This is a genomic window from Streptomyces sp. NPDC017529 (genome assembly GCF_044329785.1).
Taxonomy (GTDB): domain Bacteria; phylum Actinomycetota; class Actinomycetes; order Streptomycetales; family Streptomycetaceae; genus Streptomyces.
The window spans coordinates 1-55,809 of record NZ_JBIRJY010000018.1; the positions used below are offsets into that span (position 1 = coordinate 1).

Annotated in this window: 59 protein-coding genes and 1 tRNA gene (1 of these 60 only partly in view); 35 read left to right on the plus strand and 25 right to left on the minus strand. The window is 68.8% G+C overall.

Features of this window, described 5'->3' with window-relative positions:
• Window positions 1-460: 460 nt before the first annotated feature.
• The 5 genes from ACH4K4_RS31040 to ACH4K4_RS31060 form a co-directional block, all read right to left on the minus strand.
• Window positions 461-910 (minus strand): NUDIX domain-containing protein, encoded by a 450-nt coding sequence (locus ACH4K4_RS31040; RefSeq protein WP_398171825.1) that lies wholly within the window; start codon window positions 908-910, stop codon window positions 461-463.
• Between the two features lie 93 nt (window positions 911-1,003).
• The gene (locus ACH4K4_RS31045) at window positions 1,004-2,128 is read right to left on the minus strand and encodes a DNA glycosylase AlkZ-like family protein (RefSeq protein WP_398171826.1); all 1,125 of its coding nucleotides are present in this window, start codon (window positions 2,126-2,128) and stop codon (window positions 1,004-1,006) included.
• A gap of 79 nt (window positions 2,129-2,207) precedes the next feature.
• Window positions 2,208-3,545, minus strand: coding sequence for a B12-binding domain-containing radical SAM protein (locus ACH4K4_RS31050; RefSeq protein WP_398171827.1), 1,338 nt, complete (start codon window positions 3,543-3,545; stop codon window positions 2,208-2,210).
• A 188-nt stretch (window positions 3,546-3,733) separates the two neighbouring features.
• Window positions 3,734-4,297: a GNAT family N-acetyltransferase gene (locus tag ACH4K4_RS31055; protein WP_398171828.1), complete on the minus strand. Its 564-nt coding sequence runs from the start codon at window positions 4,295-4,297 to the stop codon at window positions 3,734-3,736.
• Window positions 4,298-4,319: 22 nt separating this feature from the next.
• Window positions 4,320-5,555: a hypothetical protein gene (locus tag ACH4K4_RS31060; protein WP_398171829.1), complete on the minus strand. Its 1,236-nt coding sequence runs from the start codon at window positions 5,553-5,555 to the stop codon at window positions 4,320-4,322.
• 482 nt (window positions 5,556-6,037) lie between these two features.
• Here ACH4K4_RS31060 and ACH4K4_RS31065 point away from each other — a divergent pair, with 482 nt between their 5' ends.
• From ACH4K4_RS31065 to ACH4K4_RS31195, 27 genes are all read left to right on the plus strand, one after another.
• Window positions 6,038-6,733 carry a hypothetical protein gene (locus tag ACH4K4_RS31065; RefSeq protein WP_398171830.1) on the plus strand — a complete coding sequence of 232 codons (696 nt, stop codon included), beginning with the start codon at window positions 6,038-6,040 and terminating at the stop codon, window positions 6,731-6,733.
• Window positions 6,734-7,094: 361 nt separating this feature from the next.
• Entirely contained in the window at window positions 7,095-7,958 is an 864-nt protein-coding gene (locus tag ACH4K4_RS31070; protein ID WP_398171831.1) for a hypothetical protein, read from the plus strand.
• Window positions 7,959-8,010: 52 nt separating this feature from the next.
• Window positions 8,011-8,748, plus strand: a complete 738-nt coding sequence (locus tag ACH4K4_RS31075; RefSeq protein WP_398171832.1) for a hypothetical protein — start codon at window positions 8,011-8,013, stop codon at window positions 8,746-8,748.
• On the plus strand, window positions 8,745-9,236 hold the full coding sequence (locus ACH4K4_RS31080) for a LuxR C-terminal-related transcriptional regulator (RefSeq protein WP_398171833.1): 492 nt from the start codon (window positions 8,745-8,747) through the stop codon (window positions 9,234-9,236). Before ACH4K4_RS31075 ends, ACH4K4_RS31080 begins: the two co-directional genes overlap by 4 nt.
• An 86-nt stretch (window positions 9,237-9,322) precedes the next feature.
• Window positions 9,323-9,457, plus strand: a complete 135-nt coding sequence (locus tag ACH4K4_RS31085) for a hypothetical protein (RefSeq protein WP_280526775.1) — start codon at window positions 9,323-9,325, stop codon at window positions 9,455-9,457.
• 29 nt (window positions 9,458-9,486) lie between these two features.
• Complete coding sequence (locus ACH4K4_RS31090) at window positions 9,487-9,693, plus strand: DUF5999 family protein (RefSeq protein WP_398171834.1); 207 nt, start codon at window positions 9,487-9,489, stop codon at window positions 9,691-9,693.
• Between the two features lie 92 nt (window positions 9,694-9,785).
• Window positions 9,786-10,517 (plus strand): hypothetical protein, encoded by a 732-nt coding sequence (locus tag ACH4K4_RS31095; protein ID WP_398171835.1) that lies wholly within the window; start codon window positions 9,786-9,788, stop codon window positions 10,515-10,517.
• 301 nt (window positions 10,518-10,818) lie between these two features.
• On the plus strand, window positions 10,819-11,394 hold the full coding sequence (locus ACH4K4_RS31100; protein WP_398171836.1) for a hypothetical protein: 576 nt from the start codon (window positions 10,819-10,821) through the stop codon (window positions 11,392-11,394).
• Between the two features lie 159 nt (window positions 11,395-11,553).
• A complete protein-coding gene (locus ACH4K4_RS31105; protein ID WP_398171837.1) occupies window positions 11,554-11,892 on the plus strand; it encodes a hypothetical protein in 339 nt (112 codons plus the stop codon).
• 68 nt (window positions 11,893-11,960) lie between these two features.
• Window positions 11,961-13,049, plus strand: a complete 1,089-nt coding sequence (locus ACH4K4_RS31110) for an AAA family ATPase (protein ID WP_398171838.1) — start codon at window positions 11,961-11,963, stop codon at window positions 13,047-13,049.
• A 70-nt stretch (window positions 13,050-13,119) separates the two neighbouring features.
• Window positions 13,120-14,268 (plus strand): hypothetical protein, encoded by a 1,149-nt coding sequence (locus ACH4K4_RS31115; RefSeq protein WP_398171839.1) that lies wholly within the window; start codon window positions 13,120-13,122, stop codon window positions 14,266-14,268.
• 90 nt (window positions 14,269-14,358) lie between these two features.
• On the plus strand, window positions 14,359-15,219 hold the full coding sequence (locus ACH4K4_RS31120) for a hypothetical protein (RefSeq protein ID WP_398171840.1): 861 nt from the start codon (window positions 14,359-14,361) through the stop codon (window positions 15,217-15,219).
• 300 nt (window positions 15,220-15,519) lie between these two features.
• Entirely contained in the window at window positions 15,520-16,011 is a 492-nt protein-coding gene (locus tag ACH4K4_RS31125; protein WP_398171841.1) for a hypothetical protein, read from the plus strand.
• A 626-nt stretch (window positions 16,012-16,637) separates the two neighbouring features.
• Window positions 16,638-16,982, plus strand: coding sequence for a hypothetical protein (locus ACH4K4_RS31130; RefSeq protein WP_359130557.1), 345 nt, complete (start codon window positions 16,638-16,640; stop codon window positions 16,980-16,982).
• A 77-nt stretch (window positions 16,983-17,059) separates the two neighbouring features.
• Window positions 17,060-17,365, plus strand: coding sequence for a hypothetical protein (locus ACH4K4_RS31135; RefSeq protein ID WP_398171842.1), 306 nt, complete (start codon window positions 17,060-17,062; stop codon window positions 17,363-17,365).
• Window positions 17,366-17,430: 65 nt separating this feature from the next.
• Window positions 17,431-17,754, plus strand: a complete 324-nt coding sequence (locus ACH4K4_RS31140) for a hypothetical protein (protein WP_398171843.1) — start codon at window positions 17,431-17,433, stop codon at window positions 17,752-17,754.
• A gap of 26 nt (window positions 17,755-17,780) precedes the next feature.
• Window positions 17,781-18,203 carry a hypothetical protein gene (locus ACH4K4_RS31145; RefSeq protein WP_398171844.1) on the plus strand — a complete coding sequence of 141 codons (423 nt, stop codon included), beginning with the start codon at window positions 17,781-17,783 and terminating at the stop codon, window positions 18,201-18,203.
• Entirely contained in the window at window positions 18,200-18,679 is a 480-nt protein-coding gene (locus tag ACH4K4_RS31150) for a hypothetical protein (RefSeq protein ID WP_398171845.1), read from the plus strand. The genes ACH4K4_RS31145 and ACH4K4_RS31150 overlap by 4 nt, the downstream gene beginning before the upstream one ends.
• A gap of 111 nt (window positions 18,680-18,790) precedes the next feature.
• Window positions 18,791-19,309 (plus strand): hypothetical protein, encoded by a 519-nt coding sequence (locus ACH4K4_RS31155; RefSeq protein WP_398171846.1) that lies wholly within the window; start codon window positions 18,791-18,793, stop codon window positions 19,307-19,309.
• Between the two features lie 20 nt (window positions 19,310-19,329).
• Entirely contained in the window at window positions 19,330-19,800 is a 471-nt protein-coding gene (locus ACH4K4_RS31160) for a hypothetical protein (protein WP_398171847.1), read from the plus strand.
• Window positions 19,801-20,105: 305 nt separating this feature from the next.
• Window positions 20,106-20,321, plus strand: a complete 216-nt coding sequence (locus tag ACH4K4_RS31165; protein WP_398171848.1) for a hypothetical protein — start codon at window positions 20,106-20,108, stop codon at window positions 20,319-20,321.
• A gap of 118 nt (window positions 20,322-20,439) precedes the next feature.
• Window positions 20,440-20,883: a hypothetical protein gene (locus ACH4K4_RS31170; protein ID WP_398171849.1), complete on the plus strand. Its 444-nt coding sequence runs from the start codon at window positions 20,440-20,442 to the stop codon at window positions 20,881-20,883.
• 123 nt (window positions 20,884-21,006) lie between these two features.
• The gene (locus tag ACH4K4_RS31175) at window positions 21,007-22,101 is read left to right on the plus strand and encodes an N-6 DNA methylase (protein ID WP_398171850.1); all 1,095 of its coding nucleotides are present in this window, start codon (window positions 21,007-21,009) and stop codon (window positions 22,099-22,101) included.
• Entirely contained in the window at window positions 22,098-22,889 is a 792-nt protein-coding gene (locus ACH4K4_RS31180; RefSeq protein ID WP_398171851.1) for a phosphoadenosine phosphosulfate reductase, read from the plus strand. The genes ACH4K4_RS31175 and ACH4K4_RS31180 overlap by 4 nt, the downstream gene beginning before the upstream one ends.
• 109 nt (window positions 22,890-22,998) lie before the next feature.
• Window positions 22,999-23,700: a hypothetical protein gene (locus tag ACH4K4_RS31185; protein ID WP_398171852.1), complete on the plus strand. Its 702-nt coding sequence runs from the start codon at window positions 22,999-23,001 to the stop codon at window positions 23,698-23,700.
• A 57-nt stretch (window positions 23,701-23,757) separates the two neighbouring features.
• Window positions 23,758-25,299: a ParB/RepB/Spo0J family partition protein gene (locus ACH4K4_RS31190; protein ID WP_398171853.1), complete on the plus strand. Its 1,542-nt coding sequence runs from the start codon at window positions 23,758-23,760 to the stop codon at window positions 25,297-25,299.
• A 118-nt stretch (window positions 25,300-25,417) separates the two neighbouring features.
• Window positions 25,418-26,446 (plus strand): YgjP-like metallopeptidase domain-containing protein, encoded by a 1,029-nt coding sequence (locus ACH4K4_RS31195; RefSeq protein WP_398171854.1) that lies wholly within the window; start codon window positions 25,418-25,420, stop codon window positions 26,444-26,446.
• Window positions 26,447-26,746: 300 nt separating this feature from the next.
• Here the strand turns inward: ACH4K4_RS31195 and ACH4K4_RS31200 are convergent.
• A tRNA-Thr gene (locus tag ACH4K4_RS31200) sits at window positions 26,747-26,820 on the minus strand.
• Between the two features lie 178 nt (window positions 26,821-26,998).
• On the opposite strand from ACH4K4_RS31200, the gene ACH4K4_RS31205 reads away from it, so the two are divergent.
• The 3 genes from ACH4K4_RS31205 to ACH4K4_RS31215 all read left to right on the plus strand — a co-directional run bounded on the left by ACH4K4_RS31205 (window position 26,999) and on the right by ACH4K4_RS31215 (window position 29,606).
• Window positions 26,999-28,135 (plus strand): ABC transporter ATP-binding protein, encoded by a 1,137-nt coding sequence (locus ACH4K4_RS31205; RefSeq protein ID WP_398171855.1) that lies wholly within the window; start codon window positions 26,999-27,001, stop codon window positions 28,133-28,135.
• 295 nt (window positions 28,136-28,430) lie between these two features.
• A complete protein-coding gene (locus ACH4K4_RS31210) occupies window positions 28,431-28,850 on the plus strand; it encodes a hypothetical protein (RefSeq protein WP_398171856.1) in 420 nt (139 codons plus the stop codon).
• A 30-nt stretch (window positions 28,851-28,880) separates the two neighbouring features.
• Complete coding sequence (locus tag ACH4K4_RS31215) at window positions 28,881-29,606, plus strand: NDP-sugar synthase (protein ID WP_398171857.1); 726 nt, start codon at window positions 28,881-28,883, stop codon at window positions 29,604-29,606.
• 147 nt (window positions 29,607-29,753) lie between these two features.
• Here ACH4K4_RS31215 and ACH4K4_RS31220 read toward each other — a convergent pair whose 3' ends face one another.
• The 7 genes from ACH4K4_RS31220 to ACH4K4_RS31250 form a co-directional block, all read right to left on the minus strand.
• Entirely contained in the window at window positions 29,754-31,418 is a 1,665-nt protein-coding gene (locus ACH4K4_RS31220; protein ID WP_398171858.1) for a DoxX family membrane protein, read from the minus strand.
• A gap of 163 nt (window positions 31,419-31,581) precedes the next feature.
• The gene (rlmB, locus tag ACH4K4_RS31225; RefSeq protein WP_398171859.1) at window positions 31,582-32,538 is read right to left on the minus strand and encodes a 23S rRNA (guanosine(2251)-2'-O)-methyltransferase RlmB; all 957 of its coding nucleotides are present in this window, start codon (window positions 32,536-32,538) and stop codon (window positions 31,582-31,584) included.
• Between the two features lie 253 nt (window positions 32,539-32,791).
• Window positions 32,792-34,186: a cysteine--tRNA ligase gene (gene cysS, locus ACH4K4_RS31230; protein WP_398171860.1), complete on the minus strand. Its 1,395-nt coding sequence runs from the start codon at window positions 34,184-34,186 to the stop codon at window positions 32,792-32,794.
• A gap of 90 nt (window positions 34,187-34,276) precedes the next feature.
• Window positions 34,277-34,681, minus strand: a complete 405-nt coding sequence (locus ACH4K4_RS31235) for a PPOX class F420-dependent oxidoreductase (RefSeq protein ID WP_398171861.1) — start codon at window positions 34,679-34,681, stop codon at window positions 34,277-34,279.
• A 203-nt stretch (window positions 34,682-34,884) separates the two neighbouring features.
• A complete protein-coding gene (gene ispF, locus ACH4K4_RS31240; protein ID WP_398172016.1) occupies window positions 34,885-35,391 on the minus strand; it encodes a 2-C-methyl-D-erythritol 2,4-cyclodiphosphate synthase in 507 nt (168 codons plus the stop codon).
• Entirely contained in the window at window positions 35,384-36,169 is a 786-nt protein-coding gene (ispD, locus tag ACH4K4_RS31245; RefSeq protein WP_398171862.1) for a 2-C-methyl-D-erythritol 4-phosphate cytidylyltransferase, read from the minus strand. The genes ispF and ispD overlap by 8 nt, the downstream gene beginning before the upstream one ends.
• A 465-nt stretch (window positions 36,170-36,634) precedes the next feature.
• On the minus strand, window positions 36,635-37,117 hold the full coding sequence (locus ACH4K4_RS31250; protein WP_003953493.1) for a CarD family transcriptional regulator: 483 nt from the start codon (window positions 37,115-37,117) through the stop codon (window positions 36,635-36,637).
• Window positions 37,118-37,963: 846 nt separating this feature from the next.
• Between ACH4K4_RS31250 and ACH4K4_RS31255 the strand changes: the two genes are divergently transcribed.
• Window positions 37,964-38,641, plus strand: coding sequence for a DUF461 domain-containing protein (locus ACH4K4_RS31255; protein ID WP_398171863.1), 678 nt, complete (start codon window positions 37,964-37,966; stop codon window positions 38,639-38,641).
• Between the two features lie 190 nt (window positions 38,642-38,831).
• On the opposite strand, the gene ACH4K4_RS31260 is transcribed toward ACH4K4_RS31255, so the two are convergent.
• Complete coding sequence (locus ACH4K4_RS31260) at window positions 38,832-39,512, minus strand: response regulator transcription factor (protein WP_006603892.1); 681 nt, start codon at window positions 39,510-39,512, stop codon at window positions 38,832-38,834.
• Window positions 39,509-40,783 carry a sensor histidine kinase gene (locus ACH4K4_RS31265; protein WP_398171864.1) on the minus strand — a complete coding sequence of 425 codons (1,275 nt, stop codon included), beginning with the start codon at window positions 40,781-40,783 and terminating at the stop codon, window positions 39,509-39,511. The genes ACH4K4_RS31260 and ACH4K4_RS31265 overlap by 4 nt, the downstream gene beginning before the upstream one ends.
• Window positions 40,784-41,008: 225 nt before the next feature.
• Between ACH4K4_RS31265 and phoU the strand changes: the two genes are divergently transcribed.
• The gene (phoU, locus tag ACH4K4_RS31270) at window positions 41,009-41,686 is read left to right on the plus strand and encodes a phosphate signaling complex protein PhoU (protein ID WP_360125679.1); all 678 of its coding nucleotides are present in this window, start codon (window positions 41,009-41,011) and stop codon (window positions 41,684-41,686) included.
• A gap of 704 nt (window positions 41,687-42,390) precedes the next feature.
• On the opposite strand, the gene ACH4K4_RS31275 is transcribed toward phoU, so the two are convergent.
• The 3 genes from ACH4K4_RS31275 to ACH4K4_RS31285 form a co-directional block, all read right to left on the minus strand.
• Window positions 42,391-43,008 (minus strand): HEPN domain-containing protein, encoded by a 618-nt coding sequence (locus tag ACH4K4_RS31275; protein ID WP_398171865.1) that lies wholly within the window; start codon window positions 43,006-43,008, stop codon window positions 42,391-42,393.
• A gap of 8 nt (window positions 43,009-43,016) precedes the next feature.
• A complete protein-coding gene (locus tag ACH4K4_RS31280; RefSeq protein ID WP_398171866.1) occupies window positions 43,017-44,228 on the minus strand; it encodes a DUF262 domain-containing protein in 1,212 nt (403 codons plus the stop codon).
• A gap of 1,063 nt (window positions 44,229-45,291) precedes the next feature.
• Window positions 45,292-46,053 carry a phosphoglyceromutase gene (locus tag ACH4K4_RS31285; protein WP_398171867.1) on the minus strand — a complete coding sequence of 254 codons (762 nt, stop codon included), beginning with the start codon at window positions 46,051-46,053 and terminating at the stop codon, window positions 45,292-45,294.
• A gap of 310 nt (window positions 46,054-46,363) precedes the next feature.
• Between ACH4K4_RS31285 and ACH4K4_RS31290 the strand changes: the two genes are divergently transcribed.
• On the plus strand, window positions 46,364-47,500 hold the full coding sequence (locus ACH4K4_RS31290) for an alpha/beta hydrolase family protein (protein WP_398171868.1): 1,137 nt from the start codon (window positions 46,364-46,366) through the stop codon (window positions 47,498-47,500).
• A 38-nt stretch (window positions 47,501-47,538) separates the two neighbouring features.
• Here the strand turns inward: ACH4K4_RS31290 and ACH4K4_RS31295 are convergent, their stop codons facing one another.
• Together ACH4K4_RS31295 and mshA are read right to left on the minus strand one after the other, a co-directional pair.
• On the minus strand, window positions 47,539-48,036 hold the full coding sequence (locus ACH4K4_RS31295; RefSeq protein WP_398171869.1) for a YbjN domain-containing protein: 498 nt from the start codon (window positions 48,034-48,036) through the stop codon (window positions 47,539-47,541).
• A complete protein-coding gene (gene mshA / locus ACH4K4_RS31300) occupies window positions 48,029-49,432 on the minus strand; it encodes a D-inositol-3-phosphate glycosyltransferase (protein ID WP_398171870.1) in 1,404 nt (467 codons plus the stop codon). Before mshA ends, ACH4K4_RS31295 begins: the two co-directional genes overlap by 8 nt.
• Before the next feature lie 295 nt (window positions 49,433-49,727).
• Here mshA and ACH4K4_RS31305 point away from each other — a divergent pair, with 295 nt between their 5' ends.
• Complete coding sequence (locus ACH4K4_RS31305; RefSeq protein ID WP_398171871.1) at window positions 49,728-50,543, plus strand: class I SAM-dependent methyltransferase; 816 nt, start codon at window positions 49,728-49,730, stop codon at window positions 50,541-50,543.
• Window positions 50,544-51,098: 555 nt separating this feature from the next.
• On the opposite strand, the gene ACH4K4_RS31310 is transcribed toward ACH4K4_RS31305, so the two are convergent.
• On the minus strand, window positions 51,099-52,001 hold the full coding sequence (locus ACH4K4_RS31310) for a helix-turn-helix transcriptional regulator (protein ID WP_398171872.1): 903 nt from the start codon (window positions 51,999-52,001) through the stop codon (window positions 51,099-51,101).
• A 250-nt stretch (window positions 52,002-52,251) separates the two neighbouring features.
• On the opposite strand from ACH4K4_RS31310, the gene ACH4K4_RS31315 reads away from it, so the two are divergent.
• A complete protein-coding gene (locus tag ACH4K4_RS31315) occupies window positions 52,252-53,259 on the plus strand; it encodes an aldo/keto reductase (RefSeq protein ID WP_398171873.1) in 1,008 nt (335 codons plus the stop codon).
• A gap of 130 nt (window positions 53,260-53,389) precedes the next feature.
• Here the strand turns inward: ACH4K4_RS31315 and ACH4K4_RS31320 are convergent, their stop codons facing one another.
• From ACH4K4_RS31320 to ACH4K4_RS31335, 4 genes are all read right to left on the minus strand, one after another.
• Entirely contained in the window at window positions 53,390-53,812 is a 423-nt protein-coding gene (locus ACH4K4_RS31320) for an Hsp20/alpha crystallin family protein (RefSeq protein WP_398171874.1), read from the minus strand.
• A 192-nt stretch (window positions 53,813-54,004) separates the two neighbouring features.
• On the minus strand, window positions 54,005-54,136 hold the full coding sequence (locus tag ACH4K4_RS31325) for a DUF397 domain-containing protein (protein ID WP_398172018.1): 132 nt from the start codon (window positions 54,134-54,136) through the stop codon (window positions 54,005-54,007).
• Window positions 54,093-54,992 carry a helix-turn-helix domain-containing protein gene (locus ACH4K4_RS31330; protein ID WP_398171875.1) on the minus strand — a complete coding sequence of 300 codons (900 nt, stop codon included), beginning with the start codon at window positions 54,990-54,992 and terminating at the stop codon, window positions 54,093-54,095. Before ACH4K4_RS31330 ends, ACH4K4_RS31325 begins: the two co-directional genes overlap by 44 nt.
• 456 nt (window positions 54,993-55,448) lie before the next feature.
• Window positions 55,449-55,809, minus strand: the 3' portion of a protein-coding gene (locus tag ACH4K4_RS31335) for an NUDIX hydrolase (RefSeq protein WP_398171876.1). Its footprint extends 110 nt past the window's final position; only the last 361 of its 471 coding nucleotides appear in the window; its start codon lies beyond the right edge, outside the window — the gene reads right to left on this strand; its stop codon occupies window positions 55,449-55,451.

Sequence of the window (55,809 nt, forward strand, 5' to 3'; positions counted from 1 at the left end):
GCCGGTCACGGCACCCGGCAAGCTCCTCCGGAGTCATCCCCCCAGCGAACTACCAACCGAAATCCCTGACCAGCCACCTAACAAAGTCCTACTAGTTGCTTGCATAACGGGCAGGTGTCGTCCTGGGCCCTGAGGATCGCGTTGACGCGCGGGCGAGACAGGTTGTGTCTGCGGTACTGCCTGTTGGCGTTGAGACACTGTGGACACGTCTTCCCTTTGGCCCCTTCATCGACCCGCCAGAACTTGTCGGCACACACCGCGCACGGTTCGAGGCTCTCGACCCATTCGTAGAACTCTTCGTCGGTTTCCCAATCCACAGGCGGAGGGTAGTGGGAGCCACTGACACTCAACGGCGGTGCGGCGTCCTGGCGGGACGCAGCGGTGGGCTCGGTTCCAGGCCGGCCCCGCCCTTCGCCAGCTAAAGCCCGGCCCGAAGCAAGGTGGGGGTCAAAGGCTGCAGCTACCAACCGTACTTGCTACTGAAGCGGCCGGTGGAGATGTGTTTCAGGGCGGCTGCGTGGTAGGGCACCGTGTGGTTCGGCGGCTCACTGATTGGAAACCAAGAGATGCCGCCACACTTGTCGGGCTCAGCGTTGTACGGTTCGCCGTCCCAGGAGTGGGCGCGGTAGAAGATGCCGAAGCGGGGGTCTTCTCCGGGGGCGCGGTGGTCGATGACGTGGGCGAGTTCGAGGTGTTCCGGGTCGACGCGTACGCCGATCTCTTCCCATCCCTCGCGGACGGTGCCGTGGTCGGTGGGTTCGTCTGCTTCGAGGTGGCCGGAGGGGACCTGCCATTGCCCGGAGGCATATCCGCCTTGGCGCAGGCTGAGCAGGACCCGGTTGTGGCGGATCAGCAGGAGGTGGACGTCGATGATCCGGCGGTGGCGCGGGACAGTGAGGGGTGCGGTCACGGTGAGGGCGTTTCTCGTGAGTCCGGTGAAGCCACCGATTATGGCGTGCGCGCGCGGGCTCGCCGAGTCTTTTGCGCCCTTCGGGGGAACAGGTCAGCCGGGCTCGGTGCGCAGGAAGGCTTCTGCCTGGTCGAGGCGGTGGCGGACTTCGCGCATCACTGAGCGTGTGAGCCGCGCGAGGAGGCTGTGCTGCACGGTGCGGGTCTTCTTGTCCCAGTTCCAGGTTCCGACGATCCGGCCGGCGAGGGTGATGACGGCGCGGACTTCGCCGATCGGGTTGAACACCTGGGCGTCTTGAGCAGCGTCGCGGTAGCGGTCGCGGGTGGCGAAGTATCCCTTCAAGCTGGGGTCTTCGAAGGCGAGCAGCCGTAGGTGATCCGCCGGTAGGGGCGACGCGCCACGGATGTGATCGATGTCCTCAGTGAGGGCGAGGAGTTCGCCGGGCAGACCTTCGACGCGCACGGGCGTGATGACGGGGCGCAGGATGGCCAGAGCCGGGGTGATCTCGGCTTGGCTGAGTCCCGTCCACCACAGCAGATCGGCGGTGGAGGCCGGTGCGTAGGCGTGGAGGTAGTGGCTGATGAGGCGGACGGTCGCGGCCGTGATGTCTGGGTGGGTGAGGCGGGTTGCCGGGTGGGCGTGCTCGATCAGTGCAAACTCGCGGTGTTCGCGGTGCAGGGAGGGAGAGGCGTTGCGGCAGGTGATCTGACCGGACTCCCAGGCCCACTTGATGCCTAGCCGTACCGCTTCGACCGCCGGTAGGGACTGGGCCTTGAGCATCCGGTCTTGCAGGTCGTGGTAGGCGAGCGGCCCGCCGGCCAGTGCTTCTTGGCACTGGGTGCTCGTTCTTTCCAGGTCCTTGCGGCTCAGGCCGTGGCGGCGGGCGGTGGCCAGGGTGGCGCCGAGGCGGAGGCGCAGCGTGGCGGTGTGGGCGTCGGATACGTAACCATGGGGCCACAGGTGCAGGGTGCGGCGGACGCAGCGGACTTTGATCAGGGTGCCGTGGGGTGAGAGGGCGCTGCGCAGGTCCTCGGCGCGGAACTCGGGCAGGCGGGTGTGGGCGGTGACGTAGGGGGTCAGCAGCCGGGCGGCGTGCAGGCCCGCCTGGGCGGTGGCGAGCGCGGCCAGGTCGGCGGGGCCGGGCTGGGGGCCCCAGCCGTGTCGGTTGGCGATCGCTGCTCGTTCGACGGCCGCCGGCAGCGTCAAGGTGGAGTGCACTGCGGATGCTCCTCTTGGGCTCGTCGGGGCGCCGGTGGCTACGGTGCCGTCGGGAGCATCCGAGCGTAGCGGGGAGCGATCAGGCGGGGGCGGCGCTTGTCGGGAGTTGGTGCCGGTCGGGCCACAGCTCGTCGACCATGGCGGCAAGCTGCTCGTAGCCGGCTTGCACTTCGGCGAACTGCTCCTCGGTGCCCCACCAGTGCGTGTCGTTGTGGTGGATGTGGTACTGCCCCCAGTCGCCGTTCCAGCCGGGCTGGCTGCTGGTGCCGTGCAGGTCGAATTCTTCGGGGTGGTCGTAGACGTAGGTGCCCGGCAGCGGCACGAAGCGGAACAGGGAGACCCGGTCGATGTCCGGGGCGATCTCGGTTAACAGGTCCATCGTTTCGGCTGTGGTGTGCCGGTCCTCGCCGGGGAAGCCGTGGATGAGGAACAGCTTGACGTTGATGCCCGCGGCGCGGCTGCCGCGTACGGCGCGGTGGATGTGTTCGGCGGTGATCTTCTTGCGCATCGCCTTGAGGATCTTGGGGCTGCCGGACTCCATGCCGTACTTGATCTCCATGCAGCCGGAGGCGGCCATGTCGGCGAGCAGCGGCTCATCGACGGTGTCCACGCGGGACAGGGCCGACCATTTGAGGCCGAGGCCGGTGATGTGGGTGCAGATGTCGCGGACCTTGTTCTTGTTGACGATGAAGTTGTCGTCGACGATGGCGAAGCCTTCGATGCCGTACCGGTCGATCATGTGCAGCAGTTCCTGGCGTGCGCTGGTGCCCGAGCGGTACTGGATGCGGGTTTGGGCGGCTGCGCAGAAGCGGCAGGGGAAGGGGCAGCCGCGGCTGAACATGACATGGGCCATGCGCAGGTCCGTGGTGCTGAGCCGGTCGCTCATGACGAGGTCGGCCTCGGGGAGCAGGTGCCGGGCCGGCAGCGGGAGCTGGTCGATGCTCTTGAGCAGCGTGCGTGGCCGGGTGCGGTGCGGGGCGCCGCCGCGCAGGTAGCAGACGCCGTCGATGTCCTCGAAGCGGCGGTCGGTGGCGTGGGTGAGCAGGTGGAGGAAGGTCTCTTCGCCTTCGCCGATGCCGACCGCGTCCGGTTCGATGTCCAGCAGGGTCTGCTCGGGGTAGAAGTTCGGGTGCACACCGCCGGCCAGGATCAGCGGATCGCTGCCGTAGTGGCTGTCGCGGCGGCAGTCGCGGATGACGCCGTAGGTGGCCGAGGAGGGGATGGTGAAGGCCACCGCTTCGAAGCCGGTGAAGTCGCGTACGTGGTCGCCGTCGGCGACCTTGAAGACGGTGACCTCATGTCCGGCCCGCTCGGCGACGGCGGCGAGGTAGAGCACGCCGAAGGGCGGGAATTCCCGCCGGTTCTCCTTGAAGCGCGCCAGGTCGAGGACTTCCGGATAGACCAGTGCTACACGCATGTTCCCTCCGCGGTTGGCGGGCGGGTGGGTTCGGGCCCCGTCAGCAGGTGAACGGGGCGGGGCCGGGCCGAGCGCGTGGTCGGCCGGCTCTTCTCGAATCGCGCGTGATGCTGTCGTACTGGTGGTGTGCGGCGGCTGCCGCTCGCCGAGCGGCGCCGTAAGCCCAAGGTGGTGGTGCTGGTGCCCGTCTACTGGGTGTCGGTGCGGGCCTGCCATTCGTCCTGGAGGATCGCGTACGTGATGGAGTCACGCCACGCTTCCCGGACGTGGACGTGCCCGCGGATGCGCCCTTCTTCGACCATGCCGGCCGCGAGGAGGGTCTTGGCGGACGCCTCGTTGCGCGGGGCCCGTGCCGCCCACACGCGGTGGAGGCCGAGTTCGGTGAAGGCCAGGTCGAGGGTCAGCCGTACGGTCTCCCGGCCGTAGCCGACACCCCAGGCATCAGGCCGCAGGGCGAAGCCCATGGTGGCGGCCTTCTGCTGGTGGGGGTCGGTGGCCAGGCGGGTGACGCCGATGAGGCCGCCGTCGTCCCCCTGCGTGACGACGGCGAGTACGTACTCCTGGCGTGGGCTGGCCGTTGCGGCGGCAATGCCGCGGGCGACGATTCCGCCCACCTCATCGCGCGTGCGCGGGGTGAAGCTGAGGTGTTCGGTGGCCGCCGGGCTACCGTAGATGGCGTGCACGGCGTCCACGTCGTCGATGGTCAGCTCGCGCAGTGCGAGTCGGGTGCTGTGGCAGGCGACCGGGTACATGACCGCGGATGCTACTCGCCGATCATCGGGGCAGCGCGAGGGGGCGCTGCCGCCCGTACATTTCGATCTCTTCGCACAGTTCGCGTGCGGCTACGGAGTCGCGTCCGTACCCGGTGTTCAGCTGGCCCGCGACGCGGTTGACGGAGTGGATGATGCCCGCGTTGCGCTGGCGCACGGGCAGGTCGAGAACGGGTCGGACGGCTTCCACGGCGCCGTCCACCTCGGCGGTGTACAGCCGGGCCAGGGCCAGGTTGGTCTGGGCGCCGGCGGCGTCACCGAAGGCCCAGTGCGGGTCGGTGGGGTCGCTGTAGCCGTGGACCGTCTCCTCGGCCTGCGCCACGAGCCTGGCATCCCCGTGGCCCAGGAGCGCCTTGGCCTCGACCTCGTAGTAGTCCTGCCGGATCTTGGGGAACTCCAGGAGGCCGCCCAGGGCGTCGAGCTCGTCGGGCTCGCAGAACTCGCGCAGTTCGGTGGCGCGGCGGTTAGCCTGGCGGACGGCTTCCTGGTCACCGAGCAGGGCGGCTGCGCGGGCTTCCAGGCTGGCCGCCCATACGGTGACGCTGCCGCGCTGCCCCTGGGCAGTGGTTGCGGCTGAGCGTGCGAAGTGCAGGGCCCGGGTGGGCTCGCCCGCCCAGTAGGTGATCAGGGATTTCAGGCCCGCGACCCAGGCTTCCATCGGCGTGTGGTCGGCCTTGGTGGCACAGACGCTGGCGGCGCGGGCGTGCATCATGGCCGAGGTGGGGTCGCCTAGGTCGTGGCATGCCTTGGCGTACATGCCGCTGGTCAGCGCCGACAGCAGGTACAGGTCCCGGGTCTGGGACGGCCGGGCACGGCCGCCTTCCAGGAGGGTGAACGTTTGCTCTTGGGTCTCGGTGAGGTCGTCGAGGACTTCCGCGAGGGGTACGCGGGTGTACCGCGCGGCGAGGTCGCGTACGCGGTCTTGGACGTAGCCCATGGTCTCCTCTCCGATCTGCCCGCGTTCTGCTCCTATCGCGAATTCCATTGCTCGCCGTGCTGCCATGGCTGCTTGTCGTCCCATCTGTCGTAGGTGTGCGCCGTCGTCGGTGCTGGTGTTCGTCGGTGCCGTGCCGTGCTGTCCGACGGGAGGTAACTGGTCGGGGGCTTGGGCCCACAGCTCATCGATCGAGTAGCCGAACAGGTGGACCAGGACCCGCCGGGCGTCACCGCGTGGGGTGTGGGTGCCGTAGTACCACCGCTCGAAGGTGGCGTCGGACAGCGTCAGGCCCCTGAGTGTCACGTTGTCTTCTACGGCGGCGACTTCCTGCGCTGCCCGCTGGAATCGCGACCGGAACGCCGGAAACGCCTTCCACTCGCGTTGATCGATCAGCGCACGGAACAGCGTGTGCATCCTGTGCCTCATCCCCTCGGCTCAGCACTTGCCTTTCGACGGTAGGACTACCCCTTCCCAACTCCCGGCAAAAAGCGGCCGTTTCTGAACTGTGAGGCGGAAATGAGGAAACCACGCTCCACGACCTCGACGCAGTGAGGGAGATGTGAGGTCAGCGTGCGGATGGATCTGCGTTTGACCGGCCGACAGGCTCATACCGTCTCGCCGAGACGGCTCCCAAGGCAGGGACTTACCAGGGTTTCCGCTCGTAGTCGTCTACCGCATCGCCCTGTACGGCTACCGCCGACCCGGGCCGCTGGCGAGACGCCTGAGCAAGCACGCCCACCCCCGGGGTGATGCTTCCCCGGCCTGCGCCACGTATTGGAGCGCACATGTTGTCCCCCGCGAGCACCACGGTTCGACCCGACGAAGGCGCGCATCCGACCAGACAGGTGGAGGCGGCTCGTTCGTTATTGGCAGGTCATTCCCTTTGGAATGCCGACCAGTTACGACGCGCCGTCGCCTGCCTGAAGGCCGGACGGGACGCTGACGTCCTAGCGGTCGCTGCACAGGCAGCCGATGCGGTGTTGGTGAAGGATGCGCCGTTGCTGCCGGACGCCGAGGTGCGTCGGCGCATCGTCGGCCTCAAACGGCACCTCCACGCCGTGACCAGCCTCCTGAACAACCGGGTCAGTGAGGATTCGCCGCAGGTCTTGCGGCTGCTCCTCAAGCGCGCCGAGCTCGTGCAGCAGGAGACGCCGGCCGGGCCGATGGGCCCGACGGTGCACATGCTGCATCTGGCCGAAGCGATCCAGCAGCAGGTGCGCTACCTGCGGGCGGGCCCCGACGCCTTGAACCGCTGCCCGGCCCCGCCCGCCGCCGTCACCGCGCGCCTGCCCCGGCACCGCACCGGGCCGGTCACCCCCCGGCCCCCGGCACCGCCCCGGGCCCACCGCCGGCGCGCGGGCTGTGCGCGCCGCGCCGCCGGGCTGCTGCGGCGGCACCCGGGCGCGGCCGTGCTGACGGCCGTGGTGTGTCTGCCGTCTCTGTACGGCCTGGGCGAGTTGGTCACCGTCCTGCGTGCTTGACGCCGGCCGGATCTCCGGCCTCTAGTGCAGCCCCTTCGCCGGGCCCCGTGGTCCATGCCTGCCCCGGCGAAGGGGCCCACCCCATCCGTTCCCTCGCCTCGAAAGAAGACATGACTTCCCACCTGCTTACGGCTAGGCGGCTAGCCGTTCCTACGGCTAGGCGGCTAGCCGTTCCTACGGCTAGGCGCCTAGCCACCCCCGTCCTGTTGTGGTCGGCGTGCCGCCCGGTGCCAGCCCGGCAGTACCTCGGGCGGGTGCGTATAGAGCGCACCCCCGCCGGGACGATATCCGTGCCGCTCTACGCCAGCGCACCCCTGCCCTCCACCGCCCCGGGGCCCCTTCGCACTCCAGGGGACGCGTCGTGAGCGGCATCGAAGTGAACGTCCGCGATGAAACCGGCTGGTCCGGCAGGCTGGCCCGGCTGGTGCGGCAGGTGCTGGCTGAGGCGGCGCCGCGGCTGGAGGAGATCACCGGCCTGGCCACGCCCACGGTCACCTTCCGGCTGGTGACGCCCCGCGTCTGGCGGAAGGAGGTGGTGGCCTACGTCGAGCGCGGCGTGCAGCAAGCGTTCGCCGGTTCCGAGGTCTACGAGCGGGAGCGGGAAGAAGCCGCGCAGAAAGTGGCGTCCTGGCGCAGGAAGGCGGCGTGGACCTGGCCGCTGCAGGAAGGCATGACGCTGACCGATCCGGGCGGGCGCCCGCAGACGCTCATCGCGCCGCGGGCTTTGCACCACACCGGGCTACGGCCTGATCGCCTGGCCCTGCACCGGTTTCTGGTGCACGAGTGTGTTCATCACGGGCAGATCCTCACCAGTCAGGGCGCGGTCGTACCGCCCCGCCTGTCGGTGCGCCGCTACGCCTGCGACGACCGGGCGGTGCCCGCCTTGTTCGAGGGGCACGCCGAATGGGCCGAACGCCGCTACACCAGCGAGACATTCGGCGGGCCGCCGGCCGCGAACGTCTTACGTCGCTCGTGGCGCTACCGGCTGCACCTGCGGATCATCCGCGAGCAGGACCGCCGAGCACAGCAACACACCACGACCGCGGCGGAACCGCCTGGGGCTGCCCTGGACCCCCGGGACGACGGGGCGCGGTTCGTCGCCGCGGCCATGGCCGGAGTCGGTGACATCGCGCGGTTCAACAAGGTCTGGCACGACCTGAGCCTGGTGCCGACCGCCGAAGAAATCCACCAGCCCGAGGCGTGGCTGCAACGCGTCGGCCTGTGAACCCGCACGCCTTGAGCCCCGTACTCCTTCAAGGACAGAGAACGAGCCGCCCATGACCATCCCGGCAATCGCACCAGCAGCACCAGACACCGGCGTTCCCTGGCCGCCGGGCCTCGTCCCGTACGTCACCCGCTGGAGCGCCGAGCACGAACTCCCCTCCGCCGTCGTGCCCGCCCGTGGCGGGGGCGGGATCGCCTTCGCGGATGAGCAGCTGCACGACCGGGACCGGCACGGTGTGCTGTGGGTCCGGCGCCAGGTGCACCAGGGCGGCGGGAGCCCATTGTTCTCCAAGGTGCACTCGGTGCGGCAGCGGTACGCGATGCGGCGCCTGCGCTGCCAGGCGTGCCGCCAGCCGGCCGACCGCAATGAGCAGGGGCTCTTGTGGCTGCTGGAAGACGGCCGCGCCGACCGGCCGGACTGGCCGGAAGGGGAGCTGACTGCCCACCCGCCCGTCTGCCGTGGCGGCTGCGTGGAGAAGGTCACCGAGCAGTGCCCGCACCTGCGGGACAACTGGGTCACCGTGCGCGTGCGCGAACCGCTCCTCGACGGCATCTTCGGACGGCTCTACCTCCCCGGCCGGCCCCTGCCCGTCCCGGCTACAGGGGTGACCCGGCTCTACGACGCCCCGGACGTGCGCTGGGTGCTGGCGTCCCAGCTCGTGGCCACCCTGGCCGACTGCACCATCGAGTCGGCCTGGGCTCAGCGCCCCTCCCCCACCACTGGCACGCGTCCCGGGCCCGCGCCGTCACGCACCGGTGTCCGACACGCTCGAAGGAGAAGGAGCCGATGACTCCGCCCCCGGTCGATCCCGCGCACGTCACTGCCCGGGAGAAGCAGCTGCTCACCCTCGTTGCGCAAGGCAAGTCCAACAAGCAAATCGCCGACGTGCTCTGCGTGGCCCCGACGAGCGTACGCACCTACCTGATCACGCTGCGCCACAAGCTCGGCGTCCGGGGGCACCGGGCGACGCTGGCCCGCGTCGCCTTCCGCCTCCGGTACGTGCATCCCGGCACGGCCGAAGGCGAGGCCCCCGCGCTGACCCGCGACGAACAGGGGCTGTTGCGGGACGTGGCCGACGGCCTGACGTTGAACGAGATCGCTGCCAAGAACGGCGAGAGCTACGACCAGGCCAAGGTCGGCGTAGCCCGGTTGCTCAGCAAGCTGGGGGCCGACGACCGCATAGAGGCGATGCGCATCTGCGAGCAGCACGGCCTCCTCAACGAGGACGCCGACGGCTGCGGTCCGCCCCGCACCGTCCGGCCCGAGAAGGCCGCCTGAGACAGCCGCTCGGTGCACCGGAGCGATCCTCCCTGGCCCACCGAGCGGCACCCACTTCCCCGTACACCACCACCCCTAGGAACACGATGCCCGAGCAGAACACCAGCGACCAGGACAACCAGAACGAGGACCAGGACCTCCCGTCGAAGGGGCTGGGCTGCATCGGCTGCGGCACCACCGAAGGCCACTGCACGGACCCCAACCGGCACGGCCTGATGTAACGGCCGCCTCCGTCGTGAGAGGACTGCTCATGTGTCAGCACCAGCCGCCCTGCCCGTCGGCCGAGGCAGCCGACCGGGACGCCGCCCACTTGGTCGCATCCCACCCGGAACAGGGCTGGAGCCTGTTGTGCAACGGTGTCGTGCACTTCGAGGACACCGGAGACCTGTTGCCCGACGGCCAAGTCATCCGCCCGTGCCGCCCGGGCCGCCGTGAAGTGGCAGGCAGTGTGACGTGACCTACCTCCTCAATCCCCGTTCGCGGCTTGTGGACGGAACAGTCTGGGAACCGTGCGAAGCACCCGCGGCTGCCCTAAGGGCCCCGCACACCATGGACGTGTCTCCGGCGATCAAGGGTGCTTTCTCGGGTATTCACCGCATCGATACCTGGTTCGGTGCCTGTCTTCTGCGGGCACTGGCCATGCACCTGATCGTCGCCGGCACCTGGAGGCATTCGGCCGAGCGCGGGCTGTACTGCGTGCGTGACCGCAGCGCGAAGCATGGGCTGTGCCATCAGATGGTGGTGGGGGCGACCGGGCTGCGCGCGTTCGAGTACCGCACCGGTCACAGGGCGGCGCGGTGCGGCCTTGCGGTGAACCCGCCGCCGGAGGGAGCGCGGTCGTGGCTTCCTCCGGCGCGCGGGGAATTGCCGCCTGCTGACAGCATCGTTCCGTGGCGCTACCTGTTGTCGTTCAGTTCGTCGCTGCCAGTGCGGATGAATGAAGACATGGTGAGCACCTACGTTCGGCTCGTCGGCGGCGGGAACTCCTCCGTGTCGATCGCCGATGCCTACGTGGCCACGGCGCATCGCGCGGCCGCTGCCGCTCGGCTAGCTCCCGACCAGGCGGGGCGCTACGAGGTCAGCGACGGTGACGGTCTCTTGTGGCAAGTGCTGGTCGACCGTCGCATTCACGAGAAGCCTCTCGTCAGGGGCGTCCGGCTTTCGGTGGGGCGGTTCAGGAAGCCCGTTCGGCGTATGCGCGCTCCGGGTGTTCCCTTCCGAGTGGGGGTCGCTGGTCGCCCGCCGCTTGTGGAAGGTCTCGAAGCGCAGCGGACGTGTTGATGGAGCCGGTGCTCGGCGCGAAACGCGAAGGCCCCGGTCCGTGGACTCGGGGCCTTCGCTACACCTCTTGGAAAGGGTGCTGCCAGACTAACAGTGCGCGATGACAGCCAGTCCAACCGCTCAGCGGCCCGGCGGGCTGCGACCGATGGTTCCTCTGAGGCTGGCCGGGTGCCCAAGGGATGGGCATGGTCCGTGTCGCCTGCATGTCTCCACTTTGAGCCCATGCGCCGGGGGCTCCGCAAGCAGGACCACACGTTAAGCGTATTCTGCTACTCCTGTGCCGGGTGGAGAGGAGACCGTTGTGGCGAAGCCGCTGCTGTTTGGCCGTAAAGAGATCGCGCGGGTGTACAACATCGCGCCGACAGCGGTCAGTGACCGCTGGGTGCCGGCGGGGATTTTGACGTACGAGGATGCGGCGATTGTCTCCGGCAAGCCGTTTTGGCCGGGTGGCCTCGTCGTAGATGTTGCGTTGCCACCCGGAGGCAAGGGCCGCCAGTTGGATGAGGGTCTGCTGGAGAAGGTGGTGGAGGAGCAGCAGGCGACTTCGCGCCCTAAGAAGAAGGGGGAGCTTCCTCCTTTGGTGGGGACGCAGGAGTATGGAGAGTTGTTCGGGGTCGGCGAGGTGGCCGCCGCCCAGGCAGCGACTCGGAGCACGGGGATGCTGCCGCCAGCGGACTACGTGCTTTCGGGCTCGCGCTTGTGGCTCCTGGAGACGGTGCTCGACGCCGCCGATGTGACGATGCAGAAGTCTCGAAAGTCGACTTGGCAGCTTCGGCAGGATGTGGCGGACGCGTTGCGGGCGGGGCGGTACGACGGGCCGGGTTCGTTCATCGCGAAGCGTGGCGTGGCCGCGAAGAAGGCGCTGCAGGAGCGGTAGGCAAAAGCAGGTGGCGGCGTCTGGTCGGGCGCCGCCACTGTTCCCGGAGTTGACCCCCACCCCAGGCATAGTAGAATTTATTCGACGAAGGAGGGGTGCGTTTGATCAGGCGCGCCCCATGCCGCAAAATAGGCCGCAGCTTTTGAACGGAGGGGAAGTATGGTTCCCGAACAGCTGGAACTGCCTGTTGCGCCCTTGCGGCACCCCAAGGCACTCGGCAGCGCCAGCATCCAGGATCGCTTCGAGTCGTTTCACCAGCTCAACCCGTGGATCTTGGACCAGTTGGAGGCGCTGACCTCCGACTGCGTCCAGCAAGGGATCGAACGCGTGGGCATCGGCATGCTGTTTGAGGTTCTGCGCTGGCAGTACGGCAGGGCGACCCGCGGCGAGCCATGGAAGCTGAACAACGACTACCGCTCCAGGTACGTGCGCAAGCTGATCGACCTGCACCCTGAGTGGGCACGCCTTTTCGAACTGCGGGGCCTTCGTACGGCCTGAAAATAGGCCGCCTCTTTTGATTCCTCTTGGACTGGAGCTACCGCATGAGCACCCCTACCGTTCCGAAGTTGCGCACCCGCAAGCCGACGGGCGCTATCCCTTGGCCGAAGATCTTGCTTGAAGGTGAAGAGAAGGCGGGCAAGAGCTTTCTGGCCGCTTCCTTCACCGGCTGCGACCGCACCGGTCAGGCGTACTGGCTGGAGCTCGGCGAGGACACCGCCGACGAATACGCCGCCGTGCCAGGGGCCGACTACCTGCTGATCGAGCACAACGGCACCTACCGCGACATCCTCGGCCAGATCGAAGCCGTGCACGCCGAAGCCAAGCGCGCCGCCTCCGCAGGCGAGCCCCCCGTCGTGCTGGTGATCGACTCGGTATCCCTGCTGTGGCGGATGCTCGTGAACTGGACGCAGGACCGCGGCCGGCGCAGCAAGACCGGGCAGAAGAAGCTGCGCTTCGACCCCGACGCGGAGATCAAGCCGGGCATGAACCTGTGGAACGACGCCACCGAACGATGGAACCGGGTGATGTACCTGGTTCGCACCATGCCCGGCATCGTGCTCCTCCTGGCGCGCGGCAAGGAAGTCCAGGCCGTCGACGGCGCGGGAGAACCCATACCGAACACGAAGACGTGGCGCGTCGAGGGCCAGAAGTCGCTGGCGTTCGACGCCACCGTGTGGGTGCGGCTGCTACGCGGAGACGATCACGCCTACGTGGTGGGCGCCCGCTCCCTGAAGTTCCAGGTCCCCCGCGAGGGCAAGCCCAAGGCGATGCCGAACTTCTCGGTCGAGTCGCTGGTGTTCGATCTCATGGGCTGCGGCCCCCACTCGGCGCCGCGCCAGGCCCCGCAGTTGACCGGGGACCTGGCTCAGCCGTGGATCACGGAAGTGGAGGAGACGGCCGAGAAGCACGGGATTCCGGGGCTCCAGAAGCTGTGGAAGAAGGTCGGGGCGGATAAGTCCTTGAGTCGGGACGAGGTCAATGTGGTCCGTCATGCGATCACCCAGCAGGTAGCGGCGTTGAAGAACCCGCCGAAGATCGAAGATCCGACCAGCGACGCGGCCAGGCTACGAGCTGCGGCCCTCGCCGAGCAGGACGAACAGGGCGAACCGGAGCCGGATCCGTTCGATGAGGCCCCCTACGCCCCCGCCGCCTGATCTTCCCTGTCTCGTTTCACGCTGGGCCCGCTCGTGCGGGCGGGCTCGGCGTGCCCTCTTGGAGAACCGCGTGACTGCAACACTGACCGAGCCCGCCCCGGTGTCGATCTGGGATGCCGCTACCGCCGTCGACGCCCGGCGCCCCCGGTCACAGCAACGACAGCTCGGCGCGTCCGACACCGTGTGCCAGCGCCGTGCCGGATACGTCGTACACCAGGTGCCGCCCACGGATGCGCCGGACAAGAAGGCCGCGATCCTCGGTACCTATATCCACGCCGGGCTGCTGGAGTCTGCTCGCACCGAGTACGGCTGGCTGGTGGAACGCACGGTCGCTGATGACCGGATCCGCGGGCACATCGACGTCGTACAGTTGGATGCCGCGACGGCCGCTCGGCTGCCGAAGCGGCACCGGCCTATCCAGCCGGCCGAGGTTCTGACGGTCGAGGACGTGAAGACGAAGTCGAGTCGCGTGTGGGACCGCGTCGTGCGGTACGGACCGACGGCTGCCGAGGTACGGCAGGTCCTGCTGTACGCCGATCTGCTGCGCACGGTCGGGTTCGCGGATGTGCCGGGGCAGCGGTACCTGCACCGGATAGGGCCGGTGGACGTGCAGCGGATCCGCTTTCGCTTCGTGTGTCGGGATACCGGCGAAGAACACATCGACGAGTTCGACTTCGATCCGTGGCTGGCGGACGAGGCCCGGTGGTGGGTGGACCGGGTGCTGGAAGCGGACACTCCCGAGGAACTGTCTCGTGATCACGATGGTCCGGGCTTGCCGACGAAGACGCTGTGCGATTTCTGCCCATGGGCGTCGGCGTGCTGGCCAGGGGCGGCTCCGGGCAGCCCGGTGCAGACGGTCTTGGTACACGATGACGAGGACCGGGCGGCTGCGCTGGCTGAGTACGTGCGCCACCGTGAGCGGGAGAGCGCGTCCCGGAAGCGCAAGGAAGTGCTTCGGGCGATGCTCGACGACTCGCCGGAGGGCGCCTACGGGGACAACACGCTGCGCTGGGGCGGTGGCAACCCGAAGGAGGAGCCCGACCTGGAGGCGCTCGTTGACCAGTTCGAGAACGCCGGTCTGACGGTGCCGCTGGTTCCTGACGTGAGCGCCATGGTGGCCGTAGCCCGTCGCGCCGGCGTGGCAGTGCCGATGCGTAACGCGGCAGGGCGGACGACTCCGCGCAGCATCAACGTCACGCGCACCTCAAGACGCCCCTGACGCCCTCTTCAGCGGCCCCGCACGAACGTGCGGGGCCCGCCTTTCCCCTTTGATCCTTTTGAGCCCTGTGCTGCCTTGGAGGCATGTTCCGTGACCATTCTGCGCCGACACCTGACCTCTGGGTTCACGGTGATGCCCAACGCGGCGGTGAACGATGAGCGGCTGAGTTTCCGGGCGCGGGGCATCCTGACGTGGCTGATATCGAAGCCGGACAACTGGGAAGTGCGGATCACGGCGATCGCGGCCGCGGGGAAAGAGGGCCGGGAGGCCGTGGCGGAGGCGGTGCGGGAGCTGAAGAGGCTCGGTTACTACCGGGTGGTGACCGACCGGGGTCCGGGTGGGCGGCTCTCACGCTTCACCGAGGTGTACGACACGGCGCAGGACTGGGCCGCTGAAGAGTACGAGCGGCTGGAGGCACGACGGTTGTCCAGGAAGCTGTCCAAGAAGCTGGAGTCCGAGGCGCAGTGCCCGTCGGGGACCGAAGACGGGTTTCCGGGGGTCGGTGCACCGGGGGTCGGTGCACCGGAGGCGGGTGCGTCGGGGGTTCTAAGTAGTAACCACAACCAACACCTTCAGAAAGAACTCCCCCCTACCCCCGCGGCTGTCGCCGCAGGGGGGCCAGTACCCACGGACGACGATGATCCAGTGGCCGCGGTGAAGGAGGCGCCGGGTCGGGCGTGTGCTGCTCATCCGGATGCTCCGGGGCGTTCGTGCCGAGGGTGCGGGACGAGTCCGCGCGCCCAGCGCGAGGCGGAGAAACGGGCAGAGAGGGAGCGGGTCAAACGGGCTGAGCGGTTGGCGAACGAGGACATGTTGGCGGAGGTTCGGCGCCGGCCGGGCGGGGACGGCTTGTCGGAGGTGGCCCGGCGCCGGATCGAAGAGATGCGTAGGGCGCGGCAGCAGGTGGTGGACCAGGGCTCTGGTGCGGGGGTGACATCGACCATGAAATAGGCCGTCGTTTATTATTCCGGTTGCACTGCTAGCCGACCGATTGACCACACCTAATACGAGCCTCACCCGATAAGGCCCAGCAAGCGCCAACCAGCCTTGCACCGCGAGCCCACACCGCACCCGAGGGGGTGCAACGCCAAAGCGAACGCTCAACCAGGCCACTTAATAGGCCGCTACTTTATAGAAGGGAGAGGCGTGGTGGACGCCTTCGTAACCGCATCGGACACCCCACGAGAGTGGGCCGACCTGAAGACAGAGCCCTCCGGAACCACGGCGGAGCTGAGGGACGAAGACCGACAGATGGCCGTACACGGGTTCTTCGCCCCGGCCGAGCTGCTGGAGTTCGTCGATCTCACCGACGCCAGCGCGCGCACCGCGTGGGCGGTACGCCACTTCAGGCTGCCGACAGCTCCCCGCCGGATACGGCGCGTGGAAGGCGAGCCTGACGCCGGGGCCTCAACCCGCTGGACCCCCGACCCGGCCGGGTTCACGTACGAGGTGCAAGCACCTTCGGGCACCCGCGCCGGACGCCTGTCGTGGACAGAAGTGCATGTCCAGGCCACCGAGCGACTGACCCCCGTGCGCTATGGAGCCCTGCGCCAAGCGGTCGAGGTCGAGCAGGCTCATGCGGCCGCATATACGACATGCCCCCTTCCGTACCGGACGGCCGAAGCGTGGAACGAGCTCTTCTACCGCTCGTGGTCGCGCCGTTCGGCCGCTCTGTCTCTGCGCTCAACGGCCGCGCTGAACGCCATCGTGCCCGCCGCCGTGGCCCACCCGTCCCTCTTCTGACGCCGCGAGGAATTTCCGTGATCACCCCCACCAAGCCGTCTACCTGGATCGACCTCGTACCGTGCGCCGCCAAGGATGGCTATGTGCCCGACGCTTCGCAGGTCGACTCGCCCAGCGACCTCATCGCCGCAAGCACTCCACTGATGCAGAACTGTGCGGACTCCTGCCCGTTCATCTCCCGGTGCTACGAGCGGGTGCGCCCGGAAGCCGGGCGGTTCGACGGCGTGTGCGCAGCCCGCGTGTGGATCAACGGAAGGGTGGTCGCGAAGGCCGAGGGCGCTCCGGCATTGGGCAAGCTCCCGTCCCGCGCGGGGAGTTGCGGCACTAGCGGAGGGGTGGCCGGGCACGGGCGAGTGGGGGAGCCTTTGTGTGGGGAGTGCCGGGAGGTGGCACTGCGCGCGCAGGTGCGCTCCGCCGGCCCAGCGAGCATCCGCAAGCGGTCACGAGGCAAGAGTTCCGTCGCGTCGGCCGCATGATCGAAGCGCGCGGCGGGTGAGGTACACACCCGGACGAGCCGCCTCTCCAGGCGCTGGGCTCGATCGTCCGTAATTGACACCCCTACTAAGCATAGTAGAATTTAGCTGTAACAGGGAGGGGAAACCCGCCTGATGAACGAAAGGACCCCCGTGAACGCGCCTACGCCCGACCCGCTGACCGTCCTGGCCACCGCCACCGACTACGGCCTCACCGAGCGCCAGGCCGAAGCCGCGCTCCTGCTGGCCGCGAACTACCTGGTCGACACCTGGCAGTTGCACGCAGACGCGATCGGCCAGGACCGCGCCGACGGATCGGCCATGGAGCGATGGGCCGAGCAATTCACTCCCTGTCAGCGCCGGGCCGTACTTGAAGAGTCCATCACCGTCGTCCTCGCCGCCGGCGCCGATTCCTCCCAGGTGCCCGGGTGCTCGTTCTCCGCCCCCCGGCTGCCCCGCGTCATGCGCACCAGTCGGCCCCGCGTGCACATCCGCTGACGACCACTGGCACGCAACGGCCCGCCCCGGCCGGGGCGGGCCGCGTCATACCCACTCGCCCGAAAGGAGAGGCAGACATGGGCTCCGTCGACTTCTACATCACCGCCTCCGGCCCCACCCTCGAAGCCGCCTTCAAGCAGGCACGCGAGGACGCCGCCGGGGAGCACGGCCACGGTGGCTACACCGGAACGATCGCCGAGAAACACGAGGTCACGCTCATCCATACGGTCCCGCTCACCGAAGACGACGCCATGAAGCACGCGTACGGCCTGATCGACATATGCGACCCGCGCGTGGACGACAAGTGGGGCCCGGCCGGGGCTCTGCCCATCCGTGCGGATGGTGAAAGCACCTGGCTCCTCTTCGGCTGGGCCTCCTACTGACACACCGCCGCTGGTTGCACCCGCAGCCGGCGGCCCGACACCTCTTGGAAGGACTTCACGCCCTGATGCTGCATAGACGCCTGCCGCTGCTGGCGGTTGCCGACGTGATCAGCAGTCTCGACCTGAATTCGCGGCAGGTCCGCCGCGCCACCACAGCCATGGAGCACATCGTGCAGCGGGCCTTCGCGCGGCGCACCAGCGCCAAACGCCACCTCAATTACGAAGAGTTCGCGGACACCGTGCCCGAATGCCACTGGACGCTGATGTTCGAAGTCTGCGCACTCATCCACCTCGAACGTTTCGCGGAGGCGTACGCACTGACCAGCGCAGCGCAAGCCCTTCACCCTTCCCCGGCGCCGACCGCTTCCCCGGCACTGAAGCACCGCTAATTGACCGAGCCGAAGAGGAATTACTCGTGACCGACCACGCATCCCTGCACCGCACCCTGATAACCACTTCCCGTTTCCTGGCTGATTTCTCTCACCCGGATCCGCACCTCGTGCTTGCCAACCACCGTGCCCTACTGCACTTGTGGGGACAGCTCTCCCCCACCCGCCGATGCCGGTTGCTGCTGGTGGCCTCATGGGCGGCACGCAACACTCAGGCCGTGCGGGGGACGTTCCACGAGGACCGCTTCGCCCACGAACTGATCGATGCCACGCGCAAGTGGACAGCCGACAAACCGGGCGGCTCCCTGGAACAGTTCTGCGACGGGGTGCATCCCGCCTTCCTTGCCTGCACCTGGCTGACCTGCAAGGCGAACAACGCGCTGTCCCTGCTGGTCTTCCTGTCCCTGGCCGTACTGCTGTCCGCGGGCGGCTCCGGGAGGCAGATGTGAAACCCGGCGACCCCGCCTGGTTGCGTTACGCCGATGGCCGCCACGTTCTCGACGCCGAGGGCCTGCCCGTGGCCTTCGAGATCACGGCCGTCGACGCACTCGCCGCCAGTACCTGGTACCGACTGACCACCGATCACCCAACTGCCAACGAGATCTTCAGCGGCTGGTACACCCGCCACCGCGTCACCCCTGTTTCGAGGCGGGGCACCGAGACCCCCCACAAGGGCCGCAAGCGATGGTCGAGAGACGACTTCCAGCGCGGTGACTTCGCGAAGTACCGCGGCACTTGGTACGAGGTGCTGCGGGTCAACAACCGGTCGGTGACGATCCCGCACCTTCACCTCCACGCCAGCGGTGGCGTCGTGCGGGCCGAGGATGTCCGGCCCGGCTGGACATGGACGGCGCCGTACGACGGACTCGCCGGCCGCATGCCTGCGGAGGGGATACGACAGCGCCAGAAGGCACCCGCCTCCTAGTTCCGTAACGGTGCGTAGTTGACCCACCCCGTAACGATAGTAGAATTTAGTTAACGGGTGAGGGGGCGCCACACTCCCTCACCCTTCACCACCTCAAGGAGACACCTGACCGTGCAGCTCGACATACATCCCGGCAATACCCGGCAGGGCAACCGCACCCTCGACCTCTACCTGGCCGCCCTCGCCCCCACGCCGCGCAACTTGATCTCGGCCATCGTCGCCTTCGCCCGCATCGACGAACTCGGCTGGGCCGCCCGCTCCGGCTACCCCGGCTCCGATGTCCAGTGGCCCGTCCAGTGCATGGTCTGCGGCTGGCAGGGCGAACGTTTCTACAGCCACCTGCGGCGCGCCAAGCCCCTCAAGCGCCACCAGAAGTGCGCACCCGTGTCCGACCACGCCCGAGCCCTCAGCGCCCTGAACTCGAACGCGGCGAGCACCTGCCCGTGCCGCACCCCTCACCCCACCAGGGAAGAAGACGTGGCCCGTCTGATCAAAATCGCCGACCACGCCTGGCGCGAGTCCGACACCCGCCGCCTCCTGGCCGCACTCAAGCACCTCCTCGACCCATGCCCCGCTACGGCGTCGCGCGCCGCAGCCGCCAAGGCGTACGCCACCACAGCCCAGAAGTGACCGGAACGGAAAGAGAACAGATGACCGCCCCGTACAAGCCCGGTGACCGCGTCTGCTTGGCGTACGACGCCCATGACGGCCCCGCCATCGTCTACAACCGCTTCGTGATCGAGGTCGGCCCCCGCGAGGAGTACGGCCACCGCGTATGGATCGACCTGCCGGAGGACGCCGTCGGCGGAACCATCGGCGCTTACCACACCAGCATCGCCAACTTCACCTTGATGGACATCCCTCTCCACCTCCAATCCCCTCTTCAGATCGTCGCCAACACTCACTGGCACGCCGACCACGCTGCCCCCGGATCGACACGCCCGACATGGCCACGCGGGCGCAACCATGCGCGCGTGGACGTTCCGCTTACCGACGACGAGCGGGAGAAGCACGCGGCGTTCGCTGCCCTCTACTCCGAGCACTGGATACGGCACGACCCCGCCGGCTTCGGCCTGTGGCTGTCACGCAAAGTCTCCGAAGCGTGGGGAGATGATCGATGAGGCAACCATTCCGGGAGTCCGAGCCGTCCCTCGGTGCGTGGCGCGTCGTCTTCCACGAGCCCACCCGCGACAGCGGCACTTCGTCGTACTTGCTGTCCTCCCGTACGGCCAGCACCGAAGCAGCCGCCAAGGCCATCGCGAGCCGGTGGCACCGAACGGCAGCCGCAGGTACAGCTGGGCAGCACCTCACTCAGATGGTGATCTGCGAGGTGACCTTCAGACCCGGCGCCTCGTGCCGGGGGTGCGCCTTGGCCTGGGCGGCTCATGCAGACGCTGGCATCGCCGAGCCGTCGGAGCTCCGGCTGATGATCGAGGAGTACGAAGCGAAAGTGGTCGGATTTGGCAATTCCGTGGCTGACGTGATCGCCTCCGCCAGCCCCGAAGGGGCCTGGGACGTGGAGCCCTACCGGGATACGTTCGGCCGGGTGAACTGGGCGGACGTTCGAGCCGATATCGGCAAGGCGGCGATGAGTACATTGCGGCAGACGCCCTACGGGCTGCTCTGGCTCGACCAGGGCTGACTACTGGGCTCGATCATTTGACCACACCGCCATCCATAGTAGAAGACGCATTACGTGGATGATCCTGTCACAGTGGCCCGCCTGATTCGGCGGGCCACCGCCCGATTGGAGAAACGCCATGCCTGACAGTGCCAGCGATCTCCGCGCGGGGAAGGCTCCGGCCCGTGCGACGATCACCGATCCGCCCTCGCTCGCCGCGCGCACTCCGGTACGGATGGAGCGCGCACGCCTGATAACGGTCGCCGCGGATGCCCGGCCAGCTGCGCGAGGGCGGTACGGGACTTGGCGCATGTGCATTCGCCGGCCCGAGGACGGCCTTGCGGAATGGCACTACTTGTTCTCCACGAAGCGCGCTCCTACGTTCAGCCAGGCCCACTGCTTGGCGTACGAGCTGCACTCCGATCTCATGGAGCGGCAGGGGCGGCCGCCGCTCGGCAAGGGTGTGGCGCTCGACGCCTGGACGTTCACCCCGGCCGTGCGATCGCGTGAGCGCGCGGTGACGCGGGCCGCCCTGATGGATTCGGCGGAGGCGGATCCGGACTTCAGCTGGTTAGCGCATTGACCCCACCCATACACATAGTAGAATTTAGCTATGAGGTTGAGGGGGAAACCTCCAACCCTGGCCCGTCCCGCACCCGCGGGGCGGGCCGCCGCATTTTCACCACCCCGACAGATTCGGACCCTCATGACGCAGCAGCTCGACCTCTTCGCCGACCTCCAGCCGGCCCCCATGGCGCCGCAGGCCAAAGCTCCGGCGACCTTCGCCGCAAAGCCCAGCCGCAGCACCACTCCGCCTTCACCCGCGCCGCGGCCAGCCAAGAAGCAGCCCAGCACACCGGCACACCCGCGCACCATCAGCGTCCGCCCCGCGAGCGACCCCCACGCCCAGGCCATGCAGATCGGCGAAGCCGTCGCCGGCGCCTGGCATCGGCAGCACGGCGGCAACCACACGCACGTACCGATCGGCATTGTGGCCGCCCTCGGCCTGATCGGCCAAAAGGACCCGAACGGGCCCGACCTCGCAACGCAGATCCTCAGCCTTAATGACACGAACCTGATCGGCATGTACCGCGAGATCTGGTCCACTCACTGGATCCAGCGCCCCGACCTCATCGACCGGGCCCGCATCCTCCACGAGTGGCTGAACGACACGGACGTCGACAAGAACCGCATATCCGCCGTCCGCGCCGTCACGGAAGCGGCCCTGAAGAACGGCCTGCTCACCCTGACCGGGTACACCGACCCCTACCTGCGCTCCATGACCGACGTGCTCTCGCCCGTGATGATGCTGCTGCGAAGCCGTGGCGCCCAACAGGGACTCGGCGAGTTCCACACCCCGGCTTCCGTCGCGGAAACCATGGCTGGCCTCATAGGCTTCAACGCCCTGGACACCCTGATGGCCGACACCGAGACCGGACGCCCGCAGCCAGGCCAGCACATTCACGACCCGGCCGGCGGCAGCGGCGGCCTGCTGCGCGCCGCAGCACAGAACCTCCGCGAAAGGAGCCTGGATCCCGCCGACTTCCAGTGGTCGATGTGCGATATCGACGAGATCGCTGCCGCCTGCGCCGCCGTCAACGCCATCATCTGGGGCCTCGGCCCCCGCGTCACGGTGGCTTGTGCCGACACCCTGGCCAACCCCAGGGCCATCGAGGACGCCGCCGTACACGCCCGAGCCGTGATCGAACACCGCAACTCCGTACTGGGCCAGGCGAAACTCGTTGCCGCCGTCGGGATGGCTCAGCGCCTCCTCGACCAGGCCCCGGAGTACGCCGCGTGAACGTGATCAGCTACGGCGGCGGAGTACAGAGCACTGCGCTCATGGTCTTGGCTGCCCGTCGCGAGATCCCTTACCACGCCCTGCTGTTCGCGAACGTGGGTGACGACAGCGAAGACCCGGCGACGCTGGAGTATGTACGGCATGTCGCGAGACCGTACGCGGCAGCCAGCGGCCTTGACCTGCACGTCCTGCATCGCACACTGCGCGCCGGCGGAACGGAGACACTGTGGGGCCGGATGATGCGCAAGGGCTCTCGCGCCCTACCCATACCCATCCGGATGTCCAACGGCGCTCCTGGCACGCGGGGCTGCACTCGGGACTTCAAAATCTGGGTCACCGGCAAGTGGCTCAAGGCGAATGGCGCGACACCCAGCAACCCGGCGACAGTCGCCGTCGGCATCTCGCTCGATGAGATCGCCCGGGCGACCAACCGGCGGGTCGAGCCGTACGAGCAGCTGGTCTACCCGCTGCTCGACCTCAAGCTCCGTCGGGTCGACTGCCAGCAGATCATCGCGGACGCAGGCCTGCCGATGCCGCCGAAGAGCGCCTGCTGGTTCTGCCCGCTGAAGTCGCTAGAGAACTGGAAGGAGATGCGTCGCGACCGTCCGGGGCTGTTCCTGCACGCCTGCTGCCTTGAGGAATCGCTGAACGAGACGCGGCAGTGGGGCGGCAAAGGCGACGCAGTGTTCCTTACCCGAACCGGCCGGCCTCTGCTCGAAGCGGTCGAGGCAACACAGGAGGAGTTGCCCTTTGATGTGGGCTGCGACTCCGGCTGGTGCATGACCTGACCCCCGACTGACCTGCACCTTCGCAGTTGACGCCCCCCTTAGCCATAGTAGAATTTAGTTACCGGGTTGAGGGAAAACCACAACCCCACACCTCTTGGAGAAACCCACCGTGACCACCGAAACCGCCCAGAACCCCGCCACCGACGCCGACCAGGACACCACCACCGAAGCCGACCAGGACACCACCACCGAAGCTGCCCCCTTCGAAATCTCCCTCATCGACCTCTACCTCCTGGCCGACCTGATCATCGAAAAGCTCGGCGACGGCTGGCACAAGGCCGACGACTCCATCGACCCAGAAACCATCCACTTCGCCCACCAGGACGGCCGCACCTTCGGCATCCGCCGCCTGTGGAACGGTTCCGCCGCCCAGACGTTCGCCCGCGGCCCCGAGAAGACCGGCCCGCACTACAACGCCGCCTGCCACTTCACCACCGTCGAAGCACCCCTCGACACCCTCCTCAACACCCTCCACCTGCGACTCTTCCCCGTCTTCCAAGGCCACCGTGCCAAGCTCCGCTACGACGGCACCCGCATCCCTGTCACCACCGCCGACAAGCCCGCGCCGCAGCAGCCCGCCCAGCCGGAGGCTCCCGCCGCGACAACCAGCGAGCCGGCCGCAGGGAAGACCACCGTGAAGAAGTCGCCCGCGAAGAAGGCCGCGCCGTCCAAGCCCGCGCCCAAGGCCGCCGCCAAGAAGCCCGCCCCGAAGCGGGCGGCGAAGAAGGCCCCGGCGACCGCGCGACCCAAGTCCGCCGCGGCGCAGCCCAAGCGCAAGGCCAAGCCGAAGGCCGTACCGGCCGCCGCCTGACCCACACGCGCAGGGGCGGGCGCCACCGCCCGCCCCTCTTCTCACCACGGAGCTCCCATGACAACCACGACCACCCTCACCGCACCGGACAGCACCGACACCATCGCCGCGCAGCCCGCCTTCGAAGGGCGCTTCGCCTGGGTCGATCCCTACGAACTCGTCGTCGACCCGTACAACCACCGCCAGCACCGCTCAGACGACGAGCCGGACGGAACCGAACCCGACGCCGACCTGATCGCCTCCGTGGAAGAGGTCGGCGTGCAGAGCCTGGTCCTCCTGCGTCCACAGACCGGGGACAACGAAGGCAAACTCGGCATCATCTTCGGGCAGCGTCGCTGCAAGGCAGCGATCATCGCCGCCGACAAGGCCAAGGACGAGGGCCGCACCTACATGCTCGTTCCCGCCTTGATCCGCGACGACCTTCGCGGCGTCGATGACGAGGCGCTGACCCTGTCAGTCATCGAGAACAAGCACCGCCGGGACGCGCACGCCCGCGACTACGTCGAAGCCGCCCGGCAACTGTCCCTGATGCCGCTGCCCCAAGCCGCAAAGGAACGTCACGCACGCGCGCTCGGCCTGTCCGCCGCCGAGCTCACCGCCGCCGACAAGGCATCGAAGCTCGACGACAAGAGCCTCAGCGCCGCGGTCGCTCACGACTTCGACCTGGTGGAGCTGGCCGATTTCCAGGAAGTCGCGCACATCAGCAACGCCCGCAGTCGCCTCGAAGCGGCGAAGGCCCGGGACCGCAACGACGGCGCAGGCACGCGCGGCCACTGGGCCCACGCACTCCAGTGCCTCAAGGACGAGGCGGCCGAGAAAGCCAAGCGCGCCCAGCTCAAGCAGGACCTCGCCGCCGCCGGCGTCACGGTAGTGGACTGGGACTGGCGGTGGCACGAGACTCCCATGCGCCCCCTCAAGGATCTGGTAACCCCCCTCGGAACAGCCATCACCGCCGACCAGCACGCCCGGTGCCCCGGACACGCCGCCACCCTCAACCCGTTCAAGCCCACGGTGACTTGGCTGTGCACCGACTGGCGAGCCCGCCAGCACAAGCTGAGCCCCGAAGCGTCCGGGTCGGCAGCACCGGACGCCGCGGAAATGGCGGAGAAGCGACGCAGGACCATCCGCTACAACGCGGCCTGGCGCCAAGCCCGCCCTGTACGGCAGGAGTTCATCGCGAATCTGTGCACCCGGCCCGGCGACGCGACCGACGAAATCTGGAAGTTCACCCTCAGCACCATCACCGGGACCTCCGCCATGTACTCCCAGTACATCGCACGCCACCGCACCGACCTCATCTCGGCCTTCCTGAAGATCAAAGACCCCAACCACGACAGCGAGCCGTGGCGGCGAGTCGAAGACCCCTTCGGGCCGCTCATCATCCGTACCGGAGCAACCGGACGCTGGAGGCTGCTCTTCGCCCAGGTCGCCGCGGTGTACGAGCATCAGGCCATGTCCGATCAGGCGTGGCGGAGCCCGGTCAGCAAGGACACCACCAACTGGCTGGCCTTCCTCCAGCGCCAGAAGTACGCACTCAGCGACATCGAAGCCGAAGTGCTCGACTCCGCACGTGAACGGCCGTCCAGTTCCGCTGCCTGACCAACTACAGCGCAGCACATCACCACACCCCGCCCACTGCAAACCCCCGGCCCCACCCTCGCCCATAGTAGAAGACCACCAAGAAGGCGGGGTGGTGCCGGGCCAGCCCGAAAGAACCATGCCTCAGCACCAGCGCACCCTCCTCGTCGGCGGCACCGCCGTAACCGTGCGAACCAGTAACCGCACCACCCTCGGCCTCGACGTCACGAAAGCGGGCGGCATCGTCGTCCGCGGCCCCCACCACACCACCGACGCCGAAGCAACCGCCCTCGTCGAACGCCGCCGCCGATGGATCTACCGACAGCTCAATCACCTCGCCGAGACCTCCCCCCACGCCCCCGTACGGCACCTCGCCGACGGGGAGCAGTTCACCCTCCTCGGCCGCCGGCACCGATTCCGCATCGTCCCCGACGACGCACTGACCACCCCCGCCACACGGCAGGAAGACACCGAATCAGGTGCCACCGTCCTCATGCGCCGCACCACATCCATAAACCTGGACAAAGCACGGCGAGAGCTCATCAATCTCCACGTCAAAACCACACAGGAATGGCTAAAAATCTACGGCCCGCATATCACCCGATACGCCAACACACCAGACATGACACTCAGCGCATCCTCCCGCCTCCGCACCACATGGGCCCGACACCACCCCGACCGCGGCCTCACCCTCCACTGGGCCACCGCCCAACTACCTACCCCCCTTCTCCGCGAACTCCTCCACCGCACCCTCAACCTCCACACCGTCGCCGACACCCACCAGCTCGACCGCGAGCTGCGCAACCTCTGGCTCGGCGACCTCACCCACCGCCCCCTCCTGCTCCCCCAGTCGGCCCCGAACGCCGCCTGCCCCGTCTGCTCCACACCTCCCGGCGCCCTGCACGCCGACCACTGCGACATCGCCCGCTGCGCCCTCACCGGCCGCCAGCGCGACACCTGTCACCCTGCAAACGTCTGCAACACCACCTGGACCGGCCAGTACCCCGGCATAGCCGAATGCACCGAATACGGCTTCTACTACCGCCACGGCCCCAACGGCTACGAACCCTGCAACGCCGACGACCCGGACGCTCACCACGACCTCAACCGCCTCTACGCCGAATGCCGCTGGGACATCGCCACCCAGCGCATGGTCCTCCCGGCATGATCTGACTCCACGAGAACCCTCGTCTGCCCGCATCTGACCTTGGGGGCGCGCGGCTTTCCTCAGTCGTCCGCGAATGCCCTCAAAAGGCACTGACACGGCGCGACTCTCAAGACCCAGCAGGCCGCCGGACCGCGCTTGCTAGCTCGACAGAGGCCCAGAAGAGCGGGGCCACGGCTCCCCCGCACCCGGATTTCGCGCTGTCCACGGTTTGTCCACGGACGGGCTTCAGAGAGCAAAAACGCCCCTCCGGAAGACCTTCCGGAGGGGCGTTCTCAGTGCGTTTTACCTGGTCAACCGTAGAGCCCCCTGTCGGATTCGAACCGACGACCTACGCTTTACAAGAGCGTTGCTCTGGCCAGCTGAGCTAAGGAGGCGTGCCTGGTGAAGTGTACCCAGGCAGGCAGCCTACCTGTGCGCGTTATCTCGTGACCCGCGGGCTACTGACACCGGGCGCCGCCGCGGGTACCGTCACGGTCAGTCCACAGCAGTGGACTACACCACTCCTTTTACTCGGATCGTCCGGCACGTTCCTGCCGGTGAAGGGACACCACCATGGCTACGGTCACGTACGACCAGGCAACCCGTATCTACCCGGGTTCCGAAAAGCCCGCCGTCGACAAGCTGGACATCGAGATCGAGGACGGCGAGTTCCTCGTCCTGGTCGGCCCCTCCGGGTGCGGGAAGTCCACGTCGCTGCGGATGCTGGCGGGGCTGGAGGACGTCAACGACGGCGCGATCCGGATCGGGGAGCGGGACGTCACCCACCTGCCGCCCAAGGACCGGGACATCGCCATGGTGTTCCAGAACTACGCCCTGTACCCGCACATGACCGTCGCCGACAACATGGGCTTCGCGCTCAAGATCGCGGGCGTCAACAAGGCGGAGATCCGGCAGAAGGTCGAGGACGCGGCGAAGATCCTGGACCTGACCGAGTACCTGGGGCGCAAGCCCAAGGCGCTCTCCGGTGGTCAGCGCCAGCGGGTGGCCATGGGTCGCGCCATCGTGCGTGAGCCGCAGGTGTTCCTCATGGACGAGCCGCTGTCCAACCTGGACGCGAAGCTGCGCGTGCAGACCCGTACGCAGATCGCCGGCCTGCAGCGGCGGCTCGGGATCACCACCGTGTACGTCACCCACGACCAGGTCGAGGCCATGACGATGGGCGACCGGGTCGCCGTCCTGAAGGACGGGCTGCTCCAGCAGATCGACTCGCCGCGCAGTATGTACGACCGGCCCAGCAACCTCTTCGTCGCGGGCTTCATCGGGTCGCCGGCGATGAACCTGGTCGAGGTGCCGATCACCGACGGCGGTGTGAAGTTCGGCAACAGTGTCGTGCCGGTCAGCCGCGAGGCGCTGGCTGCCGCCGCGGACAAGGGCGACCGTACGGTCACGGTCGGCGTCCGTCCCGAGCACTTCGACATCGTCGAGCAGAACGGCGGCGCGGCGAAGTCGCTCTCCAAGGAGGCGGCGGACGCCCCGGCGGGCCTCGCGGTCACCGTCAACGTCGTCGAGGAGCTCGGCGCCGACGGGTACGTCTACGGCTCCGCCACCGTAGGCGACGAGGCCAAGGACCTGGTCGTACGGGTCAACGGGCGGCAGGTGCCGGAGAAGGGCGCCCAGCTGCACGTCGTACCGCGGCCGGGTGAGACGCACGTGTTCTCCACCTCCACGGGCGAGCGGCTGAGCGACTGAGCAGGTTGGGCGGCTGAGCGGCGGCGCGGCGACTGGGCGGCGGCTGAGCGGTTCAGTGGCTGAGTGACCGCGTGGTTCGTACGGGCGGCGGTGTCGGTTCACAGGGGCCGGCGCCGCCGCTTCGCGTGCTGGGGGTGAGTGCCGTAACCGTCGTACGCAGCATGTCGACAAATACCCCGGCAGACCCGTCATTTCGATCCTGTACGTCAACATCACAAGCGATTCCCGAGCGAAAACATCCCTCGATTCGGTGACTAAATGTCGCCAAATCATCACTACTCGCTACCATCGCCCCGTGAACTCCGCAGCCCGCCGTATCGGCCGAACCCTCGCCCTTGTCCTTCCCGTCGTCCTCGTCCTGTCCGGGACACTCGCGGTCACCCGCGTCCCGTGGGCGTCGCCGGGGACGGACAAGCAGATGCTGACCGCGTCCTCCGGGAATGCCTCCACCAAGGCCGGTTCCCGGGCTCCGCAGGACGTGCTCCGCGACCGGCTCCTGGTGGAACTCCAGGACAAGAACCCCGGTGTCGCCCTCACCCACCTCCAGGAGGAGACCACCAAGCGCCCCTCGCTGGCCAAGCACTGCGTGGCCATCGCGCGTGCCCTGGGCCGTGCCGCGGTCGCCAAGTACGGCGGTGCCGCACACCGCGCGCAGGCCTGGTCACGGCCGGTCTGCGATACGTCGTTCGCCACCGGCGTCGCCTCCGTCCAGTGAGCCCGGCTCGCACCGCATAGGGTGCGAACCATGACAGCCCCGTACCCGCACCCCACGCAGGCCGTGGTCCTGGCCGGAGGCCAGGGTTCGCGACTCCGCCCGTACACCGACGACCGTCCCAAGCCGATGGTCGAGATCCCCGGCACCGGGACCCCGATCATCGGCCACCAGCTCGCCTGGCTGGCAGCGGAGGGCGTCACGGACGCGGTGGTCTCCTGCGGCCACCTCGCCGAGGTGCTCCAGGACTGGCTGTCCCAGGCGCAACTTCCCCTGAATGTCACGACCGTTGTCGAGACCGAGCCGCTCGGTCGCGGTGGCGGTCTCAAGTACGCCGCCGCCTCGCTGCCCCGGCCGGAAGAGCCCTGGTACGCGACCAACGGCGACATCTGGACCCGTTTCTCGCTGCGCGAGATGGCGGACTTCCACCATGAGCGCGGCGCGGACGCCACGCTCGCGCTGGCCAGGCCGCGCATTCCGTGGGGCGCCGTGGAGACCGACGAGTTCGGCCACGTCCTCGACTTCATCGAGTCGCCGCCCTCCCCTTATCTGATCAACGCGGGTGTCTACGTCTTCTCCGCCGCCTTCACCGGGCTGCTGCCCGCGCGCGGGGACCACGAGCGCACCACATTCCCCCGGCTGGCCCGCGAACGGCGGCTGGCCGGCTTCCCGCTGCCGAACGGCGCGTACTGGCGAGCCATCGACACGGCCAAGGACCTGACCGAGGCCGCCAAGGAACTCGGCGCGCGGAACGGCTGACCGCCCCGGCCAATCCCGGCCATCCCGGGCGCCCCGCCCACCCCCGCACCCCGCACAGCGGAACGCCCCCACAGCCTCAGCTGTGGGGGCGTTCCGCGTCTCGCACCACGGCCCCCAGGAACGCCTCAGCGCCCCTGGGAAGCCCCATCACCCCAGTAGCCCACCCAATGTGCTCCCGCGCCCCCGGGAGCCGCTGCTGGAGCCGCCCGAACTTCCGTCGCTCGTGCCGCCGTTGGTGCCGCCCGCGGTACCGCCGACCGCCGACGGCGCCTGCGGTGTGGTCGCCGGCACCCGGGCCGGTGCGGACTGCCGCGGGGGCGTGCCGCTGGACGAGCGGCCGGGCAGCTGCGCCGAACCGGACACGCTGCCGGTCGCGCGCGCCGTGCCGGGAGCCGGCGCCGTCGGGCTCTGCGACTTCGGGGAACCCGCCTTGCGCGAGGCGCCGGCCGACGGCTTGCCGGCCTGTTTCGGCTTCGTGCCGGGGCGCCCCGGGCCGTGCTGCGCCTTCGAGCCGCCGGGCTGCGACTGCTGCGGCAGCGGCGAGCCGGGCAGGTTGTTCGTCGCGGGCTCGCCGGGCTTGGGCACGGACGGTACGGAGGCGGACCGTACGGCGCCGCCCAGCAGCGAGCCGACCAGCAGCGTCAGGCCGGCGACCACGGCCGTCAGCACCGCGCCGCGGCGCAGCACCCGGCGCCGCAGGTCCCACAGCTCGACGCGCGGGCCGAGCCGCCGCCACGCCTCCCCCGTCAGCCGGGCGTCCACCGAGTAGACCGGCGCGCCCGCGATGACCAGCGGGCTCCAGGCGGCGAGGTAGATGATGTCCGGTGCGTCGTAGACCGGCACGGTGCGCCAGCTGACCGTCATCAGGAGGGCCGCGGAGAGCAGCGCGCCGAACGACGCGGCGACCCGCTGCCACAGCCCGCACATGGTCAGCACGCCGACCACGACCTGGAGGAAGGCCACGGTCAGCCCGGCCCCCACGGGATGCGAGAGCGCGAAGTCGCGCAGCGGCGCCACGAGCGTCCAGGGATCGAGCGACCGGAGCCACTTCACCATCGAGCCGCGCTCGCCGCCGTCGAAGTAGACGGGGTCGCAGAGCTTGCCCATGCCCGCGTACACGCTGATCAGGCCGAGGAAGACGCGCAGCGGCAGCAGGACGACGCCGAGGTTCATCCGGCGGCCCGGGTAGTAGGCGTGCTGCCGGACCGTGTCGCCGCCGCGCCGCTTGGGCCCGTCGCCGTACCGCTCGTACGCCGCCGGCTCCTCGTCCGCATACGGGGGCTCGTCGTCGTAGTGGTCGTAGGCGCCGGTGGTCGGCCGGACGCCCTTGAGCAGGGTGGTGTCCGCGTCCACGGGGCCGCGCTGGCCGATCACGGTCGAGGCCGGGCCGCCGGTTCCGGTGCCGGTTGCGGGCGGCTCCTCCTCGTCGATCCGGACTCTGGGCAGGACCTGCGTCGTGGTGCCGGCTTCCTCGCTCAGGTCGCCGGTGACGGTGGTCCGCCCCGAGTTCCGTACGGCGTGCAGGAGTTGGCTGGTGGCGGCGGTCGTGCCGCCCGGCGCGGTGCGGCCGCTCCACACCACGGGCGCGCGGCGCCTGCCGCCCGCCGGCTCCCGCACCACCGGGATGCGCGCGGTGTCGGCCATGGCGCCGCTTGTGGCGGACGCGGCGAGCTGCACGCGGAAGCTGGCGTGATTGACAATGACCTGCGCGGGATCGCACGGCACCTTGACCGAGCTCAGGACCGGCTCGTCATCGAAGCCCGGCGAGCGTCCCCCCGTAGGTGTGCGGGGTGTTCTGGTGTCCACGCTCATCTAACCGAGTGACCCGCGTTTAAGACACTGCCTTGACCCCGCCGATCTGTCCGAGACCCGTCAAAGGATCACGGGAGCGAGGCCCGGCGTACCCGCGATCACCGCCTTGGCGGAGGCCCCGGGCACGCCGCCCGGGGCCGTCGGCTCCGCCGCCCGCACCGCCTCAGGCGCGCCGCCGCGCCGCCTCCCACAGCACCACGCCCGCCGCGACGCCCGCGTTCAGCGACTCGGCGCCGCCGGGCATCGGGATGCGTACGCGTACGTCGCAGGTCTCGCCGACCAGCCGCGACAGGCCCTTGCCCTCGCTGCCCACGACGATGACGACCGGGCCGTCCAGCGCCTCCAGGTCCTGCAGCTCCAGCTCGCCGTCGGCCGCCAGGCCCACGACGGTCATGCCCGCCTTCTGGTAGCCCTCCAGGGCACGCGTCAGGTTTGTGGCGCGGGCGACCGGCGTACGGGCCGCCGTGCCGGCCGAGGTCTTCCACGCGCCGGCCGTCATGCCGGCCGCGCGGCGCTCCGGCACGACGACACCGTGCCCGCCGAACGCGGCGACGGACCGCACCACGGCACCGAGGTTGCGCGGGTCGGTGACGCCGTCCAGCGCGACGATCAGCGGGTCCTCGCCGTCGTCGAAGGCGGCGGCCGCCAGGTCCTCGGGGTGCGCGTACTCGTACGGCGGCACCTGGAGGACGAGGCCCTGGTGGTTGAGGCCGTTGGTCATCCGGTCCAGTTCGGGCCGCGGCGCCTCCATCAGGTTGATGTTGCCGCGGTCGGCGGCGAGCTGGAGCGCCTCGCGCACCCGCTCGTCGTTCTCGATGAACTGCTGCACGTACAGCGTCGTCGCGGGCACACCGTCGCGCAGCGCCTCGAAGACCGGGTTACGGCCGACGACCAGCTCCGAGGTGCCCTTGGCGCCGCCGCGGCGCGGGGCCGGGCGCCGGTTGGCCGCCTGCTTGGCCTTCGCGTTGGCGAGGCGGTTCTTCACATGTCCCTTGCGCGCGGACGCGGGCGGGGTCGGGCCCTTGCCTTCCAGGCCCCGGCGCCGCTGGCCGCCACTGCCGACCTGCATGCCCTTCTTGTTGGACGTGCGGCGGTTCCTGCGCTGGCTGTTGCCGGCCATGGGTCACCTGTCTCTTCACTGCTCTCGACGTCTCGCGACGTGGAGTGGATACGTACGTACGGATGTCTGTCTGATGTGTGTCTGCAAGAAGTGTCGCCCGGAGGCCGCCGGTACTGCCAACCGGCACCCGCCGGTACGGGCACCCGGGCACCGCGCGGTACGGCGGCCCGCTGCCCTGCGGCACCGGGAACGGCCTCGGCCGGCCCCGGTCACCGGCTTCGGCCGGGCTCCGGGGACGGCCGGGGCCGGTGGTTCAGGACAAGGACCAGCGCGGGCCCGAGGGGGTGTCCTCGATGGCCAGGCCGGACTGCTGGAGCTGGTCGCGGATGGCGTCGGCGGTCGCGTAGTCCTTACGGGCGCGGGCCGCCTGGCGCTGTTCGAGGACCAGCCGGACCAGCGAGTCGACGACGCCGTGCAGGTCCTCGCCGCGGTCCGTGTCACCGCCCGCCCACTGGTCGTCCAGCGGGTCCAGGCCCAGCACGCCGAGCATGGCGCGGACCTCCGCCAGGCGAGCGACCGCCGATTCCTTGTCGTCGGCCGTCAGCGCGGAGTTCCCCTGGCGGACGGTGGTGTGCACGATGGCGAGCGCCTGCGGGACGCCCAGGTCGTCGTCCATCGCCTCGGCGAAGGCCGGCGGCACCTCGGCGGCGGGCTCGACGGTCCCGGCCTTCTCCACCACTCGCTGGACGAAGCCCTCGATCCGCGCGAACGCGGACTCGGCCTCGCGCAGCGCTTCCTCGCTGTACTCGATCATCGAACGGTAGTGCGGCGTGCCCAGGTAGTAGCGCAGCACGATCGGCCGCCAGCGCTTGACCATGTCGGAGACCAGCACCGAGTTGTCCAGCGACTTGGACATCTTCTCGCCGCTCATGGTGACCCACGCGTTGTGGCACCAGTAGGCGGCGAAGTCGTCACCGTACGCCTTGGCCTGCGCGATCTCGTTGTCGTGGTGCGGGAAGATCAGGTCGACGCCGCCGCCGTGGATGTCGAAGGCGGTGCCCAGGTACTTGTGCGCCATCGCCGAGCACTCCAGGTGCCAGCCGGGACGGCCGCGGCCCCACGGGGTCTCCCAGCTCGGCTCGCCCGGCTTCGCCGCCTTCCACATGGCGAAGTCGCGCGGGTCGCGCTTGCCGGTCTCGTTGTCGCCGGAGGGCTGGAGCAGGTTGTCCAGCTCGTGCTTGGAAAGCTCCAGGTAGCCCGGGAAGGAGCGCACGTCGAAGTAGACATTGCCGTCCGCCGCGTAGGCGTGGCCGCGCTCGATCAGGCCTCGCATCATCTCGATCATCTCGGGGACGTGGCCGGTGGCGCGCGGCTCGTACGTCGGGCGCAGGCAGCCGAGGGTGTCGTACGCCGTGTTGAAGGCGACCTCGTTCGCGTAGCCGATGGACCACCACGGGCGGCCCTGCTCGCCGGCCTTCTTGATGATCTTGTCGTCGATGTCCGTCACGTTGCGGACGAACGTCACGTCGTAGCCGCGGTGCAGGAACCAGCGGCGCATGATGTCGAAGTTCAGCCCCGACCTGATGTGCCCGATGTGCGGGGCGGCCTGCACGGTCGCGCCACACAGGTAGATCGAGACACAGCCCGGCGTGAGCGGGGTGAAATCACGGATCTGCCGGGCGCTGGTGTCGTACAGGCGAATAGTCACGCGTCAAGGGTAGTCGGAATCAGGCAGTGCCCCGCGACCCCCGGGGGAACGGGAGTCGGAAGCGTGACACTCGGCGCGGCGCGGGGCGGCTCAGAGGCGGCCGACCACCTTGTGCGGGGTGACCCGCACGACGACCCGCTCCCCGTTGTCCGGCACGCCGGGGTCGAACTCCGCGTACGCCATCCCGGTGTACTTGCGCGACAGCTCGCCGATCAGCTCACGGCCGCCCTCGGTGACCAGCTCGGCCGAGCCGCGTATCCCGGAGTAGGTGTACGGCGCGCCGGACGGCCGCACCAGCACCGTCACGCGGGGGTCGCGCCGCGGGTTCTGCACCTTGCGGCAGCCGTCGGTGGTGCAGAAGAGCACGTCGTCGCCGTCCCGCTTCACCCGGACCGGGGACAGATGGGGGCTGCCGTCGGGCTGGACCGTCGCCGTGGTCACGAAGACCGGACCGTCGAGGACGTTCTTCGAGTCGTCGGACAGGGCGGCTGGCACGGTGCGTCCTTCCTGCGAGCGGGCGGAACGGCGGGGCGGCGGGTTACCGGCTACGGCCGACCCGCGTTCCCGCACTTCCCAACTCCCGCGCGCGGCACGGTGTTCCCGTACCGCGCGGCCCATCTCGCCGGAGCCGATTCACCCCGCCTGCCGCTTGGACACAGCTGGACACAGCCTCTTGGACGCGGGTCCTTGCACGGCTCTTACCTCGCCGGCAGCACCAACGCCGTGGCGACCGCCGCCAGGCCCTCCGCGCGGCCCGTCAGGCCCAGGCCGTCCGAGGTGGTGCCGGACACCGAGACCGGCGCGCCGGCCGCTTCCGACAGGACCTTCTGGGCCTCGGCGCGCCGCTTGCCGATCTTCGGGCGTACGCCGATGACCTGCACCGCGATGTTGCCGACCACGAAGCCCTCGGCCCGTACGATGCGGGCCGCCTCGGACAGCAGCGTCACCCCTGACGCGCCGGACCACTCCGGGCGGTCGGTGCCGAAGTGTGCGCCGAGGTCGCCGACACCGGCGGCCGAGAAGAGCGCGTCACAGGCCGCGTGCGCGACCACGTCGCCGTCGCTGTGCCCGGCGAGGCCGTACCCGTCGCTCGCCGCGTCGTCCCACAGGAGGCCGGCCACCCACAGTTCGCGCCCCTTCTCGAAGGCGTGCACATCGGTGCCGATGCCCACCAGCGGCATCATCTGCAACTGCGGCTCATACATACCCATCGGTGGCCCTCCTGCGGGCGAGTACGGCTTCGGCCAGCACGAGATCCAGCGGCCGGGTCACCTTGAACGCTTCTTCGTGTCCCGGCACCACCACGACGGGCGCGCCGAGCTGCTCGACCATCCCGGCGTCGTCGGTCGCGCCGTCACCCTGAAGGGCGACCGTCTCGTGCGCCTTGACGAGGGTCGCCCGGTCGAAGCCCTGCGGCGTCTGTACGGCGCGCAGCCGGGCGCGCTCCGGCGTGCCCACCACGGGCTCCGGCTCGCCGGCCGACGCGCCGGTGCGCGGCTCGACCTGCTTGACGGTGTCGGCGAGCGGCAGCGCCGGCACCACGGCCGGGGCGCCGGCCCGTACGGCGGCGATCACCGAGTCGACGGTGTCGGCGGGCACCAGCGGCCGGGCCGCGTCGTGTACCAGCACCACGTCGATGTGCTCGGGCAGCGCGGCCAGCCCGTGGCGTACGGACTCCTGGCGGGTGTCGCCGCCGGGCACGACCACCAGGTCGGTGCGCTCGGACAGGGGGTACTGGTCCAGCAGATTGCGGACCTCGGTGGCACCGTCCGGCGGGGCGACGACCACGACGACGGAGACGGCGCGGGAGGCGGCCATCGCGCGCACGGCGTGGACGAGCATGGGCGTGCCGCCCAGCGCTCGGAGCGCCTTGGGGGCGCCCGGGCCCAGCCGCACGCCGCGTCCGGCGGCGGGGATCACCGCGGCGGTGCGGGGGCGGGGCGTGCCGGAGGGACCGGCGGAATCTGGGGATACGTCTGACATCGGTTGCTCCGGAACCCGGGGAGTCCCCGGAATTAGCGCAGACAGGTTTGTTTCCTGAGCCGACATGGGTATGGCCGCAGTGTGCCGGGCGCGACGCCCCGATCCGGACCCTTCCGTGACACCCGGTCGGGACAGCTGCCCGAGCCCGGCACGCCATAAGCCGGCGAGACGGATGATCTGGTCGGGGACGAGCACGGGGGCGGTCACCACGGGGAAAGATCACAAAGTTCGGTAGAGCCGCACGGCTTCCGCATGCCTACGTAGGGCCATTCCGCGTAGGGCTGTGCTGCGCAGGACCGGCCGTCGTAGTGCCATGCGTTCCCAGGACCCTGCGTCGCGTTCGTAGGGCCCTGCGGCACGGCATGCGCGTGCGGGCACGCCGCCAGATATGCCGCAGCGCCCGGCAACTGACCGCTCCTGGCCGGAGCCGGCCGCCACTCGGGCACCGCGGCATGCACTGCGTCGTCAGGACGCGAGAACCTCGTCGAGCAGGGCCTCGGCCTTGTCCTCGTTGGTGTTCTCCGCGAGGGCGAGTTCGCTCACCAGGATCTGGCGGGCCTTGGCGAGCATCCGTTTCTCACCGGCGGACAGCCCGCGCTCACGCTCACGACGCCACAGGTCGCGTACCACCTCGGCGACCTTGATGACGTCGCCCGATGCGAGCTTCTCCAGGTTTGCCTTGTAGCGACGGGACCAGTTCGTCGGCTCTTCGGCGTACGGTGCGCGGAGCACCTCGAAGACCCGGTCCAGCCCGTCCTGGCCGACCACATCGCGTACGCCGACGAACTCCGCATTGTCCGCTGGCACACGAACAGTCAAGTCGCCCTGGGCGACCTTCAGCACCAAGTAGGTCTTGTCCACGCCTTTGATCTGGCGAGTTTCGATGGCCTCGATCAGCGCGGCCCCGTGATGGGGATAGACCACGGTGTCGCCAACCTTGAACGTCATGTGACAGGTACCCCTTCCGTGGCTATCCATGCTAACACGGGAACGGGCTGTTCTGAATGGCGTTTTCGCAGGTCAGGGCATATCTCGGGGCTTGACAACAACGGCCGGAACGTGCTTCGAGGGGCCTCCGGACGCAGGAATTCGCAGGTCGGAGGCGCTTCTCGCGCGGGGCGAAACACGTACGTCACACCCCAGGAAGGGCCCGACGGAGCGACCGTACGTCCCGTTTTGCCGGAATCTGGATGTCGCACTTCCGCTACTCCGTTCGGTTCCCGGAGGACAGGTGTCCGTCGTTTCGTTAATTGATCACTGCCCGTCGCCTGCCGTACGTGATCAATTCCGGGAAGCCGGCACTTTCCCTGCGAATGCCGATTTGCCTCCGGGGAAACAGACCGGGCTTCACCCGAACGGCCGCCCGTCGGATATTCGGGATTCCTCGGGCCGCGCACCGTGATCATCGTGATCTTCCGGGTACGACCATGGATCTCTCGCGGATCTCTCGTGGACCTCCCGTGGACCTCCCGTGGATCTGCCGCGCATCCCGCGGTGACGGCCGCGCACCTCCCGGGCAGCGGGCACGGCGTGCGGCAAACGGACGTACGGCGGCGGGCGGCCGTGGCGCGCGGGGAGGCCGCCGAGGCAGATGTGACGAGGGTGTGATCGTCCTGGGGGCGGGTCGGGTGCGGCGGCCCGGGGGCGGCTCGGTAACCTAGCGGCGCTGACACACCCTTAGGGCGGCTTTACGCGGACGTCGACACGGCGGCCGCGCGAGGGCCGCCCAGCCGCCCATCCGCGACCGGGCTCGAAGTTCGGCCGCCGTAGTTCGTCCAAGGAGATGCCGCCGCCGTGAGCCGCAGCCTTCGACGCGGCGTCCTCGCCGCCACCGTTCTCACGCTCTCGATCGCCACGCTCTCCGCGTGCGGAGCCGGGAACGACGCCCAGACGCTCCAGGTCAAGCCCGACAACGCCGCTACCAGCGTCGGCGACCTCAAGATCCAGAACGCCTCCGTCGTCACCCAGCCCGACCTGAAGGCCAAGGGCCCGGCCGTGGTGACCGCGACGGTGTTCAACAACGGCAGCAAGGACCAGACGCTGCAGTCCATCAAGGTCAACGGCTCGAACACGGACGCGAAGCTGACGCCCGCCAAGGGCTCGGGGCCGATCGTGGTCCCGGCCGGCGGCTCGCTCGTGATCGGCGGCAAGGGCAACGCCTCCGCCGTGCTGGACAGCGGCCGTGAGGCCGTACAGGACGGCAACGCGCAGCCCCTGACGTTCGACTTCAGCGAGGCCGGCAAGGTCCAGCTGCGGGCGTTCGTCGTCCCGGCCAAGAGCTACTTCAAGGACTACGGTCCGAGCGAGGTGCCGTCGCCCTCCGCCTCGGCCGGCGCCCCGTCCGGCTCGGCGTCCCCCAGCGGCACCCCGGGCGCTCCGGGCGGCCAGGGCAGCCCGTCGGGCAGCGCCACGCCCTCCGGCAATGCCACGCCGTCCGGCAACGCCACGCCCTCCGGCGAAACCGGCCGCTGACGCAGGCCGCGCGGCGGAAGCCAGCAGCACAGCGAGCGCCGTGCGGCCGGAGAGCACTCCTCCGGCCGCACGGCGCTCGTCTGCGCTCACACACACGCTCGCGCGATCAACCGACGTGCGCCTCGGCGGCCGAGGTCCTGCGCCCTCGCGACCGGTCGGCCCACGCCCTCGACGGCGTACGGCGTACGACTTACGGCTCGAACTTGTACCCCAGGCCGCGGACCGTGACCAGGTAGCGCGGCGCGCCCGGGTCCGGCTCGATCTTGGCCCGGAGCCGCTTGACGTGGACGTCCAGCGTCTTGGTGTCGCCCACGTAGTCGGCGCCCCACACGCGGTCGATCAGCTGCATACGGGTCAGCACCCGGCCCGCGTTGCGCAGCAGCATCTCCAGCAGGTCGAACTCCTTCAGCGGCAGGTCGACCTTGCCGCCGGAGACCGTGACGACGTGGCGGTCGACGTCCATCCGCACCGGGCCCGCCTCCAGCGCCTGCGGCGTGACCTCCTCGGGCTCCCCCCGGCGGCGCAGCACCGCGCGGATCCGGGCGACCAGCTCGCGGGAGGAGAAGGGCTTGGTGACGTAGTCGTCGGCTCCTATTTCCAGGCCGACCACCTTGTCGATCTCGCTGTCCTTGGCGGTCACCATGATGACCGGGACGTTGGAGCGGCCGCGCAGCTGACGGCAGACCTCGGTGCCGGGCAGGCCCGGCAGCATCAGGTCCAGCAGGACCAGGTCGGCGCCGTTGCGCTCGAACTCGTCCAGGCCGTCGGGGCCGGTGGCCGCGATGGCGACCTCGAAGCCCTCCTTGCGGAGCATGTACGACAGGGCGTCACTGAACGATTCCTCGTCCTCGACGACGAGCACTCGGGTCACGGAAGGACCTCCGGGGCAGGGTGAGCAGGGAGCGGATCGTTGAAGGTCTCATAGGGGCGGTCCTCGTCGTCGAGGCCCTCCGCTGACGGGTCGGAGGCGGTACGCGCGCGGTCGCGCACGGCGCCGGCCTCCGGAAGACGCAGGGTGAAGGTGGAGCCCTGTCCCTCAGCGCTCCATACCGTGACCTCCCCGCCGTGCGAGGCGGCCACGTGCTTGACGATGGCGAGGCCGAGGCCGGTGCCACCGGTGGCGCGCGAGCGCGCCGGGTCCACGCGGTAGAACCGCTCGAAGACGCGGTCCCGGTCCTTCTCCGATATCCCGATGCCCTGGTCGGTCACCGCGATCTCGATCAGGTCGCCGCCGTGCGCCTGGACCCGGCGGCCCGCGATACCGACCCGGGTGCGGGCCGGTGAGTAGTTGACGGCGTTCTCCACGAGATTGCCGAGCGCGGCGGCGAGCTGGCCGCGGTTTCCCCATACGTGCAGGTCGGCGGTGCCGCCGGCGGCCATGGTGATCTGTTTCGTGCCCGCCTGCTGGCGGCAGCGGTCGATCGCCTCGGCGACCAGCTCGTCGACCCGGACCGGCTCGGCGTCCTCCAGCGGGTCGTCGTTCTGCACCCGGGAGAGGTCGATCAGCTCCTGGACGAGGTTGGTCAGGCGGGTGGCCTCGTTCTGCATGCGCCCCGCGAAGCGCTCGACGGCCTCGGGGTCGTCACTGGCGTCCATGACGGCCTCGGACAGCAAGGACAGCGCGCCGACCGGGGTCTTCAGCTCATGGCTGACGTTGGCGACGAAGTCGCGCCGTACCGCCTCTATGCGCCGGGCCTCGGTCAGGTCCTCGACCAGCAGCAGGACCAGCCGCGAGCCGAGGGGCGCGACCCGCGCCGAGACCGCCAGGGCGTCGCCGCCCCGGCCCGTGCCCCGGCGCGGCAGGTCCAGCTCGACCTGGCGTATCTCGCCGTCGCGGCGGGTGTCGCGGGCCATTTGCAGCATCGGCTCGACGGCCAGCTTCCCACCGCGTACGAGCCCGAGGGCGTACGCGGCCGAGCTGGCCTTGACCACCGCGTCCGCCTCGTCCAGGACGACGGCCGAGGAGCGCAGCACGGACAGGACCGTGTCCACACCGGGCGGCAGCACCGCGTCGGTGTGCAGGGACGTACGCGTGGGCTTGGCCTGTTCCCTCTCGCTCCAGCGGAACGCCAGCATGGCGAAGACGCCGGTGCACAATCCGGCGATCGCTGCCACTGCGGCGACGGCCGCGTCCACGTTCATGACTCCAGGTTATGCGCCGGGTATGACAGTTCCCCAGCCGTTCGAGGGCCTGCTCGAACATACGTCGCCCAGAGTTCACCTTGGTGTCGGTGCCGGTTCACTCCGGATGGCAGAACCGGTCGCGTTCCGGCCGGATCGTGGGAGCGTGGGGTTTTCCGGCCCCCACGACAGCACCACCTCGACAACACCACCTCGACACCACCTCGAAGCGAGAGAAGGTCACTGATGCGGGACGCGTACCACGAGGAGCTGGATTCGATCGGCGAGGGCCTCGTCGAGATGGCCCGGCTCGTCGGCTCCGCGATCGGGCGCGCCACGACGGCGATACTCGACGCGGACCTGAAACTCGCCGAGGCCGTCATCGCCGCCGACGAGAAGGTCGACGACCTTCAGCGGGACCTGGAGGCACGCGCGATAGCCCTCCTCGCCCGCCAGCAGCCGGTCGCCACCGACCTGCGGATCGTCGTCACCTCCCTACGTATGAGCGCCGACCTGGAACGCTCCGGCGACCTGGCCCAGCACGTGGCCAAGCTGGCCCGGCTGCGCTTCCCGGAGACGGCCGTGCCGCGGGACCTGCACGCCACGATCCTGGAGATGGGCCAGCTGGCACAGCGCCTGATGGCCAAGGCCGCCGAGGTCATCATCACCAAGGACGTCGACCTGGCGCTCCAGCTGGAGCAGGACGACGACGCCATGGACCTCCTCCACCGCGCCCTCTTCCAGCACCTCATGGACGACCGCTGGAAGCACGGCATCGAGACGGCCGTGGACGTGACGCTGCTGGGCCGCTACTACGAGCGGTTCGCCGACCACGCGGTGTCCGTCGCCAAGCGCGTCGTCTACCTGGTCACCGGCGAGCACGCGGACGAGATCGCTCCGCCCACACCGGTGGAGGGCGCGTAAGGGCGCCCGCCGCCGCACGGCACGGCACGCACTCCCCCGTACGGCGGCGTGCCGTGCCTCCACGCGCCGTTGATGCGCCTCGCCCGGCAGGCATCCAATGGACAGCGAACGACGCGAACACCATTCGGACGGCCCTCTCCCCGAGGAGGCAGAACATGACGCGTTCCACTGTCCCCACCCCGGCCGACCAGCCCCCCCGCCTGAGCGACTGCGCCTGCGGCCCCGGCTGCCAATGCGGCTGCCAATCCGGCGGCTCCTGCCAGTGCGGAGGCGGCTGCGGCTGACCCACCGGACGAGGAACGGGGCCGCGTCCGCGGCTCACACGGGCCCCGCCCGGCATGCTGCCGGCGGGGCCCCAGAGTTACTTTTCTGCCCCTTGTTTCTTGCCGGCTTTCTTGTGAGGAATGCACGCGGACCGAATGCTCATTGCCGAGTCGGCAGACGACCTCCCCGATTCAGCACTGTCCAGCTTTGCTCACAAGGATGGCTTGACCGCTGGCTAGCCAGCTAGTGATCCCTCATCGATACCCTCTCACCCCTCTTGCCACGAGAACTATTAGCAAATAACCGATGATTAGGAATACGCGAAAGGCCGCACCCCTCCTGGGTAGGGAGGAGCGTGAAGGGCAAGTTCAATCCCGTCAGTACCTATTGTCAGCTGCGTCTCGGCAAATCCCCCCTCCCGCATCCCCGCACATGCTTGACTATTTGCCTTCCATCTGCCCATCGAGGTCACGAAAACCACTCAGAATCCGCCCAACAGCCTTCATTTCCTTTTGAGGGTCAGGACGGACCTGCATTTTAGCGCCCTTATGGGCGGCATCCCCGCGGGCGGTAGCCCAGGCGTCTATGTCGCTTATCCATGCAGTGTCAAGCTCCTCTTCAAGTAAGCCGATTGGCAGCAACATGCGCAGTAGATTCTTCTCTTTGATACCGTGGTTTTGATTGCGCACGAAACGATGCAAGTCGCTTCTCGCTTCTTCCACTCGCGCAGAAAGGGTAGGGTACTTCCGCCTCTTCGAGGTAGCCTCACTGAGTGATCCGGGGATCGCCGGCGCGGATTCCCTGTACGCCACTGCGGCCAGCAAACTCACCGAGACTTCACCGCTCGCCCTCCATTTCGCTACCGCCTCGTCGATCACTTCAAGCACGCGATCTTCTATGAACGATTCAAACTCTGCGTGCGCTAGCACCCGAAAGGCTCGCGTGTGCTCATAGACGAAATCCTCGTACAACCCTGTGGGGTCAAAATCGACCGGCAGAAAACAATTGCGCAGTTCGAATATTCTCTTTTCAAGCTCCTCGAAGCGGGATGACGGCATCTCGACTCCTAGGGCACCAGGCGATTCTCGCGCAATTCAGGAATGCGCACCTTTATCCCGATAGCCTCGCCGAGAGCTTCCCCCCAAAGGGAGAGGCGGCGATAGGTAGCCAAGGGGGTTTTTGTGGTGGTTTGGATGGACTCAACGAATCGCTGGTCATTATCACACAGACCCCGAAATGCACTTTCAATGGCCTCGGCATGAGACCCGATCTTCGCCCGGACGGAATCTTCGGAGAAGTAGTAAGTCATGACATCGAAGACCGCACGATTGAACCGCCCCTCGTATTTCCCGTGCGCCCAACGATAAAAAGCGTTATCGCCAAACACGTCGAATGTCGCCTCGATGGCACGATTGCAGTCCTCACCAACTCCCCTGATGCGGGCCTCCTCCTTCGGCCACTGCGCGTTGAGGACGTTGACGGTATCATCCAGGAATTTTTTCAGATTCCCAGTGTACTCGTCGAGCATATATCTGAAGCCGAAGTAACGAAGAAGTATCTCGACGTCTCGCATTCGAAAGTCAGGCTTGTCAATCCGCAATGCGTAGCGCAGCCATTCACTCTCCGAGGCGCAATCGTCCAGGAAGTCGGTAAACTTTCCCGGATGCAGCGCCTGCCTCAGCTCCTGCGGCGACAGCTTGACGCTTCCAGTGTTAAGGCGCAAAAATACAAGATTCAGGAAGTCTTCATTCGGCCATCGCCGCACCACTACAGTGCGGATCGTCTCATTCAAAAGAGAATTCAGATCGTCCACGTATTCATCATCGTCCTCCATCTTCTTGAGGGTCGCAAGTCGGAGATCTTCGCGGACCTCCATCCCTGTGAGAGAGAAACCCTTGAAAGACTCCTCTTCCTCTGACGCGGCAAAGGAAGATCCTGCGGCGAACTGACGCAACGCGAGAAGGCGTTGCTTACCATCCAGCACTATGAACTTTCCGCGCCGATTCTTATCCTCTGCGAGTACGATCTGCGGAATCGGAAGCCCTAGAATCAACGATTCAATAAAGCGACTCTTCCTAGGTTTATTCCACGCATCTCGCCGCTGAAATCGCGGATTTAGCTGAATGTTCCCTCGCCGCAATTGGCTCAGGATTGTTTCCGCTGTCCAGTCGGTATCCGTGACGACGGCACGCGTAACCTCTTCTGAGGTCACTGCCTCTGTTGCGTCATCCTCTTCACCGTCAGCGTCGTCCCACTCGGGTTCGCTGTAAGTGGCCATGCTGCTTCACACCTCGCTAGGGACACGTTTAGTACGCCCATGCCTGGGGCTCAGCTTGGCAGACACATCCGTCTGACCGCTGCCGATTCATGGATCTTAGAGAGGCGTTGTCCCGCCTGCCCCCGTGCCCTAGACGTGTAGGTCGGCGGAGCAGGGTGGGGCTGGCGGTCTGCTCGGCCTGAGACCGATCGTGATCAGGACCGCGTACACGGTTGCCAACTCGGGCAGGCTACGGATCTGCCTGTGATGCACACGAGCTGCTGTGATTCACGCCCCAGGGGGCTATAGCGTTGACCCTTCCGAGTCCTACGGTGCTCCGCTACATGGCCCTGATACTCGATCTTCGGGTACATGCTCGTACCTCCGCCGTCTGTGGCAACAGGGTGACGGCTTACGGGGCGCCTACGAAGGGCGGGGGTAACTGCCGGGCTCCAGACCGCTGGCCATGTGCTGAAGCACTCCCGAGCTCGGCTCGCTGACGCTCCAGTTCGGCGTCCTCACCAGGGCAAGTACTCGCCTATCGCTTGCCGATGCCCCGCTGTCGCGAGTGTGGCCAGCGTGGAGACGCATTACCAGCGGGGCCTCCAGCGCACCGACACGCGTGACCTCCAAATCGACTGGCACTGCGCTCCCTATGGGTGCTCGGCAAGTCGTGAGTATTCCCGGTCTAGATCACGCTTTCGTGACAGGTCCGCACTGGGGAGGTATGGCAGCCCGCGCTTGCTGCGGCCGGGGTCGCCCCGGTGTCCCGGCCATATGCCGCTTCCGGGAGGTCAAAACGCACGCGCCTGCAGCACTTCTATGCTTCGGTGCTCTCGGACGCCGGGGAGAACATCAAGGCATTCACCGAGTACCTGGGCCAATCAGCCCCAGGGCTGACGCTCCGGATATACGCCCACCTGCTGCTATTCAGTCAGGAGCGCGCCCGGTAAGGCTGTGGCGGTCGTCATTGATGCGGCCAGCCAAGGACATTCCGTACCTGATCGCCCAGAGGCGGGCCCAGGGCAGTGCCAAGCCCCCTCCCCGCGGCAAAGTCGCAGGTAGGGGGCTTACCGCTACGGGCTTACTTCTTCTTGCCCTGGTTCTTTACTGCCTCGATGGCGGCCTTGGCGGCTTCGGGGTCGAGGTAGGTGCCGCCCGGGTTGACCGGGTGGAAGTCGGCGTCGAGTTCGTAGGTGAGGGGGATGCCGGTGGGGATGTTCAGGCCGGCGATGTCGGCGTCGGAGATGCCGTCGAGGTGCTTGACCAGGGCGCGGAGCGAGTTGCCGTGGGCGGCGACCAGGACGGTGCGGCCGGCGGCCAGGTCGGGGACGATGCTGTCGTACCAGTACGGCAGCATGCGGACGACGACGTCCTTGAGGCACTCGGTGCGCGGGCGCAGCTCGCTGGGGATGACCGCGTAGCGCGGGTCGTCGATCTGGGAGAACTCGGCGTCGTCCGCGAGGGCGGGCGGCGGGGTGTCGTACGAGCGGCGCCAGAGCATGAACTGCTCCTCGCCGAACTCGGCGAGCGTCTGCGCCTTGTCCTTGCCCTGGAGCGCACCGTAGTGGCGCTCGTTCAGGCGCCAGCTGCGGTGTACCGGGATCCAGTGGCGGTCGGCGGCCTCCAGGGCGAGCTGCGCGGTGCGGATGGCGCGCTTCTGGACGGAGGTGTGCAGTACGTCGGGGAGCAGGCCGGCGTCCTTGAGCAGCTCACCGCCGCGGACCGCCTCCTTCTCGCCCTTCTCGTTGAGGTTGACGTCCACCCAGCCGGTGAACAGGTTCTTCGCGTTCCACTCGCTCTCGCCGTGGCGAAGGAGGATCAGCTTGTACGGTGCGTCGGCCATGCCTTCGAGCGTAATCCACTTTCGGCCATGGCCTCGCCGCGGCATCCGTGATCTTCGTGGAGGCCGGTCCGGCGATAGGGGTGCTGGCACGATCGCGCGGCGCGGGTGGGGTGGGGAGGCTGGTGGTGACATCGCAGCCACCGGAGCCACCGGGGGCGATCGGACGGGGAGAGATGGAATGGCGTACTCGCGGCGGGCTTGGTTGGGGGCGGGGCTGGCGGCCGTGGCTGGGGTGGTCCTCGCGGCACCAGCGATGGGAAGAGTGGGGGAAACGGAGGAAGGGGAGAGGGGTGGGGCGGGGGCGGTTCGGATGGTGTTGCCCGCGCCGACCGGGAAATACCAAGTCGGCTTGGCGGGCTTGCGCTTGGTGGATGGCAAGCGTCGCGATCCCTGGGTGGCGGAGCGGGCGCAGCGGGAATTGATGGTGAGTGTTCGGTACCCGGCGCGGGGGGCTGACGGGTATCCGCGGGCGCCTCAGATGTTGCCGGGGGAGGCGGCCGGGTTCGAGGAGCGGAGTAATTTCTCGGAGGCCGTTCCCAAGGGGATGGCTGACTGGGGGGCCACCCGTACTCACGCGCGTCTGCGTGCGCCCGTGGCGCGGCATGGTGGGCGGGGCTTCCCTGTGGTCCTCTACTCCCCCGGCGCCGCGGACCCGCGCTCGCTCGGCAGCACGCTCTGTGACGAGCTGGCCTCCCGTGGGTACGTCGTCGTCAGCATCGATCACACGTACGAGGCGCCGGCGGTGCAATTCCCGGGCGGGCGGGTCGCGTACAGCCGGATGTGGGAGGAGGCGGGGAAGGCGAAGAATCCCGAGCAGGTCACTGCACTGTTGAAGAAGTTGACGGCGGTGCGGGTGGCCGATACTCGGTTCGTTCTGGATGAGCTGGCGCGGGGCGCGGTGCTGCCGCAGTCGCTTCGAGGGGTGCTGGACCTGCGGGCGGTGGGAATGTTCGGTCACTCGGGGGGCGGGTTCACGGCAGCGCAGGCCATGCATGACGACCGCCGGATCAGGGCCGCGGCGAATCTGGACGGCGTGATGGGCTATACGCAGCGCGACGACGACCCGGCCCATCCGTCCACCGTCGGTACGGACGGGCTGGACCGGCCGCTGCTCCTGATGGGCAAGGAGGGCGACAACCACCACACGGTCGCGTCCTGGAAGGCGGTGTGGGAGAACAGTTCGGGGTGGCACCGGGATCTCACCCTGACCGGTTCCGGGCACGCGAGCTTCACGGACGCACAGTCGCTGGTGCCGCAGCTGGCCCGGAAAGCGGGACTGCCGCGCGCGACTGTCGAGAAGCTGGTGGGTACGGTCGCGCCGGACCGTTCGGTCGCCGCTCAGCGGGCGTATGTGGCGGCCTTCTTCGACCGGTGGCTGCGGGGGCGGGACAGCGGGTTGCTGGACGGGCCGTCCGCCCGCTTTCCCGAGGTGCGGTTTGTGGGGTGAGGGATGGTTGCCGGGGAGGGAAGTCCGCTACGCCGACGCTATGCCGATGGGCGCCGGGTCAGGTGGCTGAATGCTTCCAGGTTGCGGGTGGACTCTCCCCGGGAGACCCGCCACTCGTACTCCTTGCGGATGGCGGAGGCGAAGCCCATTTCCAGGAGGGTGTTGAAGCTGCCGTCGGCGTTCTCCAGGACCGTGCCCAGGATGCGGTCGAGTTCGTCGGGGGTGACGGCCGCGAGCGGCAGCTTGCCGACGAGGTAGATGTCGCCGAGTTTGTCGATGGCGTAACTCACCCCGTAGAGGCGGGTGTTGCGCTCCAGCAGCCAGCGGTGCACGGCCTCGTGGTTCTCGTCCGGGTGGCGGACGACGAAGGCGTTGATGGAGAGGGAGTGCTTGCCGACGACCAGGGAGCAGGTCGTGGAGAGCTTGCGGGTGCCGGGCAGGGTGACGACGTACGTGCCGTCGGCGGGCGATTCCCACGTCAGGCCCGCGTCGCCGAGAGCCGTCTCGATCACCTGTCGCGCTGTGTCCTCAGCCATGGGGTGATCGTAGGTGACGGCGCCGTTCCTGCATCGCGGCGGTGTACACCTCGGCGGTCGCGGCCGCCGCGGTGTCCCAGCCGAAGGACCTGGCGTGCCGGGCGGCGGCCCCGCCCATGCGGCCGGCCAGCGACGTGTCCCGGGCGAAGCGGCCGAGGGCGCGGGCGTAGTCGGCCGGGTCGTGGCCGTCGATCAGGAAGCCGCTGACGCCGTCGCGTACGGCCACCGGAAGACCGCCGACGGAGGCGGCGACGACCGGGGTCCCGCTCGCCTGGGCCTCGATGGCGACCAGGCCGAACGATTCGCTGTAGGACGGCATGACCAGTACGGACGCGGCGCGGTACCAGTCGGCGAGCTGCTCCTGGCCGACCGGCGGGCGGAAGCGTACGACGTCGGTGATGCCCAGCCGCGCTGCCAGCTTCTGGAGGCCCTCGGGCTTGGCCAGGCCGCTGCCGCTGGGGCCGCCGACGACGGGTACGACCAGGCGCGACCGGAGTGCCGGGTCCTCGTCCAGGAGGACGGCGACGGCGCGGAGCAGGATGTCGGGGGCCTTGAGCGGCTGTATGCGGCCGGCGAAGAGCGGGATCAGGGCGTCCTGGGGCAGGTCCAGGCGGGCTCGGGCCGCGGCGCGCGAGGCGGAGGGGTCCTCGTCGGAGGCGGGGCCGGAAGCGGGAGTGCCGGGGGCCACGGGCCGGAAGCGGTCCAGGTTGACGCCCGGGTGCACCACGGCGACCTTGTCCGGCCCGGCCTCGTAGTGGCGTACCAGCTCCCCCGCCTCCTCCGCGGTGTTCGCGATCAGCCGGTCGGCGGCGCGCACGATCTGGGTCTCGCCGATGACGCGCGCGGCGGGTTCGGGGGTGTCGCCGGCGGCCAGGGCGGCGTTCTTGACCTTGGCCATGGTGTGCATGGCGTGGACGAGCGGTACGCCCCAGCGCTCGGCGGCGAGCCAGCCGACGTGCCCGGAGAGCCAGTAGTGGGAGTGCACCAGGTCGTAGTAGCCGGGGCGGTGGCCCGCCCATGCCTGCATGACGCCGTGCGTGAAGGCGCAGAGCTGAGCGGGCAGCTCCTCCTTGGCCAGGCCCTCGTACGGGCCCGCGTCCACGTGCCGTACGAGGACGCCGGGCGCCAGTTCGACGGCGGGCGGCAGGGTACCGGTGGTGGCGCGGGTGAAGATCTCCACCTCGATGTTGAGGGAGGCGAGCTTCTTGGCCAGCTCGACGATGTAGACGTTCATGCCGCCGGCGTCGCCGGTGCCCGGCTGGTGCAGCGGGGAGGTGTGCACGCTCAGCATCGCGACCCTGCGGGGGCGGCGGGTGCCGCCGGGCAGGCGCAGCCCGGACCGCCCCGGAAACGGACCGTAGGAACGGCTGCGGCGCCTGGACACGTATTGGCTCACTGCGGGCTACCTCCTAGCCGGTACGGCCTTGGCCGGGGCGTGCGGCGCCTCCGAAAGCCCGTAACAACGGAATGGCGGCATCCATTTCCCTCCGGGCCCGCTCTCTCCTCACTTTGCCAAAGCGTGACCTTGGACGGGGGCGGGAGGGCGGGAGGGGTGTGGGGAGGTGGAGAGGGGTGTGAGGAGGTGGGGTGGAGTGTGAGGGGGCTGGGAGGCGTGGGAAGGGTGAGCGGTACGGCCGGGGGCGGGGAGGCGGGCGGGTCTGCCGGGGCTCGTGGGCGCATAGGGTCAAGGCATGGCCCGCAGCACCCCCGCCCCCTCCTCCCCGCCTTCCCGCCCCCTCGGGAACGCGACCCGCGGGACCACCAACCCCAACCGGCTGCGCCGCATGGACCGCTGGATCGCCGCCACGCATGCCGCCGCGCTGCGGCGCGGCCCCGCCCCCGTCGCCGTGGACCTCGGTTACGGGGCCGCGCCCTGGACCGCCGTGGAGCTGCTGGCCCGGCTGCGTACGGTCCGGGCCGACGTCAGCGTGGTCGGCATCGAGATCGATCCGGCGCGGGTCGCCGCCGCGGCCCCGTACGAGTGCCCTGGGCTGGTCTTCGTGCACGGCGGCTTCGAGGTGCCGCTGCCGGGGCGGGCCGCGCCCGTGCTGATCCGCGCGGCGAACGTGCTGCGCCAGTACGACGAGGACGAGGTGGCCGCCGTGTGGGCGCGGCTGTGCGCGCGGCTGGCGCCGGACGGGCTGCTGGTGGAGGGCACCTGCGACGAGATCGGGCGGCGGCACGTGTGGGTGGCGCTGGGCCCCGAGGGGCCCCGTACGGTCACCTTCGCGGCCCGGCTCGGCCAGCTGGAAACCCCGTCCGACCTGGCGGAACGGCTGCCGAAGGCGTTGATCCACCGCAATGTGCCGGGGCAGCCCGTGCACGCGTTCCTGCGCGATTTCGACCGGGCGTGGGCCGCGGCGGCACCGTACGCGTCGCTGGGCGCGCGGCAGCGGTGGATGCGCAGCGTGCTCGCCCTGAGTACGGCGTGGCCGCTCGCCGACGGGCCCCGGCGGTGGCGGCAGGGCGAGGTCACCGTCCGGTGGGACGCGGTCGCGCCGGTGTGAGTGCCCGCCCCCGCCCCGCCCCATTTGTGTGTCGGTTCAGGAATCCTCCGGCCGTATGGCGGACGGACGCGGGCCGGCAGTTCCCCTCAGACGGCCTCGCTCGTTGAGCGATTGCTGATCTTGTTGAGCAGTTCGGCAGTTCGGAGTAGTCCGGCAATTCGGAGTAGTTCGGCAGTTGAGCTGCGGCAACAAGGCGGTGCGCTCCGAAGCGTTCCGCTTCGGTCCGTCCGAGAAGAGGAGGAACTTGTGCGACGAATGAGTACTGTCCTGGCTTTGGCCGTGGCTGCCGGTGGACTCGGCGCGTCGGCGGTGACCGCCCCAGCCGCTTCCGCCGCCCCCGTCCAGGGACCCCCGTTCCCGTACGCCGACTGTCTCGCCGCCACGAAGAAGAAGGGGGAGAGCCCGTCTTACAGGAAGTGGCACTGTGACCAGCTGGTCAAGAAGGGTTGGGTCAAGCCGCCGAACCGCTGACCTGCGCTTGTCAGGAGCCCCCGGCGGCGGCATGCCTGTGGCCCCGCCGGGGCGGGGCCACAGGAGCTGCCTGGCACGACAGGCTCACGCCCGTCCCGCGACCGGTGTCCGATCCCGCTCCCCTTCTCCCTCCCCTCCCCCCTCGCCCTCGCCCCCGCCCTCGCCTGCGAGTTCGCGCAGCTTGCGGGAGGTCGGTGAGTCGCGTGGCGCCGTGTACGTACACAGCGTCTGGCCCGCCTCCTGGGGAAGCCGGAAACTCTCGTAACAGAGCACGAGTTCGCCGACTTGCGGATGGAGCACGCGCTTGGTGCCGCTGCAACGTTCCTGCACGGACTGTGCCTCCCACAGCCTCCGGAAGTCCGCGCTGCTGTCGAGCAGTTCGCCGATGACGCAGCGCAGCCGCGGGTCCTCCGGGCTGCGCCCCGCCTCGGCCCGCAGGTTGCCGACCATGCTCTCCGCGATCAGCTCCCAGTCCGGGTGGAGGGCGCGGGCGGACGGGTGGAGGAAGACCAGGAGGGCGGCGTTGCGCCGCTCGGGCTCGATCGCGTCGTAGTCGAAGCCGATACGGGCGGCGAGGCGGTTCCAGGCGAGGACGTCCAGGCCGCGGCCCTGAATGAAGGCGGGGACGGTTGCGTCCATGGCGTCCAGCAGGTGCCGGATCTCGGGCCGTACGCGCTGGACCGGCCGCGGGTGCGACTGGCGTCGCGGCCCGGCGACGTTGCGCAGGTAGCGGGCTTCGGCGGAGGTCAGCCGCAGGGCGCGTTCGATGGCGCTGAGCACCGGTTCCGAGATGGCGTGGGCGCGGCCCTGTTCGATGCGCGTGTAGTAGTCGACGCTGATGCCCGCCAGCCGCGCGACCTCCTCGCGCCGCAGGCCACGCACGCGCCGCCGGGTCAGGCCCTCCGGCAGACCGAGTTCGGCCGGGTCCAGCGCGGCACGGCGCGCCTTGAGGAACGCTCTGATCTCGGGTTCCGGGTGCACCACCATCGCACCAGTATGCGGCGGGGCGGCCGGGCGGAGGCCCGCGTCCGACAGGGTGGTTCCGCCAGACCCAGGTCGCGGCGGGCCTGGTGTGCGGCGAGGGCGGACAGCAGGCTGGGGGCATCACGCCGCCAACGGCTCGTACCGGTTCCGTACGGATTCGCACACACCGCGTACGTACTCCCTACGCACTCCCCGTGCACTCCTGTACGGGGGCCCGGCGGCGGCACCGACGGAAAGAGAAGGCTCAAAACTCATGCAGCGCAGAATTCTTGGCGGCACCGGCATCTCGGTCAGCGAGTACGCACTCGGCGCGATGATGTTCGGCGCCTGGGGAAACAAGGACCACGACGAGAGCGTGCGGATCGTCCACCGCGCGCTGGACGCCGGCATCAACTTCATCGACACGGCGGACGTGTACGCGGGCGGCGAGAGCGAGGAGATCGTCGGCAAGGCGCTCAAGGGGCGGCGCGAAGACGTCGTCCTGGCCACGAAGTTCTTCAACCCGATGGGGCCGGACGCCAACCACGGCGGCAGCTCGCGGCGCTGGATCGTGCGGGCGGTGGAAGACAGCCTGCGGCGGCTCGGCACCGACTACATCGACCTCTACCAGGCACACCGCCCCGACCCCGCGACCGACATCGACGAAACGCTGTCCGCCCTCTCCGATCTCGTGCGGTCAGGAAAGGTACGGGCGGTGGGCAGTTCCACCTTCCCCGCCGAGCAGATCGTCGAAGCGCAGTGGGTGGCCGAGCGCCGCGGTCACGTGCGCTTCCGCAGCGAGCAGCCGCCGTACTCGATGCTGGCGCGCGGCATCGAAGCGGCGGTCCTGCCGACGGCGCAGCGCTACGGGATGGGCGTACTGACCTGGGGCCCGCTCAGTGCGGGCTGGCTGTCCGGACGCGACCTGTCGGCCAGCGGGCGGGCCGCCCTGGAGAACGCCAAGTTCGACCTGTCGGTCCCGGAGAACGCGCGCAAGGCGGAGGCGGTCACCGAGCTGGCGAAGGTGGCGTCCGAGGCGGGCCTGACCCTGCCGAACCTGGCGACCGCCTTCGCACGGTCACACCCCGCCGTCACGTCCGTGATCATCGGCCCGCGCACCCTCGACCAGCTCGACAGCCTGCTGGACGGCGCCGAAGTCACCCTCGACGCACACGTACTGGACCGGATCGACGCGATCGTGCCGCCGGGCACGGACCTGAACAAGGCCGACAGCTACTACACGCCGCCGGCCGTCGCCGACGCGAGCCTGCGGCGGCGCTGAGCCGGGCCCTGGCCAGGCCGGGGCGGAGGTCGGCGGTGCCGGGGCGGAGTGGCGCGGGCCGGGTACACGGTGGCGATGCCGGAGCGCGGCGGGTCCGAAGCGGCTGGTACCGCCGCGCCCCGGCCGCCCCTCACCGGGATATCTGCGCGCGCGAACTGCCGCCGGTGATCTCGATCTTGCGCGGCTTGGCCTGCTCGGCAACCGGGATGCGCAGCGTCAGGACACCGTTCTCGTACGAGGCGTCCACCCGCTCACTGTCGAGCGACTCACCGAGGAACAACTGCCGGCTGAACTTGCCGGCGGTGCGCTCGCTCGCGATCAGCTCGGCGCCCTCCGGGGCCGTGGCACCGCGCTCGGCGCGGACGGTGAGCACGTTGCGCTCGATGTCCAGGTCGATGGCCTGCGGGTCGACTCCCGGCAGATCGAAGTGGATCACGAACTCGTCGCCGGACCGGTAGGCGTCCATGGGCAGCGCCGCCGGGCGGGCCGTCGTCCCGAACACCTGCTGGGTGAGGCGGTCCATCTCGCGGAACGGATCGGTGCGCATGAGCATCACGGGTCATCTCCTTCCGAAGGCAGTGGATGCGATGCCCTACGCCCTCCGTTATAGCCCCACGCAGAGAAGTTGACAAGCCCCGACTCAGGTTGTCTGCCAGTGGGGCGCCCTACCCGCCCCGCGACCACAACCACGCACGACGCCCCCTCCAGCCGGCTGGAGGGGGCGTTGACGGAGAGTGGCGGCCGGTCAGGCCGCCATGGTCTTGGCGAGTCCGACGAAGGCGGACCAAGCCGCCACCGGGACCACCAGGCACGGCCCGTCGGGGACCTTGCTGTCACGCACGGGCACGACGCCGGGGAAATCGAGGGCTATCTCGATGCAGTTGCCGCCGTTGTTTCCGCTGTAGCTGCTCTTGAGCCACGTCGCCGCGCCGAGATCGGTGATGTTCATGCTGGCGGTACCCTTCCATGATTCTGCTGATCAGAGCGGCCGAATCCGGGGCTGACAGGGCGTCCGCCCTCAACACATCATAGGACCGGGAGTGCTTGGCGACGGCAGCCGGAGCGTCGTTGAAATGGCCTCGATCCAGGCTCTCCGAGTACACCCACTCGTGTCCGTCCGGCATCGTGATCAAGGTGACCGGAGTATTGGGCCGGACGATAGGGGTCCCGGAGTCGAACATCGCAACTTGGATGACGATATTGGGGCGTTCGCTCATGGCCAGCAGATGCGCGCATTGCTCACCCATGACGTGAGGTGCCCCTACAGCCGTCCGTAGGGAGCTTTCGTCCAGCACGGCGATCAACAGCGGCCCCTGTGGGTTCATGAACCGCTGCTGTCGGCTCAGTCGAGCGGCTACGCGCCCCTCAAGAGCCTCCCCGGAGTCAACTTGTGAGAACAGCGCTCGCGCATAGCCTTCGGTCTGGAGCAGTCCGGGAATCACCTGGGCCTGGTACTCCCGCAGCGCCACCGCCTCCGCGTCCATGTCGGCCCGGCGTTGGAACCAGTCCGGGTGTTCGACTTCCGGGTACCAATCGATCCGTCGCCACAGCCGCAGCAGCGCGCCGCCGGTCGACAGAATCTGGTCGCATGTCGTGACGAACGGCTCGTCCGGCACCCGGCTTCCCGACTCGACGCGGGTCACCAGTGTGCGGTCACAGTGCAACTGCCGGGCCAGGTCCGCCTGTCTGAGCCCCGCCGCTTCCCGCTGGTGCGTCAGCAGTTCCCCGAACACCTGCGCTGCACTACTGGCTTGCCCGCATTGCGCGTTACGCCTTCGCACGGCCCTCCTCATGTGCCAGTTACCGGGTGGCACCTATCACGCATTGTGAGCGCATCGCGCGTCCGAAATCCTGGGATCGCCGGAAAAGGGTCACCAGGAGGACGGGCGAATGCTGAGCGCAGAGGAAAACGCAAGGTCGTTCGAGGCCATGGAACTTGCCAGGGCCCGGGAGCGGGTGAGTCTCACCGTCCACGACCCTTACGTGATCGAAGAAGTGGCGAAATGCGTGCACTGCCGGTGCCTCGTCCTCTGGGTGGACGAGACGGGGATCTGCGTCTTCTGCAAGCAGCCTCTGAGGCACAAGGAAAACGAAGGAGACCGCGAGAATGGGTAACTAGAACGAGGACGCGTGGTCCGGAAGGCGGTCAGCCTGAGCACGTAGGGGTGACCGCCCAGTTTCACGACGGATCAATGATCTTCGCCGCCGTGGCACTCCCGCTCGGCCGCGTACAGCGCCTTCAACAGGGCATCGACCATTTCCCTGTCCCTGCCCTGTGTCAAAACTCTTCGGGCCTGCGCAGGTGGCAGCCACAACAGACGGTCCACCTCGTTGTTCGGCGCGAAGGTTCCGCCGGTGGCTTCGGCAGCCCAGTAGCGAACCTCCTTGGGGCGCCCGTTCACGAGGTAATGAACGGTTGGCATCTCCGGGCCGGGGCGGCAACTCATGCCGGTCTCTTCTGCCACCTCGCGAACTGCTCCGGCGAGCCAATCCTCGCCGCGCTTGAGCTTCCCTTTGGGGAAGGACCAGTCTGCCCACTTCGGTCGATGG

Excerpts from the sequence above, each read along its gene's own strand:
- ACH4K4_RS31095 (WP_398171835.1), top strand. The coding sequence starts at position 9,786 with ATGGACGTGTCTCCGGCGATCAAGGGTGCTTTCTCGGGTATTCACCGC.
- ACH4K4_RS31055 (WP_398171828.1), bottom strand. The coding sequence starts at position 4,297 with ATGTACCCGGTCGCCTGCCACAGCACCCGACTCGCACTGCGCGAGCTG.
- ACH4K4_RS31075 (WP_398171832.1), top strand. The coding sequence starts at position 8,011 with ATGACCATCCCGGCAATCGCACCAGCAGCACCAGACACCGGCGTTCCC.
- ACH4K4_RS31085 (WP_280526775.1), top strand. The coding sequence starts at position 9,323 with ATGCCCGAGCAGAACACCAGCGACCAGGACAACCAGAACGAGGACCAG.
- ACH4K4_RS31105 (WP_398171837.1), top strand. The coding sequence starts at position 11,554 with ATGGTTCCCGAACAGCTGGAACTGCCTGTTGCGCCCTTGCGGCACCCC.
- ACH4K4_RS31170 (WP_398171849.1), top strand. The coding sequence starts at position 20,440 with ATGCCTGACAGTGCCAGCGATCTCCGCGCGGGGAAGGCTCCGGCCCGT.
- ispF (WP_398172016.1), bottom strand. The coding sequence starts at position 35,391 with ATGTATGAGCCGCAGTTGCAGATGATGCCGCTGGTGGGCATCGGCACC.
- ACH4K4_RS31250 (WP_003953493.1), bottom strand. The coding sequence starts at position 37,117 with ATGACGTTCAAGGTTGGCGACACCGTGGTCTATCCCCATCACGGGGCC.
- ACH4K4_RS31315 (WP_398171873.1), top strand. The coding sequence starts at position 52,252 with ATGCAGCGCAGAATTCTTGGCGGCACCGGCATCTCGGTCAGCGAGTAC.
- ACH4K4_RS31220 (WP_398171858.1), bottom strand. The coding sequence starts at position 31,418 with ATGAGCGTGGACACCAGAACACCCCGCACACCTACGGGGGGACGCTCG.
- ACH4K4_RS31285 (WP_398171867.1), bottom strand. The coding sequence starts at position 46,053 with ATGGCCGACGCACCGTACAAGCTGATCCTCCTTCGCCACGGCGAGAGC.
- ACH4K4_RS31310 (WP_398171872.1), bottom strand. The coding sequence starts at position 52,001 with ATGGTGGTGCACCCGGAACCCGAGATCAGAGCGTTCCTCAAGGCGCGC.
- ACH4K4_RS31205 (WP_398171855.1), top strand. The coding sequence starts at position 26,999 with ATGGCTACGGTCACGTACGACCAGGCAACCCGTATCTACCCGGGTTCC.
- ACH4K4_RS31080 (WP_398171833.1), top strand. The coding sequence starts at position 8,745 with ATGACTCCGCCCCCGGTCGATCCCGCGCACGTCACTGCCCGGGAGAAG.
- ispD (WP_398171862.1), bottom strand. The coding sequence starts at position 36,169 with ATGTCAGACGTATCCCCAGATTCCGCCGGTCCCTCCGGCACGCCCCGC.
- ACH4K4_RS31215 (WP_398171857.1), top strand. The coding sequence starts at position 28,881 with ATGACAGCCCCGTACCCGCACCCCACGCAGGCCGTGGTCCTGGCCGGA.
- ACH4K4_RS31280 (WP_398171866.1), bottom strand. The coding sequence starts at position 44,228 with ATGGCCACTTACAGCGAACCCGAGTGGGACGACGCTGACGGTGAAGAG.
- ACH4K4_RS31135 (WP_398171842.1), top strand. The coding sequence starts at position 17,060 with ATGGGCTCCGTCGACTTCTACATCACCGCCTCCGGCCCCACCCTCGAA.
- ACH4K4_RS31090 (WP_398171834.1), top strand. The coding sequence starts at position 9,487 with ATGTGTCAGCACCAGCCGCCCTGCCCGTCGGCCGAGGCAGCCGACCGG.
- ACH4K4_RS31295 (WP_398171869.1), bottom strand. The coding sequence starts at position 48,036 with ATGGCTGAGGACACAGCGCGACAGGTGATCGAGACGGCTCTCGGCGAC.
- ACH4K4_RS31265 (WP_398171864.1), bottom strand. The coding sequence starts at position 40,783 with ATGAACGTGGACGCGGCCGTCGCCGCAGTGGCAGCGATCGCCGGATTG.
- ACH4K4_RS31305 (WP_398171871.1), top strand. The coding sequence starts at position 49,728 with ATGGCCCGCAGCACCCCCGCCCCCTCCTCCCCGCCTTCCCGCCCCCTC.
- ACH4K4_RS31190 (WP_398171853.1), top strand. The coding sequence starts at position 23,758 with ATGACAACCACGACCACCCTCACCGCACCGGACAGCACCGACACCATC.
- ACH4K4_RS31125 (WP_398171841.1), top strand. The coding sequence starts at position 15,520 with ATGGCCGTACACGGGTTCTTCGCCCCGGCCGAGCTGCTGGAGTTCGTC.
- ACH4K4_RS31195 (WP_398171854.1), top strand. The coding sequence starts at position 25,418 with ATGCCTCAGCACCAGCGCACCCTCCTCGTCGGCGGCACCGCCGTAACC.
- ACH4K4_RS31065 (WP_398171830.1), top strand. The coding sequence starts at position 6,038 with ATGTTGTCCCCCGCGAGCACCACGGTTCGACCCGACGAAGGCGCGCAT.
- ACH4K4_RS31275 (WP_398171865.1), bottom strand. The coding sequence starts at position 43,008 with ATGCCGTCATCCCGCTTCGAGGAGCTTGAAAAGAGAATATTCGAACTG.
- phoU (WP_360125679.1), top strand. The coding sequence starts at position 41,009 with ATGCGGGACGCGTACCACGAGGAGCTGGATTCGATCGGCGAGGGCCTC.
- ACH4K4_RS31320 (WP_398171874.1), bottom strand. The coding sequence starts at position 53,812 with ATGCTCATGCGCACCGATCCGTTCCGCGAGATGGACCGCCTCACCCAG.
- ACH4K4_RS31140 (WP_398171843.1), top strand. The coding sequence starts at position 17,431 with ATGCTGCATAGACGCCTGCCGCTGCTGGCGGTTGCCGACGTGATCAGC.
- ACH4K4_RS31050 (WP_398171827.1), bottom strand. The coding sequence starts at position 3,545 with ATGCGTGTAGCACTGGTCTATCCGGAAGTCCTCGACCTGGCGCGCTTC.
- ACH4K4_RS31290 (WP_398171868.1), top strand. The coding sequence starts at position 46,364 with ATGGTGTTGCCCGCGCCGACCGGGAAATACCAAGTCGGCTTGGCGGGC.
- ACH4K4_RS31160 (WP_398171847.1), top strand. The coding sequence starts at position 19,330 with ATGACCGCCCCGTACAAGCCCGGTGACCGCGTCTGCTTGGCGTACGAC.
- rlmB (WP_398171859.1), bottom strand. The coding sequence starts at position 32,538 with ATGGCCGGCAACAGCCAGCGCAGGAACCGCCGCACGTCCAACAAGAAG.
- ACH4K4_RS31165 (WP_398171848.1), top strand. The coding sequence starts at position 20,106 with ATGATCGAGGAGTACGAAGCGAAAGTGGTCGGATTTGGCAATTCCGTG.
- ACH4K4_RS31175 (WP_398171850.1), top strand. The coding sequence starts at position 21,007 with ATGACGCAGCAGCTCGACCTCTTCGCCGACCTCCAGCCGGCCCCCATG.